Below are 56359 nucleotides of genomic sequence, written 5' to 3' on the forward strand. Positions count from 1 at the left end.
GCGGCGAAGAAGGAAGCACTGGAAGCGGCGGGGGTGAAGGTCGGCAAGACCCCGTCCGAGACCGCCGAACTCGCCCGTCAGCTTGTTGCCAAAGGCTGAGTCCAGCCACGGTGGGGCCGGGTGCTCGTGTAGCGTCCGGCCCCAACAGTGGTCCGATTGGGCCGGCATTCGGGGGAACCATCCCGGGCCGGACTTCGTCGGAGGTCGAGGAGGGCTGGCTGTGCCGCCGGCTCGACCTTTCCGCACCAATCGCGTCAAGTGAGCTGAGGAGAGCAACGCGATGACGTTCCCAGGCGGCCAACCGGGTGGAGCCTACCCCGGTCAAGGCCCGCAGCAGCCGCTTCAAGGGCCGGGCGGCTACGGCCCCCCGGTGGGGAGCGGCCTCAAGCTCGGCTTGCCGGAGATCGCGCACCTCGTCGTCGCCGGTCTCGGTGTGCTGATCCTGTTCCTGTCCTTCGCCAGCGTCTCCGACGGTTCCGGTATCTCCCTCTACGAGGCTGGATTCGGCTGGGTCCCGGCGTTGCTGCTGATCGGTGGCCTGCTCAGCGCCAAGGTCATCCTGCCGGGCGAGGACAAGAAGCCCGGCATGATTCCGCCGGTCATCATCGTCGCCGGCGTGTGGACCTACCTGTTCACCGTGTTCACCTCCAACGGTGACCTCGGTGCCGGCGGCATCATGGTGATGATCTTCGGGATCATCCAGATGCTCGCCGCCGTCGCCGGCCTGCTGTTCGACCTCGGTGTCATCAAGCCGCCGGCGCCCAACCCGTACGGCCAGCAGCCGGGCGGCATGTACCCGCCGTCGGGTGCCTTCCAGCAGCAGGCGCCCCAGCAGCCGCAGCAGCCCCAGTACGGTCAGCCGCCGGCGCAGCCGGGCCAGCAGACCACGTTCGCGCCGCAGCAGGGCCAGTTCGGCCAGCAGCAGCAGCCGGGCACCCCGCCCGGGGGCTACCCACAGCAGTAGGAATTCACCCGATGGGGGTGGCACCGGACACCGGTGCCACCCCCATTGACGTGCGGTGACTCCTCACGTCACCTGATGCGGTGACCCGGCGGCGTGGCACGGCGGACCGGTCGGGGACGGATGTGACAGTGGCCGTATGGCCCCTCCCCAGCCAGCCCCGACGTCCCAGCTGACCAGGGCCAAGGCGTTCGTCCTGGCCGCCGCCGTCCCGCCGGTCGCCGGGTACGCGGTCGTCGCCGCGGTGCTGGCGTTGGTCACCGGCATCGCGCCGCACGCGACGTTCTCCGTCTCGGGCGTGCTCGCCGCGGCGCTGCCGGCCTGGCTGGCCGCCCACCAGGTCCCGGTCACCATCGCCGGGGCCGAGTTCGGCGCGCTGCCGCTGCTGGCGACGCTGCTGGTGATGCTGCTCGCCGGCCGCTGCGCCGCGCGCGCGCTCACCCGGCTCGACTCGTGCTCGCCGGTCGACGCCGGGGTGCTGGTCGGCTCGATCGCCGCCGCGCACGGCGTGTGCGGGCTGGTCGCCGCGCTGGCCCAGACCGGTCCGGTGGTCACCGTCGACCCGCTCGCGGCGCTGTACTACCCGGCGCTGATCGCCGCCGTGGCCGCGACCGTCGGGGTACTGCGGCGCGGCGGACTCGCCGGTGACCTGGCCGAACGCGTCGACGACGTCGCCAGGCACGGGCTGGTCGCCGGGGCCTTCTCTGTGGGGTCGCTGCTGGCCGCCGGTGCGGCCGTGCTGACCTTCGGTTTCGCCACCTCGGCCTCGACCATGCGGGAGCTGTTCGCCGGGTTCGCGCCGGGGGTCGGCGCCGGGCTCGGGATGTTGTTGCTGTGCCTGGGCTACCTGCCCAACGCGGTGGTCGCCGGGACGGCGTTCGTCGCCGGCCCTGGGTTCGCGATCGGCGACCTGGACGTGTCGCCGATGGTGTTCACCGACGGCGGCCGGGTGCCGGGGCTGCCGCTGCTGGCGGCGCTGCCGGAGCAGCAGGCCGGCTGGTGGCCGGTGCTGTGCCTGGTGCCGGTGGGCGTCGGGATCCTGGTCGGCCGGCGGCTACGGGGGGTCGCCGAGCGGCCGCTGACCCGGCTGCGCGCGGTGGCGGTGGCCGTGGGGGTGCTGGCGGTGGTGACCGTGGTGGCGGCGGGCAGCGCCGGCGGCCGGCTCGGCGGCGGTGCCTTCGACCCGCTGACCCTGCACGCGCCGGCCGTCTCGCTGATCCTGGTCGTCGCGGTCGGTGCGCCGGCGGCGGCCGTGGCGTGGTTCGGCGTGCCGGCCCCCGGCGAGCCGGAGGAGACCACCGAGGCCTGGGACTACTGGTCCGACACCTGGTACGACGACGGCCACGACGACGGCCCCGCCGCCGAACCCGACGACCAGACCGACGCCGAGCCGGACGACCGGGCCGGGACCGGGCCCGACGACAGGACCGACGACAAGGCCGACGACAGGGCCGGCGACAGGGCCGACGACAGGACCGGCGACAGGGCCGGCGACAGGGCCGGCGAGACCGAGAGCGCGGGCCCGGAGCCGGAGGAGGACACCGAAGAGACCGAGCGGACCGAGCCCACCGAGCCGGCCGAGGCCGGCGGCCGGTGAGGCTGTCGCGCTCGTTAAGCTGCGGGTATGCGCGTTTCGGGAGCTTCCACTGAGTGAGTCGGTCTCGGTGCGGCCCGGCGTTCCCGCGCGGGTCGTCGTACTGGTCTCCGGATCGGGAACCCTGTTGCAGGCCCTGCTCGACGCGAGCGCCGCGCCGGACTTCCCGGTCCGCGTGGTCGCCGTCGGCGCCGACCGCGCGGGGATCGAGGGACTGGCCAGGGCCGAGCGGGCCGGGGTGCCCAGCTTCGTGGTCCGGCTCAGGGACCACGGCGACCGGACGGCCTGGGACGCCGCGCTGGCCGAGGCGGTGGCCGAGCACCGGCCGGACCTGGTGGTCTCCGCCGGGTTCATGAAGATCCTCGGGCCGGCGGTGCTGGCGCGGTTCGCCGGGCGGGTGGTCAACACCCATCCCGCGCTGCTGCCGGCGTTCCCGGGGGCGCACGCGGTCGCCGACGCGCTCGCGCACGGCGTCGCGGTCACCGGGTGCACGGTGCACCTGGTCGACGCGGGGGTGGACACCGGGCCGATCGTGGCCCAGCAGGCGGTGGCGGTGGCGCCGGCGGACGACGTCGACGCGCTGCACGAACGGATCAAGGTCGTGGAACGTCGGCTGCTGGTCGACGTGGTCGCGCGACTGGCCCGGGAGGGCTACACGATGCACGGACGAAAGGTGAGCGTCGGAGTGACTGACCAGCGGCGCCCGGTTCGCCGGGCCCTCATCGGGGTGTCGGACAAGGCCGGGCTGCTCGAGCTCGCGACGGGACTGCACGCCAACGGCGTGGAGATCGTGTCGACCGGCGGGACCGCCCGCACGATCGCCGACGCCGGGGTACCGGTGACGCCGGTCGAGCAGGTCACCGGGTTCCCCGAGTCGCTGGACGGGCGGGTCAAGACGCTGCACCCGAGGGTGCACGCCGGCCTGCTGGCCGACCTGCGCAAGCCGGCGCACGTCGAGCAGCTGGCGGGGCTGGGGATCGAGCCGTTCGACCTGCTGGTGGTGAACCTGTACCCGTTCGAGCGGACCGTGGCCTCCGGCGCGGCGCCCGAGGAGTGTGTCGAGCAGATCGACATCGGTGGGCCGGCGATGGTGCGCGCGGCGGCCAAGAACCACGCCTCGGTGGCCGTGGTGGTGGACCCGACGCGGTACGACTGGCTGCTGGAGCAGGTCCGCGACGGCGGTTTCACGCTGGCCGACCGGCGCCGGCTGGCCGTGGAGGCCTACCGGCACACGGCTTCCTACGACATCGCGGTCGCCACCTGGATGGGTGAGACGCTGGCGCCCGAGGAGGACGGCGGGTTCCCGTCGTGGGTCGGGGCGAGCTGGCAGCGGCGGAACACGTTGCGCTACGGCGAGAACCCGCACCAGCGGGCCGCGCTCTACGTGGCCGGTGATGTCGCCGGTGGTGACCAGGGGCTGGCGACGGCGGAACAGTTGCACGGCAAGGAGATGTCGTACAACAACTACACCGACGCGGACGCCGCGGTGCGCGCGGCCTACGACCACGAGCAGCCGTGTGTGGCGATCATCAAGCACGCCAACCCGTGCGGCATCGCCGTGTCCGGTGTGGACGGTTCGATCGCGGACGCGCACCGCCGGGCGCACGCGTGCGACCCGTTGAGTGCCTTCGGCGGGGTGATCGCGGCCAACCGCGAGGTCACCGTGGACATGGCCGAGCAGGTCGCCGAGGTGTTCACCGAGGTCATCGTCGCCCCGTCCTACGCCGACGGTGCGGTGGAGGTGTTGTCCCGCAAGAAGAACGTGCGCATCCTGGTGGCCGCCCCGCCCCGGCGCGGCGGTGCGGAGCGGCGCGCGGTGTCGGGTGGGCTGCTGGTGCAGTCGATGGACCTGATCGACGCCGCCGGCGACGACCCGGCCTCCTGGACGCTGGCGACCGGCAAGCCGGTCGACGAGGACGTGTTGGCCGACCTGGCGTTCGCCTGGCGGACCTGCCGGGCGGTCAAGTCCAACGCGATCGTGCTCGCGGCCGGCGGGGCGACGGTCGGCGTGGGCATGGGCCAGGTGAACCGGGTGGACGCGGCGCGGCTGGCGGTCGAGCGGGCGGGTGACCGGGCGGCGGGTTCGGTGGCCGCGTCGGACGCGTTCTTCCCGTTCCCGGACGGCCCCCAGTTGCTGTTCGACGCCGGGGTGCTGGCGATCGTGCAGCCGGGTGGTTCGGTGCGTGACGCGGAGGTCGTGGCCGCCGCCGAGGCGGCCGGAGCGTCGCTCTACCTGACCGGAACCCGCCACTTCGCGCACTGACGTTCTTGCGCACTTCCTGACAAAACAGGTGTGCGGAACTATCACCAGCGGCCAAGAATTCGGGGGTTCACCCCGGGTTCTTGCCACCGAGAATGGCCCGAACTAACCTACTCCCCGGTAATAAACGCCGACGTTTAATACGAGGATGCGGGCTTTTGCCGGCCGCCTCGAACAACGCCTGCGTTGTCCCCGGCGGAGGTGTGGATGGGCGTCGAGGTGGCCGTCGAGGGGCTGGGAAAGTCCTTCGGGCGCCAGCGAATCTGGCAGGACGTCACGCTGACGCTGCCGGTCGGAGAGATCAGCGTGCTGCTCGGGCCGTCCGGCACCGGGAAGTCCGTGTTCCTGAAATGTCTGGTTGGGTTGCTGAAACCCAACTCGGGGTCGATCACCATCAACGGCACCGATCTCGTCCGCTGTTCGGAGCACAAACTCTACGACATTCGGAAGCTGTTCGGCGTCCTTTTCCAGGACGGTGCGCTGTTCGGCTCCATGAACCTGTACGACAACGTCGCGTTCCCGCTGCGTGAGCACACCCGCAAGTCCGAGACCGAGATCCGGCGCATCGTCACCGAGAAGATGGACATGGTCGGCCTGGCCGGCGAGGGGACCAAGCTCCCCGGCGAGATCTCCGGCGGCATGCGCAAACGCGCCGGCCTGGCCCGCGCGCTGGTCCTCGACCCGGGCATCATCCTGGTCGACGAGCCCGACTCGGGCCTGGACCCGGTGCGCACCGCCTACATCTCCCAGCTGCTGGTCGACCTGAACGCGCAGATCGACGCGACGATCCTGATCGTCACGCACAACATCAACGTCGCCAGGACCGTCCCGGACAACATCGGCATGCTGTTCCGCCGCGAGCTGGTCATGTTCGGGCCCCGCGAGGTGCTGCTGACCAGCGAGGAACCGGCCGTCAAGCAGTTCATCAACGGCAGCCGGATCGGCCCCATCGGGATGAGCGAGGAGAAGGACGAGGCCACCATGGCCGCCGAGCTCGCCGCCGGCTTCGACCTGGGCGCCGACGAGATCACCGGCGTCCCGCCCCAGCTCGAACCCACCCCCGGCCTGCCGGAACGCCAGGCGGTGCGCCGCCGCAAGGACCGGGTGATGCGGATCCTGCACACCCTGCCGCCGGCGGCCAGGACCACCATCCTGTCCAGCCTCGACCCGACGGACCGGTTCGGGCGATGAGCCAGCCACCGAACCAGCCACCGACCAGGGTCCTTCCGCCACCGGCCAGGAAGCCCTTCCCCGGGATGGCGGCGCTGCGCGAGACCGGCCGGCTCTACGCGCTGGCGCTGGAGGTCGTGCGCTGCACGTTCAAGCGCCCGTTCCAGTTCCGGGAGTTCATCGGCCAGTTCTGGTTCATCGCGAGCGTCTCGCTGCTGCCGGCCGCGCTGGTCGCGATCCCGTTCGGCGCGGTCATCGCGCTGCACCTCGGCTCGCTGACCACCCAGATCGGCGCCCAGTCGTTCACCGGCGCGGCCAGCGTCCTGGCGATCATCCAGCAGGCCAGCCCGGTGGTGACCGCGCTGCTGATCGCCGGTGCCGGCGGCTCGGCGATGTGCGCGGACCTCGGCTCGCGGACCATCCGCGAGGAGATCGACGCGATGGAGGTGCTGGGGGTCAACCCGGTGCAGCGCCTGGTCGTCCCCCGGGTGCTGGCCGCGATGGGCGTCGCCGCCTTCCTCAACGGCCTGGTGTCGGTGGTCGGCGTGCTCGGCGGCTACTTCTTCAACGTGATCATGCAGGGCGGCACGCCCGGCGCGTACCTGGCGAGCTTCTCCGCGCTCGCCCAGCTGCCGGACCTGTGGATCAGCGAGATCAAGGCGGTCATCTTCGGCTTCGTCGCCGGCGTGGTCGCCGCCTACCGGGGCCTGAACCCCGGCCGCGGCCCCAAGGGCGTCGGGGACGCGGTCAACCAGTCGGTGGTGATCACCTTCCTGCTGCTGTTCCTGCTCAACCTGATCCTCACCACCCTGTACCTGCAGGTCGTGCCGCCGAAGGGGGCATGACGTGGCGATCATCGAAAGACCGGACAAGACCCGCCCGCGCGTGCAGCAGCGGGTGATCGAGTCGGTCGACCGGCGGTTCACCTTCCTGGACGTCCTGGGCGACCAGATCTTCTTCTTCGTCAAGGCCCTGCTGTGGATCCCGCGCGCGATCCGCCGCTACGGCCGGGAGATCACCCGGCTGCTGGCCGAGGTCAGCTTCGGCTCCGGGGCGTTGGCGGTCATCGGCGGCACCATCGGCGTGATGGTCGGGATGACCGCGTTCACCGGCTCGGTCGTGGGCATCCAGGGGTACTCGGCGCTCAACCAGGTCGGCACGTCGGCGCTGGCGGGCTTCATCTCCGCGTACTTCAACACCCGCGAGATCGCGCCGCTGGTCGCCGGGATCGCGCTGTCGGCCACGGTCGGCTGCGGGTTCACCGCGCAGCTGGGCGCGATGCGGATCTCCGAGGAGATCGACGCGCTCGAGGTGATGGGCGTGCCCAGCGTGCCCTACCTGGTGACCACCCGGATCATCGCCGGCTTCCTGGCGATCATCCCGCTGTACGCGATCGGCCTGCTCACCTCCTACATCGCCTCCCGGCAGGTCACCGTCTGGTTCTTCGGACAGTCGGCCGGGACCTACGACCACTACTTCCACCTGTTCCTGCCGCCGATCGACGTCCTGTACTCCTTCGGCAAGGTGCTGGTGTTCAGCGTGGTCGTGGTGCTCACCCACTGCTACTACGGCTATCGCGCCACCGGCGGCCCGGCCGGGGTCGGGGTGGCGGTCGGCCGGTCGGTGCGCACCTCGCTGGTCGCGATCAACGTCATTGACCTGTTCCTCAGCCTGGCGATCTGGGGAGCCACGACGACGGTGCAGGTGGCCGGATGATCGGATCCAAACTGCTGCGGCGCTCGGCCGGCGTGGCCTTCATCATCGTGATGGTCCTGCTGGCGACCTTCGCCGTGCAGATCTACCAGGAGAAGTACACCGAAGTGGTGCTGGTGACGCTGCGCACCGACCGGGTCGGCAACCAGCTCAACGACTCCTCGGAGGTCAAGGCGCGGGGCGTGGTGGTCGGCAACGTGCGGTCGATCGAGCGCTCCACCGAGGGCGCCGCGTCGATCACGCTGGCGCTGGAGCCGGACAAGGTCCACCGGATCCCCCGGGACGTCACCGCGCTGCTGATCCCCAAGACCCTGTTCGGTGAGCGTTACGTGCAGCTGTCGCTGCCCGAGGGCACCGGGTTCGAGCCGATCGCGCAGGGCGACGTCATCCGCCAGGACCGCTCGGCGAACGCGATCGAGCTGGAGCGGGTGTTCGACGACCTGTTGCCGGTGCTCAAGGCCGTGCAGCCGCAGAAGCTGTCGGTGACCCTCTCGGCCATCTCCACCGCCCTGGACGGCCGGGGTGAGCGGCTGGGCGAGGCGATGGTCACCACGGCCGCCTACCTGGAGGAGTTCAACCCCAACCTGCCGACGCTGACCGACGACCTGCGGGACCTGGCGACGGTCAGCGAGCTGTACGGGGACATCGCGCCGGACCTGCTGGACGCGCTGACCGAGTCGACGACCACGCTGAACACCGTCGCCGACAAGCGCGTCGAGCTGACCGACCTGTACGCGCAGGTCACCTCCTCGGCCCAGGACGTCACCATCTTCCTGCGCAACAACAAGGAGAACCTCATCCAACTGGCCGCCGCCAGCCGCGCGCCGCTGGAGGTCGCGGCCCGCTACTCGCCGAGCTTCCCGTGCACCCTCAAGGCGATGACCGACCTCAAGCCGTCGATGGACCGGGTGCTGGGCAAGGGCACGAACAAGCCGGGTCTGCACATCAACGCCTCCATCACCCATGACCGGGGCGCCTACTTACCCGGTCGGGACGCGCCGGTCTACGACCAGTCCACCGGTCCGCGCTGTTATCCGAGCGGGGTGTCGCCGACCGCCGGCGTGGTCGCGGCTCCCACCGGCGGCAGCGGCCACCCGCTGCTGTCCGGCTCCGGCGGTGACCTGGGGTTGGCGAACTCGCCGCAGGAGCGGGAGCTGATCGCGACGCTGCTCGGGGACCAGACGCCGGCCTGGGGCAGTGTGCTGGTCGGCCCGCTCTACCGGGGCACGGAGGTGACGCTGCGGTGAGGAAGCTGGCCGCGCCGCTGATCAAGGCGCTGATCTTCGTGGTGGTCACCGGCCTGGCGACGGCCGTGCTCGCGGTGTCCATCAGCAACACCGGTCTGGGCAACACGATGTCCTACGCCGCCCGGTTCACCGACGTCACCTCGCTCAACCCCGGTGACGACGTGCGGATCTCCGGGGTGCGCGTCGGCCAGGTCGACGAGCTGTCCATCGTGGACGGTCACCTGGCCAGGGTGACGTTCTCGGTCGACCGTTCGATGCGGCTGCCGACCGACGTGCGGGCGACCATCAAGTACCGCAACATGGTCGGCCAGCGTTACATCGCGCTGGAGCGCGGCGGGTCGGCGAACTCCGAGCGGCTGGCCGAGGGCGCGGAGATCCCGCTGGAGCGCACCACCCCGGCGCTGGACCTGACCGACCTGTTCAACGGGTTCAAGCCACTGTTCCAGGCGCTCTCGCCCGAGGAGGTCAACTCGCTGTCCGGCGAGATCGTCCAGGTGCTGCAGGGCGAGGGCGGCACGGTCGAGAGCCTGCTCGCGCACACCGGTTCGCTGACCAAGACGCTGGCCAACCGGGACGAGGTCATCGGCCGGGTCATCGAGAACCTGAACTCGGTGCTGCGCACCATCAACGGCCAGGGCGACGCACTGTCCACACTGGTCTCCACGTTGCAGCGGCTGGTCAGCGGGCTGGCCGGGGACCGGGCGGCGATCGGCGAGGCCATCGAGGGCATCGGCGACCTGACGGTGGCCACCGCCGGGCTGCTGGACCAGTCGCGGGAACCGCTCAAGGACAGCATCTCCGGGCTGGGCCGGCTCTCGTCGAACCTGGCCGCCGGGCAGGACGAGCTGGCCAGCCTGCTGACCCTGATGCCGGTGAAGTTCCGGGCGATCGGCACCACCGCGACCTACGGCTCGTGGTTCAACTTCTACCTGTGCGAGGCGGTCCTCACGTCGGATCCGCCGGAGACGGTCGTCATCGACTCCCCGAGGTGCAAGCGATGAAGTCCTTCCGGGAACGCAACCCGGTGACCATCGGTGTGATCGGGTCGCTGGCGCTGGTCGCGGCCACCCTCGGCGTGTTCTTCTACCAGGACCTGCCGGTGATCGGCGGTGGCACCAAGTACACCGCCGAGTTCAGCGAGGCCGCCGGCCTGCGCCCGGACGACGAGGTGCGGGTGGCCGGCATCAAGGTCGGCGAGGTCACCGACGTGGAGCTGGTGGTCGACAAGGTCGAGGTCACCTTCCGGGTCCAGGACGCCTGGGTCGGCGACGCGACGACCGCCGAGATCAAGCTGAAGACGTTGCTGGGCCGCAAGTTCCTGGCCCTGCACCCCAGCGGGCGGACCGCGCTGGACCCGGACGTGGCGATCCCGCTGGACCGCACGGTCACCCCCTACGACGTGACCGAGGCGTTCGAGGGCCTGGCCAACACCGCCGGCGCCATCGACACCGACCAGCTCGCCGAGAGCTTCCGCACGATCTCCGACACCTTCGCCGACTCGCCCCAGCACGTGCGCAGCGCGCTGGACGGGCTGACCGCGCTGTCCAGGACGATCTCCTCGCGTGACGCGCAGCTGGCCGAGCTGCTGGACAACACCCGCCAGGTCACCGAGACGCTGGCCGGCTCCAACGACGAGTTCGACCGGCTCATCGAGGACGGCAACCTGCTGCTGACCGAGCTCGCGAACCGCCGCGACGCCATCCACGACCTGCTGGTCGGCACCACCGACCTGGCCCAGCAGCTGTCCGGGCTGGTCGCCGACAACCAGCGTCAGCTCAAGCCGGCGCTGGCCAAGCTGGACGTGGTCACCGGCGTGCTGACCCGCTACGCCGACGAGCTCGACGCCAGCCTCAAGGCGGCCGGACCGTACTTCCGGCTGGTGAACAACCCGGTCGGCAGCGGCCGGTGGATCGACAGCTACGTGTGTGGGCTGGTGGAGCAGAACCGCAGCCCCTGTATTCCGAGGCGTCCTTCAGGAGGTGGCCGATGAGACGGGTGGTCGCGATCGTCGCGGTGCTCGGCGTGGTCACCGCCGGCGCCCTGTGGTGGATCTTCTCCCGTGGCGACGCCCTGCGGGTGACCGCGTACTTCGACCGCGCGGTCGGCGTGTACTCGGGCTCGGACGTGCAGGTGCTGGGCGTGCGGGTGGGCGCGGTGGAGTCGGTGACCCCGCGCGGCCAGCAGGTCGAGGTGGTGTTCAGCGTCGATCGGGACGTGGCGATCGCGCACGACACGGCGGCGGTCGTGGTGGCGCCGAGTGTGGTCTCCGACCGCTACGTGCAGCTCACCGACCTGGCCAGGTCCGGGCCGCTGCTGGCCGACGGCGCGGTCATCCCGAGGACGCGGACGGCGACCCCGGTCGAGCTGGACGAGCTGTACGCGAGCCTGGACACGCTGGTCTCGGCGCTGGGCCCGGACGGCGCGAACTCCGACGGGGCGCTCTCGGAGCTGTTGGACACCGGTGCGGAGAACCTGCGCGGCAACGGCGCGGCGTTCAACGAGAGCGTGCGCAACTTCGCCCAGGCGGCGCGCACGTTGTCGGGGTCGGCCGACGACCTGTTCGCCACGGTCGACGAGCTGCAGAAGTTCACCACGATGCTGGCCGGCAACGACCGGCAGATTCTGAGCGTCAACACCCAGCTCGACCAGGTGTGGCGCACGCTGTCGGCCGACCGGGAGGAGCTGTCGACCGCGCTGAACACGTTGGGGACCGCGCTGGCCGACATCCAGGCGTTCATCCGGGACAACCGGGCGGCCATCAAGTCCAATGTGGACAAGCTGGCGCGGACGACCCAGCAGCTGGTGGACAACCGGGCCTCGATCGCCGAGGCACTGGACACGATCCCGCTGGCGGTGACCAACTTCTACGGCGCCTACGACCCGGCCTCGGAGAGCCTGCAGGGCCGCACCGTGATGCTGGACTACTTCCCGGTACCCCTGGTGGGAGGTGGCCGATGATCCGCCGAGCCGCCGTCGCCCTGGCCGCCGCGATCACCCTCTCGGGCTGCTCGGCGGTGGGCACCGACGGCATCTACGACCTGCCGCTGCCCGGCGGCGCCGACCTGGGCGACCACCCCTACCGGGTGACCGTGCAGTTCGCCGACGTGCTCGACCTGGTGCCGCAGGCCGCGGTGAAGGTCAACGACGTGGTCGTCGGCCGGGTCGAGTCGATCGCCCTGGGCGGCGAGGACGGCTGGACCGCCGAGGTCGTGCTGGCCGTCAACGGCGACGTGGCGCTGCCGGCGGACGCGGTGGCGAGCCTGCGCCAGTCGAGCCTGCTGGGCGAGAAGTTCGTCGAGCTGGCCGAGCCCTACCGTGAACAGTCCGAACTGGACACCGGGGGCAGGCTGGCCGACGGGGCGATGATCACCGCCGACCGCACCAACCGGCACACCGAGGTCGAGGAGGTCTTCGGCGCGCTGTCGATGCTGCTCAACGGTGGCGGCATCGGGCAGCTGCAGACGATCAACCGTGAGCTGTCGGACGTGATGACCGGCAACGAGACCGAGATCAAGGCCTTCCTGGCCAATGTGGACGAACTGGTGACCGAGCTGGACGGTCACCGGGGCGACATCACCGCCGCGCTGGACGGGCTCAACCACCTGACCACCACGCTCGCCGCCCGCGACGAGCAGATCAAGGGCGCGTTGACCGATCTGACACCGGGGCTGCGGGCGCTCACCGAGCAGCGCGCCGCGCTGGTCACCATGCTCCAGTCGCTGGACTCGCTGTCCGACGTGGCGGTGGACACCATCGACCGGGCCCGTGAGGACATGGTCGCCGACCTGACCGCGATCGCCCCGGTGCTCGACCGGCTCGCCGACGCCGGCCAGGACCTGCCCCGGGCGCTGGAGATCCTGCCGACCTTCCCGTACACCGACGAGGTGCTGGAGGGCCTGAAGGGCGACTACCTCAACATCTTCGTCACGCTGCCCCCGTCCGACGACTACGAGACGCCGCTGCCGCCGCTGCTGCCGCTGCCGCCGGCCGGGACCACGTCGACGGGAGGCCGCTGATGCTCACCAGGGTGGTTCGGCTGCAGGTCGTGGCGTTCGTGGTGATCGCGCTGGCCGCGGTCGCGTTCGTCGGCGCGAACTACGCCGGCCTGGACCGGCTGTTCTCCGGCGGCGGGTACACGGTGCGCCTCCAGCTGGACGAGGGCGGCGGCGTGTTCACCAACAGCGAGGTGACCTACCGGGGGGTGGCCGTCGGCCGGGTCGGTGAGCTGCGGCTGACCGACGACGGCATGGAGGCCGACCTGCACATCAACGACGACGCGGAACCGATCCCGGTGGACTCCCGGGCGGTGGTGGCCAACCGGTCGGCGATCGGCGAGCAGTACGTCGACCTGCGGCCACGCACCGACGACGGCCCGTTCCTCGACGGCGACTCGGTGATCCCGAAGTCGGCGACCGCCGTGCCGCCGCCGGTGACCGACCTGCTGTCGAACATGTCGGAGTTCTCCGCGTCGGTGCCGACGGACTCGCTGCGCACGGTCGTCGACGAGCTGTACACGGCGATGCGCGACACCGGCCCGCACCTGCAGGTGCTGCTGGACTCGTCGATCGACTTCGCCGAGACGGCCGCCGACCACCTGCCGCAGACGGTGACGCTGATCGACGACGGTGCCACGGTGCTGCGTACCCAGCTGGACTCCTCGACCCAGTGGCGGTCGTTCTCCCGCAACGCCAAGCTGTTCGCCACGGAGCTGGCCAACGCCGACGGTGACCTGCGTGAGCTGATCGGCGCGGCGCCGCAGGCCGCGACCCAGCTCTCCGAGCTGTTGTCGGACAACAACCCCGGCCTGTCGGTGCTGGCGGCGAACCTGCTGACCACCGCGGAGATCTTCGACGCGCGGGTGGCCGGCATGGAGCAGCTGTTCGTGATGACGCCCAAGGCGGTGGCGGCGACCTCGACGGCGATCAACCCGGAGACCGACAGCATGTCGCTGATCCTGCGCTTCTTCGAGCCGGACCCGTGTGTCGCCGGCTACGAGGCCACGGTGTACCGCCAGGGCGAGGACGTGCGGCCCCGGCCGATGAACACGAACGCCCGCTGCACGCTGGGCCCCGGCGACGACTCGGTGGTGCGCGGCTCGCAGCACGCCCCGAAGGGTGGCGTGCCGGACCCGGCGGTGCCCGGCGGCGGCGCGCGGCTGCCCGGCCCGTTGGGGGCGCCGGACCTGACCGTGTCGGCCAACCTGGAGGAACTGCTGTGGCTGACGACGAAGTGACCCCGGCGCGGCGCCGCTGGCCGCTGGTCGCGGCCGTCGCGGTGCTGGTGGCGGCACTGGGTTTCGCCGGCTGGGCGGGCTACGGCTGGTGGCGGGCGAGCCAGGACGGCTCGGTGTCCTACGCCAAGACCCGTGACGAGGTCCTGGAGACCGGCCGGTCCCACGTGCGGCTGCTCACCACCCTGGACGCGTCCGATGTGGACGGTGGGATCAGGGACTGGCTGACGGTGACCACCGGCGGGCTGCGCGACGAGCTGTCGGCCACCGACGAGGAGACCAGGAAGACGCTGCGCGACGGGGGCACGGTCGCCACCGGCCGGATCCTCGACGCGGCGGTGAGCGAACTGGACACCCGGACCGGCACGGCGACGATGCTGGTGTCGGTGGAGATCGAGACCAGCAAGGACGGCCAGCCGGTGAACGCCAAGCGCAACCGTTTCGTGGCCGGTCTGGAGCGCACGGAGGACGGGTGGCTGCTCTCCGCCCTCGACCAGGTGCCGCTGGGTACCAGCTGAAGGAGTGGTCCCCATGTCAACCAGCACCACCGAGCCGGACGCCGACACCGACACCGAGCCGGACGCCGACACGGACGCCGACACGGACACCGACGTGGCCGACCCGGCGCCACCCCGACGCTCCCGCCTGGTCGTCGCCCTCCTCGTGGTGGCCGCCGTCCTGGTGGGGGCGGGTGTCTGGTTCCTCACCGAGTCCAGCCAACTGCGCGACACGACGACGTCCAATTCGGCGCTCGTCGACACCGCGCGGACGGCGGAGGTCAGCGCCGCCGTCACCACCGCCCTGAACCGAATTCTGTCCTATTCCTACGACCGGACCGAGGACACCGAAGCGGCGGCCGACGCGGTTCTGCGCGGAGAAGCCAGACAAGCGTACGACAAGCTGTTCGAGGAGGTCGTGGCAAAAGCCCCGGAACAGAAACTCGTCCTCACCAGCCGGGTGGTCACCTCGGCCGTCCAGGAACTGTCCGAGAACGAGGCAACGGTGTTGGTCTTCGTCGACCAGTCGGCCACCCGGGCCGACGCCGGCACCTCGAACGCGTCCGCCGCACAACTGTCGATCAAGGTCAGACGGGATGGCGACACCTGGGTGATCACCGGGTTGGAGCCGCGATGAGCATGCTGTCCGATCGTGACAAACCAGGTGGTACAAATTGTCACCGAGGTAATAAACATCGCGCATTGTCGCTGGTCCAGAGGATTTTTTCGCTTCGCTTGTTGTGGAATCTGTTACCGGTAGGTAACGTGCTTATCGAGGGTGCACGCGGTCGACATTCCGAAAAAGATTCCGGAATTGTCCAGCCCTCATCGCGGTCCTGTACGAACCTTCGTAGGGGAAAGGAAAGATCGCACATGCGAAAGCGTTTTCTTGGAGTGGCGACAGTGGTCGCCGCAGTCACGTCGGTCGTCCTCGGGGTCTCGCCAGCCTCGGCCTCGGCCGGCTGGACCGTGACGCCAGGAGGTGCCGCGACCGGCACCGCCGGCGAGACGGTGCTGACGGTGCGGCCGGTCTCCGGCGGCGACGACATGATCATGACGTGTGCCTCGTCGGTCGCGCAGATCAACGCGTTCTCCTCGACCGACAACCACGTCGCCGACATCACCGACATCGCGTTCAACCAGTGCCTGCTCGGCGGGCTGATCTCCTTCGAGGTGGACGCGCACACTCCGTGGCCGCTGCACGCGATGAGCTACAGCGCCCCGGTGGTCAGCGGTGAGATCCAGGGCATCAGCGCCACGATCATCGGTGCCGGATGTCTGGCGGAGGTCGCCGGAACGGTGAACGGCTCGTACCACAACACCAACGACACGCTGACGGTGGCCAACGACTTCACGTTGACGGTCACGAACGTCGACCCGGTCGACAACTGCCTCGGTCTGATCAACACCGGTGACGCGGCCGCGTTCACCGGCGTCTACGCGGTCGATCCCGGCCAGGACATCGTCCCTGCCTGATCGTCCACACACGACGCGGTGCCCGCTCGATCGCTGTCCTGGTCGAGCGGGCCACCGCGGATTCACCACCTGACGGCTCGGGAGAAGAGGGAGGGACGCACATGCGGAGACGTTTTCTGGGGATGGTGACCGTTGTCGCCGCGCTCGTCTCGATGGTGATGGGCACCGCGCCGGCCGCCGCCACCGCCGGGTGGACCGTCACGCCAGGGGGGTCCGCCACCGCCAGTTCCGGTGAGGCCATCCTGACCTTCCGGTCCGGCGCCGGGGGCGACGACCTCGCCATGCCCTGTGCCTCGACGACCATCGAACTGAACTTCTTCTCGTCGTCGGACAGTCATATCGCCGACATCACCGGTATCGGGTTCAACCAGTGTGTGGCGTCCGGACTGCTTACTTTCGAGTTCGATGCCCACACGCCCTGGGCGATGCATGCCCTGAGCTACAGCCCTCCAATGGTCTACGGAGAAGTTCGTGATGTCGCGTTCACCATCATCGGCCCGGGCTGTCTCGCGACGGTTCAGGGCACGCTGAATTTCACCTACAACAATGTCACCGGCGAGCTGATCTTCCTTCCCGATTTCACGCTGTCGGTCACGAATGTCGACCCGATCGACAACTGTCTCGGTCTGATCAACACCGGGGACTCGATGTCCATCGAGGCAGCCTTTTCCGTGTCACCCGTTCAGCACATTGTTCCGGCCTGACCCCGAGAGATTCTGAGAGCGGTGGAGTTGACGATGAGTGGTCGGCGGTGGTGGGCGATACCGGGGATGGCCGGGGTCGCCGTGCTGGCGGCCGGGCTGGTCGGCCCGCTGCCCATGGCCGCCGCGCAGGACGAGACCGTGCGGGTCGACGCCCGCCTGACCTACCTGTGCCCGTTCGTCTCCGGGGAGCAGCCGGTGGAGGTGCGCCTGGCCGCCGACCTCCCGGCCGGCGCGACGGCCGGAGAGCCCGTGCGCCCGGCGGGCCTGGCCATCTCCCTCACCGTCCCCCAGGCCGGCGTCGCCGAACTCACCGCCCTGGGGGCCGCCTCGGTCACCGCACTCGCGCGGGTTGGCGTGGCGATCACCCACGGTGGGTCCACGGCCGAGACGAACTGGTCGGGAACGAAGACCTCCCGGGTCGTCCTGCCGACCGAGGGTGACCTCACCCTCCCGCTGGAGCCCTCGCGCGTGACGCCGGCCGTTCTCGGCCAGCCGGGGGCGATGACCTTCGCCGCCGCCGACACCTCCCTGGAACTGACCGGCTACCAGTCCGACGGCGCGGTCACCGACCCGCCGAGCCTGGCGCTGTCCTGCGCGCTGGCCCCCGACCAGGACGCGACCCTCGCGACCGTCCAGGTGTCGGCCGCCGACACGCCGGTCCCCGTGGAGCCACCGCCCGGCGCGGTTCGCGTCGACAAACCCAAGGGCAGCGCCGCCGCCCCGGAGGTCTCACCCACGGCGGTCGAGATCCCCGAGGACTGCGAACAGATCGAGTCGCCGAACATTCCGTGGCCGCCGCCGCCGGAGACACCGACGAACCCACCGAAGTACTGCGCCTACATCACCGCGTTCACGAACCTGGCCAAGCTGGACGCCTCGGTGCTGCAGCCGCCCAGCCTGGTCAACATCGGCCCCACGGCGCCCGGGTCCAACAAGGACAGCCCGCGCCCGGCGCCCAACCCGCCACGCCCCGGCCTGAAGTGCGTTCCGGAGGACCTCCAGTCCAACATCCTGTGTCAGAAGGCGAACATCCTCCCCAACCTGGGCGGACGGCCCGTACTGACACCGGCGGAGAACCAGTGGGTGCTGCCGTTCGGCTTCGTGCCGACGAAGGCCACGATGCAGCTCACCCAGCTGGGCGTGTCCCAGGCCGACATCCGCCTGCATCTCGCCCAGAACCCGGTGCACGCCAAGGCGGTGGTCACCGCCCGGTACACCGTTCGGGTCTACGACGCGGCCATCAACGGCGTTCCCTTCGACCTGGGGCCCCACTGCCGTACCGCCGAGCCGCTGGAGATCGTCGTCGACGCGATCGCCGGCTTCGGGGCCGGCAAGTACCTGCTCGACCAGGGTGGCGTGCTGAACGGCGAGGTGGTGATTCCGCCGTTCACCGGCTGTGGCGTGACCGAGGACGTCTCCCCGTTGCTCACCGGCCTCATCTCCGGTCCGGGCAACCTGGTGAGACTCACCCAGGGAAAGGTGTGCACCATCACCGGAACCAATGTCGGATGCAATCCCATTGATATTCCGGAACCGGTGCGCTGACACGAGTACGTCGGGGAATGCCGTACCCACACTAAGTCAGGAGAGGTGTCGATGACCGCTGTACCTCGAACTCGAAACCGGCTGGGTAGAGGGCTTCTCGTCTCCGCGATGAGCCTCGTACTCGGTGCGGGAGTGGCCCTGACAGCGCCCGCCACGGCAAGCGCCGAGACCCTTCCCGGGGAATGGGCCCCGTTCGGCGACTGTCCGGTGGACGCACCGGCGATGCTCGCCGCCGACGGCAGCACGGTGGTCGCCACCTGCATGTCGGGCGCGATTCCGAACGGCACGATCACCCTCGGCACGGGAACCATGCCGGTCGGCGCCGTGAACTTCTCCTTCGGCGTGCTCAACCAGAGCGGCGTGTACTCGGCCGTGGCGCCGGCCAACGGCGGCCTGACCGGTGACTCGGTCACGGTGCCCGGCGGCATGCTCGGGCTGATGTGTCCCAGTGACATCCCGGTCATCTCCGACATCTGCGACGCGGTCGTCGACAGCAACCTGAACACCGTGACCGCGACGATGGAGGCGGCCGGCCCGCCGAGGGACTTCGACTTCTCGGCGGCGGCCACCGTCGGCCGGCCGATCATGACGATGCCGGTGAAGATCCGGTTGAAGAACCCGTTCCTGCGGTCCAGCTGCTACATCGGCTCCAACAGCAACCCGATCCTGCTGAAGGTGGCCAACACGGTGCAGCCCCGCCCGGCGTTCAGCAGGTTCAACGCGGACGGCACGCCGAACGCGACGGGTGAGATGAACATGCTCACCCTCAGCGGCGGCATCCTCAACGACAGCACGTTCGCGGTCCCCGCCGCGAAGGGCTGTGACTTCGTCGGCCTGATCGACATGGTGCTCAACGCGCGTCAGGGCCTGCCGGCCTCGTCCGGGACCAACAGCCTCACCCTGAACAACGCCACGTTCAAGCTCGCCGGGTTCCAGAATCCGCGGGCGCACGTGCCCAACCAGGGCCGGGTGCTCTCCGAGCGCTGGCACGCGGCGGCCGGCTGACCCCGTCCTCTGATTCGGGCACCGACCCGCACCGAGGCGTCTTCGGTGCGGGTCGGTCGCTCGATGGAAGGAGTGAGATGCGCGAGCTGTTCCTGCGGGTCATGACCGTCGTCGTGCTCGCCTCGGTCGTGCTCGGTACCGGATCCGCTGCCGCGGCCGGCGCGGGCTGGACGGTGTCTCCCGGCGGCTCCACCAGTGGCGACGCGTCGCAGGTCATCCTGACCATACGGCCGGCCGACGGCAGTGCCGATCCGGTCTTCGACTGTGTTCCGTCCCAGGTGGACATCGCCATGTTCAGCTCCCCGGACAGCCATGTCGGTGACGTCACCGACGTCGTCCTGAGCGACTGTCTGTTGGCCGGGTTGTACAACCTCGAGATCACCGTGGGCACACCCCTGTCGTTCCACGCGTTGGACTACGCCAGCCCGGTCGTGTCCGGCGAGCTGCGCGACTTCTTCGCCTCTGTGGTGTTCCCCGGCTGCTGGGCCGTGGTGGAGGGGTTCGTGCCGGTCACCTACGACAACAGCACTCACGAGTTGCGCCTGATCCCCGAGTTCACGCTGGAGTTCACCCACGTGGACCCGGTGGACAACTGTCTGGGGATCTTCAACGAGGGCGACAAGATGGCTCTCGAAGCCGTCTACGACCTCGCGCCCGGCCAGGCGATCGTGCCTGCCTGAGGGGCGAGGACACCGGGCACCGACCCGCACCGAGGCGTCTTCGGTGCGGGTCGGTCACGCCGGACGGGGGCTCGCGACCGCACCCGAGCCCGCCGCCCGGCGCTTGACCGGCGGCGCCCGTCGGCGCTACCGGCGTTCCCGGTTCCTGGGGGCCGGCACCACCGGCGCTGCCCTGGGCTTGGGCGCCGCGCGCAGGACCAGTTCCAGCTCGAACCGTTGGGTGGGGTCGTGCAGCAGGTCGCCGAAGGAGACCTCCAGCTGGCGCATCCGGTAGCGGACGGTCTGCGGGTGCACGCCCAGCTGGGTGGCCATGTCGGGGACGCTGCCCCGGGTGTCCAGCCACGCCCGCAGCGTCTCCAGGGTGCGTTCGCGCTGTTTGACCGTCAGGCTGGCCAGCGGGGTCATCAGCTTGTCCCGCAACGTGTCCAGCAGCAGCTCGTCGGAGTGCACGAGCACGGTCGACAGGTGCTGTTCGCAGCGGATGACCAGGCCGTCGGTGATCGAGCCCTGTTGGGCCAGCGACAGCGCCTTGCGGGCCCAGCGCAGCGCGAAGACCGCGGTGTCCAGCCGCACGCACGGGCCGACCGACAGCCGGCACCCTGGCAGCGCGGCGCGGATGGCGGCCAGCCGCGTGTCGGTGACCGTGCCGGGGACCAGGAGCTTGGGCTCGATGCCGTCCAGGTCGGCCAGGACGTCGTTGTCCAGGGTGGGTTTGCGCTGGTTGTGGCCGGTGCCGGGCAGCGAGTGCACGGCGATCGGGGTGGCCTGCTTTGGCACCGGCCAGCCGATCAGCTGGGCCAGCTCGGCGATCGCGGCCGGCGGCGCGGCGGGGGTTTGCAGGATCATCCCGAGCAGGCGGCGCCGCCAGGTCTCCAGGGCGCCGGCGGAGGTGGCCTTGGCCTCCAGGTAGCCGTCGAGCGCGACCGAGGCGAGCGTGTCCATGTAGGCGAACACCGCGTCGGCCAGCTGCGACATGACCGACGACGACAGCCCGTTGCGCTTGCCGACGCGCATCATCCGCCGCCACGACACCCGGGCGCCGACGCGGTAGGCGGCCTGCAGGTCGTCGAGCGAGCGGCCCTCACGCATCTCGTTCTGGCCCAGCTTGTGGTGCACGTCGTGGCACTTCTGGGCTGAGGTGTCGGGGTTGGCGATCTGTTCGATGAACAGGCTGGTCGCGTGCTGCACCCCGGCGCGGATGGACTTGCCGTACGGGCCGTCGAGTGGGCGTGCGTAGGCGGGGATCTTGGCCCGGATCTCGTCCACGATCTCGGTGGCGAGGCTCGCCAGCTCCGGCCGGAGGATGTCGGCGAGCCTCCTGGGTAAGGCACCGCCGTCGAGTCGGTACTCAACCGTCATGCACAACTCCTCGTCACCACCACGCGCCGTCGAGGGTGGCAATCTGCGTATCGGTTCCGTGACCCGAAATGTGACACCTGGGCGCAAGAAACTGACGGAATCGTTGTCTCGTTGCTAGTTGTCGAACGAAGTTGTCCCCCGGTGACAACGGTCCGAGGCCATGATAGTATCGAACAGGCGTTCGAGATTGGTGCTGCCTTCCCCGCGGCGCGTGCGGAGCGGTAGGGGAGGGCGTTGTGCGAATGCCGGCGTTGGGTGCATCGCTGGCCACTTCCGGTGCGGTGGGAGTGGCCAGCGACCTGACCTCCACGCCGTCGGGGCTGCCCGTTCGCCCCGACCTGGCTGGACTGTTCCCCTTCGGGGTGTTGCGTCGCGGTGGCACCGTGTCGGTGCGCGGGTCGACGTCGCTGCTGCTGTCCCTGCTCGCCGAACCAACCGCTCAGGACTCGTGGGCGGCTGTCGTCGGCCTGCCCGACCTGGGAGTGGTGGCCGCCGCCGAACTGGGAGTGGCGGTGGACCGGGTGGCGCTGGTGCGAGACCCCGGGGCGTCGGTGGCCTCGGTCGTCGCGGCGCTGCTCGACGGGATGGACCTCGTCGTCGTGGCGCGGGGGCGGCTGCCGGACGCGCAGGCCCGGCGGTTGTCGGCGCGGGCCCGCCATCGGGGGGCCGTGCTGTTGACACCTGACGAATGGCCCGGGGTGGATGTCGAGTTGCGTTGCGTGGGAAGCGAATGGGCCGGGGTGGGGGCGGGAGAGGGGTATCTGGCGGGGCGGGAGGTGGACGTTCGGTCCCGGGGGCGGGGGGTTGCCGCCCGGGGCGGGCGGGTGGTGGTTCGGGTTCCTGGCGGGAGGGGGCCGGTGGCTCGCGCGCGGGCTCCCGGACGGTTTGTCGTGGGTTCTCGCCACCAGCGATTTCCACGCGGGGTGATGGCGAGGAGGCTCGCATTGACACCGCTCGAAATCGAACGTAAGTTCGAAACATGGATGGCGCCGCGCAGCGCATGCTTGTCGTGTGGTGTCCCGACTGGCCGGTGACCGCCGCGAGTTCCCACCACTCCCCGGGGGATCCGCTCGCGGTGGTCACCGCCACCCTTGTCGTCGCCGCCAACGCTGTTGCCCGGGCGGAAGGTGTTCGGCGCGGGATGCGGCGGCGGGAGGCCCAGGGCCGCTGTCCCACGCTCGTCGCCCTTCCCGACGATCCTGACCGGGACGCCCGGCTGTTCGAACCGGTCGCCGCCGCCGTCGAGGAGCTGGCGGTGGGGGTCGAGATCATTCGGCCGGGGATCGTGGCCGTGCCGGCGCGGGGGCCGGCGGGGTACTTCGGGACCGAGGAGAGCGCCGCCGAGAGGATCATCGACCGGGTCGCGGAACGCACCGGCGCCGAGTGCCAGGTCGGCATCGCCGACACCCTGTTCGCGGCGGTGCTGGCGGCGAAGAAGGGGCTGCTGGTCGGGGAGACCACGGAGTTCCTGGCGCCGTTGAGCGTTCGGGAGCTGCACCGGCCCGCCGAGGGGCAGGACCGGGCCGAGCTCGTCGATCTGTTGCGACGGCTGGGGCTGCGCACGTTGGGGGCGTTCGCCGCGCTCCCCGAACGGGACGTCGCCGGGCGGTTCGGGGCGGACGCCGTCCTGGCCCATCGGCTGGCTTCCGGGCGGCAGGAGCGGCCGTTGGCCCGCCGCCGGCCACCGCCCGATCTGACGATCTCCGACACGTTCGACCCGCCGGTCGACCGGGTCGACACGGCCGCGTTCGTGGCCAGGACGCTCGCCGAACGCCTGCACAACGCGCTCGCCGCCCACGGGCTGGCCTGTACCCGGCTCGGGATCCACGCCGCGACCGCCGCCGGGCAGGAGCGGGAACGCGTGTGGCGGTGCGCCGAACCGCTGACCCCCGCCGGGCTCGCGGACCGGGTCCGCTGGCAGCTCGACGGGTGGCTGCGCGACGCCCGCCTGTCCGCCGGCGTCGCCACCCTCGCCCTCACCCCGGTCGAGGTCATCGACGGGACCACCCTCCAGCTCGACCTGTGGCGCGGCGAGGGCCGGGCCGAGGCCGACGAGCGGGCCGCCCGCGCCATGGTCCACGTCCAGGGGCTGCTGGGGCCCGACGCCGTCGTCACCCCGGTGCTGGGCGGCGGTCGGGGGCCGGGCGAACGGGTCCGGTACGTGCCGTGGGGGGACGAGCGCACGCCGGCCGCCGATCCGGACGCGCCGTGGCCGGGGGCCCTGCCGGCGCCGTCGCCGGCCACGATTCCGCGGACACCCCTGCCGGCCCGGTTGACCGACGACGACGGGCGGCCGGTCGCGGTCACCGGGCGCGACGAGCTGACCGGGCGGCCGGCGATGCTCGCCCTCCCCGGGCGCGCCGCCCGGCCCGTTCTCGGGTGGGCCGGGCCGTGGACGGCCGACGAACGGTGGTGGGTCCACTCCCGCCGCCGCAGCCGGCTCCAGGTCGTCCTCGAAGAGTCCGAAAAGGACACCCAGACCGCGCTTCTCCTCGTTCTGGCCGACGAGAAGTGGACCGTAGAAGGGATCTACGACTGATGCCCCGCGACCAGTGGCCCTGCCGCGAATGCCGCCCCCGTGACGGCGGCTGTCGCCAGTGCCTCGCACCGCTCATCCCCGCGCCGCGCCGGTCACCGGAGAACGCCCGGACCCGCTGATGGGCTGGAACAACCCACCGGTCAGCTGGACCGAGCTGGAACGCGTCCTGTCCGGGCGCCCGCCCGGCACCACCCGGGGCGACGGCGGCGACGCCCCGGCCTGGACCGCCCGCCGCGAGCGCTACACCGCCCCGGCCGGCGGCGGCACCCCCGAGTCGACCGACCTCGCCGGCGCCGACACCCGCACCCCCTACGCCGAACTGCACTGCCACTCCAACTTCAGCTTCCTCGACGGCGCCAGCCACCCCGAGGAACTCGTCGAGGCCGCCTCGCTGCTCGACCTCGACGCGCTCGCCATCACCGACCACGACGGCATGTACGGGGTCGTCCGCTTCGCCGAGGCCGCCCGCGAACTCGGCGTGCGCACCGTCTTCGGCGCCGAACTGTCCCTCGGCCTGACCCGCCCGCAGAACGGGGTCGCCGACCCGGAGGGCGAACACCTGCTGCTGCTGGCCAGAGGCACCGACGGCTACGCCGACCTGTGCCGCGCCATCACCACCGGCCAGCTCGCCGACACCGGCGAGAAGGGCCGCCCGGTCCACGACCTCGCCGCCGTCGCCGAGCAGACCCGCGACGAGTGCGTCGTGCTCACCGGCTGCCGCAAGGGCGCGGTCCGGGCGGCGTTGCTGCGCGACGGGCCGGCCGCGGCCGGCGAACAACTGCGCCGCCTGGTCGAGCTGTTCGGCCGCGACAGTGTCCACGTCGAGCTGATCGACCACGGCCGCCCGCTGGACACCACGCACAACGACCTGCTGGCCGCCATGGCCGCCGAACTGGCGCTGCCGGTCGTGGCGACCAACGCCGTGCACTACGCCCAACCCAACCGGGGCGACCTGGCCGCCGCCATCGCCGCCGTCCGGGCCCGGCGTTCGCTCGACGAGCTCGACGGGTGGCTGCCGCCCGCGCCGACCGCGCACCTGCGCTCCGGCGCCGAGATGGCCCGCCGTTTCGCCCGCTACCCCGGCGCCGTGCACCGGGCCGCGATGCTCGGGCTGGAGCTGGCGTTCGACCTGCGGTGGGTGGCGCCCGAGCTGCCGCGTTTCGACCTGCCCGGCCACACCGAGATCAGCTACCTGCGGGAGAAAACCCTGGCCGGCGCCCGCACCCGCTACGGCACCCGCGCCGACAACCCGAAGGCCTACGCCCAGCTCGACCACGAACTGACCGTCATCGGCGAACTGAACTTCCCCGGCTACTTCCTGATCGTCTCCGACATCGTCGACTTCTGCCGCCGCAACGGGATCTACTGCCAGGGCAGGGGATCGGCGGCCAACTCGGCGGTCTGCTACGCGCTGGGCATCACCCGGGTGGACGCCGTGAAGTGGGAGCTGCTGTTCGAGCGGTTCCTCGCCCCGGCGCGGGACGGCCCGCCGGACATCGACCTGGACATCGAGTCCGACCGCCGCGAGGAGGTCATCCAGTACGTCTACCGGCGCTACGACCGCCGGCACGCCGCGCAGGTCGCCAACGTCGTGTCCTACCGGGCCCGCTCGGCCGTGCGGGACATGGCCCGCGCGCTGGGTTACTCGCCAGGCCAGCAGGACGCGTGGAGCAAGCAGATCGACCGCTGGGGCCCCGTGAAGTCCACAGTGGACGAACACGATCACGAGATTCCGGTGCAGGTGCTCGAACTCGCCGGCCAGCTGGAGGAGTTCCCGCGCCACCTCGGCATCCACTCCGGCGGCATGGTGATCTGCGACCGCCCGGTCAGCGAGGTCTGCCCGGTCGAGCGGGCCAGGATGGCCGACCGCACCGTGTTGCAGTGGGACAAGGACGACTGCGCCGCCGCCGGGCTGGTGAAGTTCGACCTGCTGGGCCTTGGCATGCTCTCCGCCCTGCGGTACATGGTCGAGCTGGTCGCCGAACACCAGGGCGTCGAGGTGAACATCGACGACCTCGACCTGGCCGACGAGAAGGTCTACGCGATGCTCCAGCGCGCCGACTCGGTCGGGGTGTTCCAGGTGGAGAGCCGCGCGCAGATGGCGACCCTGCCCCGGCTGCGCCCGGAGACGTTCTACGACCTGGTCGTCGAGGTCGCACTGATCCGCCCCGGCCCCATCCAGGGCGGCTCGGTGCACCCCTACATCCGCCGCGCCAGGGGCCGCGAGCAGGTCACCTACGACCATCCGCTGCTGGAGAAGGCACTGCGCAAGACCAAGGGCGTGCCGCTGTTCCAGGAACAGCTCATGCAGATGGCCGTCGACGTCGCCGACTTCACCCCCGCCGAGGCCGACGAACTGCGCCGCGCCATGGGCGCCAAACGCTCGACCCGCCGGATGGAACGCCTGCGCGAACGCTTCTACGCCGGCGCCGCCGGCCACGGCATCGACGGCGAACTGGCCAGCCGCATCTACGACAAGCTCATGGCCTTCGCCAACTTCGGCTTCCCGGAGAGCCACGCGCTCAGCTTCGCCTACCTGGTCTTCGCCAGCGCCTGGTTCAAGCTCTACCACCCGGCCGCGTTCTGCGCGGCCCTGCTGCGCGCCCAGCCCATGGGCTTCTACTCCCCGCAGTCCCTGGTGGCCGACGCCCGCCGCCACGGCGTCACCGTCCTGGGCCCCGACCTCAACGCCAGCCTCCCGTACGCCACCCTCGAACCGCTCCCGGACGGCGAGTTCGCCGTGCGGCTGGGCCTGGCGGCGGTCCGGTCGATCGGCGACGGGGTGGCCGAGCGGGTGGTCGCCGAGCGGGCGGCCGGGCCGTACCGGGACATGGCGGACCTGGCCAGGCGGGTGGGGCTCACCCGCGCGCAGCTGGAGGCGCTGTCGACGGCCGGGGCGTTCGGCTGCTTCGGGCTGGCGCGGCGGGCGGCGCTGTGGGCGTCGGGCGCGGTGGCCGGCGAGCGGCCCGACCGGCTGCCCGGCACGACCGTCGGCGCGAACGCCCCCGCCCTGCCGGGGATGAGCACGCTGGAGCTGGCGGTCGCCGACGTGTGGGCGACGGGTCTGTCCCCGGACACCTTCCCCACCGAGTTCGTCCGGGCCCGGCTGGACGAACTCGGCGCGCTGCCGGCCGCCCAACTGTCCACAGTGGAGGGCGGAACGCGGGTACTGGTCGGCGGCGCGGTGACCCACCGGCAGCGCCCGGCGACCGCCGGCGGGGTGACGTTCCTGAACCTGGAGGACGAGACCGGCATGATCAACGTGGTGTGTTCGCGCGGGCTGTGGTCGCGCTACAGCCGGATCGCGCGCAACTCCTCGGCGCTGCTGGTGCGGGGCATGCTCGAACGCGCGGACGGCGTGACCAGCCTGCTCGCCGACCACCTCGAACAACTCGACCTGAGCATTCCCGCGAAGTCCCGCGACTTCCGCTGATCGGCGGGATAACGGGTTGGTCGAGAGTCCCGTCGTCGCCCGGTAACGGTTCTAAGATGCGGTAATGCCCGGGTTCGAGATCGGCAAGGATGGCCTTGCCGTCATCGTGGTCGGGATCGACGGCGGCGACCGCGCCCAACACGCCGCCGCCTGGGCCACCGGCCTGGCCCGCCGCGAACGCGCCCGCCTGGTCCTGGTCTACGTCGAACCGCTGACCAGCCCCGCCTACTGGTCGCCCTTCGGCATGGCCACCGCCGCCGAGGCGTCCGCCGAACTCGTCCAGGAGTTGCGGCACAACGCCGAGCAGTACCTCGACACCGCCGGCATCCGCTGGGAACTCGTCCACTACCGGGGCGACCCCGCGCAGGGCCTGGAGACCGTCGCCGAGGACCGGCGGGCCGACTGCATCGTCGTCGGCCGGGGCGCCGACGTGCCGAAGGTGCTGGTGAGCGAGGCCAGGCGACCGGTCGTGGTCGTTCCCTAGAGTGCGGGTATGGAACGTGACACCGACCAGAACGAGGACTACCGAGACGCCGTCCTGCCCCACCAGCACTGGACCGACCGGCGGTTCGTCCACTGCGCGTTCACCGACGCCGACCTGCGCGGGCTGACCACCAACGGCTGCGTCTTCGAGGACTGCGACTTCAGCAAGGCCGACCTCGGCGAGTCCCGGCACACCGCCACCGCGTTCCGCAACTGCCTGTTCCGCGCCACGACCCTCACCGAGACCGAGTTCAGCGCGTGCAGCCTGGTCGGCTCGACGTTCGTCGACTGCCGGTTCCGGCCGTGGAAGATCACCGACACCGACCTGACGCTGGCCAGCCTCAGCGAGGCCAACCTGCGCAAGACCACGCTCGCCGGGCTGCGGCTGCGGGAGGCGAACCTGATCGGCGCCGACCTGCGCGACGCCGACCTCACCGGCACCGACCTGCGCGGCGCCAGGCTCGCCGACACCCGGCTCGCCGGCGCCGACCTGCGCGGCGCGCGGCTGGACGCCAGCGGCCTGACCCAGGCCAAGCTCGCCGGCGCCGTCGTCGACCTGGACACGGCGGTCGCGTTCGCCGCCGCGCACGGCCTGCGGATCGGCTGAGCGGCCCCCGTCCGGGAGCCGCCCAGCCGCCACACTCAGGCCGGTGGCCGTTCCCGGCCGTTGACCTCCACGATCCGCCCGGTCGCCAGCAGGTCGTCGATGGCGTCCGGCAGCAGGTAGGCGGTGCCGCCACCCGGCTGGTCGAACCACGGGATGGCGGTGCCGGTCAGCACCCGCACCGGCTCGCGCACCCGGTAGGCGTGGTACGGCCGGTCCACCCATTCGGGCACCAGCGACCGCTCGTGGAACGGGGTGCCGACCGCGTAGGCCAGGTTCCCGTCGTTCTCACCGAACCGGTCCAGCTCGGTGCCCGGCTCCAGCTCGACGAGCCGCTTGCCGCGGAACAGGGTCAGCGGCGGCTCACCGGGCAGTGGGCTGATCGGCCACTCCTGGTTCCCGCCACCCGATGATCCACCCGACGAACCGCCTGACGATCCGCCGCTCGGCGAGCCGCCGACGGCCGGGCGGGACGCCGGTGCGGCGATCGTGGTCGGCGGCTCGGCCACCGGCTCACGCCGGGCCGGCTCGGACCGGAACGTCGTGCCGACGGCCGCCGTGTCCACGCGGGTCGGCTCCAGGCCGGCGTTGTTCAGCCCGTGGTCGAGCCCGCTGTCCAGGCCGCTGTCCAGTCCGCTGTCCAGCCCGGTGCCCAGGCCGGAGTCCAGCCCGGACTCCGACCGGCTCCGGCGCGACACCGGCTCGGCCGGCTCGGCGCGCCGGCCGTCGAACCCGTGCTCGGACCGCGAGTCCACCAGCGGCTCGGCGTGCCGGGGGTCCACCGCCGGCTCGACCCTGGTCGGCTCGAACGCGGCCTCCGCGCGCCGCCCCCGGTCGAAACCGTTCTCCTGGTGGCGGGACTCGAAGGACCGCTCGGCGTGGTCGAACCCGTTCTCGCGCGGCGACTCGAACGACGTGTCGGCCGGCTCGAACCCGTTGTCGGTGTGCCGGGGCTCCTCGGAACGCGGCGGCGTGAACGACGACTCGAACGACGGCTCGAACGAGGGCTCGAATTTGGGTTCGAAACTCGACTCGGCCGGCTCGAACGTCGGCTCGAAACTCGACTCCGACCGTTCGAAGCCTCGGTCGAACCCGTTCTCCGCACTCCGGTCCGCGTGCCGGGACTCCGAGTTCCGGTCCGGGCTCCGGTCCGCGTGGCGGTCCGAATGGCGGGGCTCGAACGACTGCTCCGCGTGGTCGAACCCGTTCTCCCGCCGCGGCTCGAACGACTGGGCCGGCTCGAACGACTGGGCCGGCTCGAACGACTGCGCCGGTTCGAACGACTGGGCCGGTTCGAAGGGCTGGCGGGGCTGGTCGACGTGCGGCGTCTCGAACTCGTCGGTCTGCCGGGGGTCGAAGTCGACCAGGTCCGACCGGCGGGGCTCCTGGCGGGGCGGCTCGAACTCGTCCAGGCCGCCCAGCCCGTCCCGGGCCTCGCGGCGCTCGAAGGCCGGGTCCGGCTCGAACGGGATCTCCGCGTGCCGTGACTCGGCGGCCGGCTCCGGCTCGGAGCGACGCGGCTCGAAGACCGAGTCCGGCCGGGAGAAGTCCTGGCGTCGGGGCGGTTGCGCCGGCGGGTGCGACCGGGTCGTCGCGTCCGCGCCGTCGAAGTCGAACGGCGGGCGGGGCGAGTCCGGGCGGAACGCCGGGGCCGAACCGTTGGCCAGGGCGAAGTCACCCGGGTCCTCGGCCGGCGGCGCGACCGGTGCCGGGGCGACCGGCGCCCCGGCGCCCGCCTGCCAGCGGTCGGCGTCGAGCAGCAGCTTGCCCAGCAGGAACGCCGACGCGTCGGCGACGTCCTCGAACATGGCCGGGGCGACGAACTCGCGGTCGAACCAGCCGACCCGCCAGCCGTCCTCGGTCTGGTCCATCGTCCACGCCCGGCCGGCGGGCGGGCCGATCCGGAACGCGGTCGGCGGGATGCCCAGGTCGTCCAGGCGGGTCCGCAGCGCGTCGACCGTCCGCCCGGGCGGGCCCTGCGAGGGCAGCGCGGCCGGCGGCGGACCACCGGCGGGCTGCGACACCGGCTGCGACACCGGCGGTGCCACGGGTGGCGACACGGGCTGCGGCGGTGCCGAGGGCGGGGGCACCGGCAACGCCCGGGTGGGCGCTGGTGCACCGGGCGCCTGCCCGGCCGGTGCACCGGACTGGTTCGGCGTGCCAGGAGGCGGGCCGGGTGGTGTGCCCGGTGGCCTCGGCGGGCCGCCGGGTCCGGCGCCCTGGCCGAGGAACGCCGCCGCGGCCGAGCGGGTCTGGTCGTCCACCAGCGGCGGACGGAAACCCGCCCGCACGACGTGTTCCACCAGATCTGTTTCCGGTGGGACGTCGTGCTCACGCAGGTAGTAGTTGACCGCCGCCGGCCAGATCCAGGTGCCATCGGTGTGGAAGGCGACCGGCACGGCCGGACGCGCGTCCGGGTCGAACCGGTCGAGGTCGAAACCCCGGCCCGGGCCGACGACCGGCGCGTTGTCCAGGTACTTCAACAGGTCCGCGACGTCGTCGGCGTCCACCGGCGGGCGGTTGACCGCCGGCCGGCCGCCGTCGACCGGCGGGCCGTCGAAGATCCGCGCCACGCGGAAGCGTGGCGGCGGGGGCGGCGCGGAGGACAGCCGGCGGCGCAGCCAGTCCGGCACGTTGTCCTCGGTTCTCGGGAACAGCCGCATGTCGTCCGGGTAGGCCTGCGGGGGAGGCGGGGAGTCCCACCTCGGCTCCTCGCGGTCGTACTCCAGGTTGTAGCTGGACGGGTGGTCGAGGCGGTACCTGGCGTTGAACCAGGTGCCCCGCCCCTCCCGGTACATCCCGCCACGCAGTCGTGCGAACAGCCCCTGCAGATCGGTCGGCATCGTCCACGTCTCCGACGTCGCGTCGGAGAAGACGACCTGGGCGGTCGCCTCCGAGTAACGGCCTACCGCCCGGTAGTCGACGGTCAACTGCTCCCAGTCGTCGGGCGCCACCCGCAGCATCGCCAGCCCGATCTGCTTGACCAGGGCGTCCTGCTCGGTCGGGGTTAGCTGGGTCGGTTGTGCCACGCTCACATCTTCCCTCGTAGATTCCGCGGCGGCTGGGCAAGCTCCCTTACCCGGCCCCCAAAAACCACGGCAAACCCGTGGGCGAGGATGTACTCACGTGATCTCCTCACCACATCATCCCCCTGCACGGGTACGGGTGGCGGGCGCTGCCCTCGCCGCTTGTGGCGGGGTCGCGCTCGCCGTCCAGGGCCGCGTCAACGGCCAGCTCGGTCACCTCATGAACGACGGTGTTGTCGCCGCTCTGTTCTCCTTCGGCGTCGGCGCCGTCCTGCTGGTCGTGGCCGTCGCCGTGACGCCGTCCGCGCGGGCCGGCCTGCGCCGGCTCCGATCCAGCGTACGTGGTGGCCGGCTTCGCGGCTGGCAGTGCCTTGGCGGCGCCTGCGGTGCCTGGCTGGTCACAACACAGGGCCTTACCGTGTCAATTCTTGGCGTCGCGGTGTTCACCGTGGCGGCCGTGGCCGGCCAGGTGGTCGCCAGCCTGTGGATCGACCGGCGGGGGATCGGCCCGGCGCCGGCCCAGCCGATCACCCCGCCCCGGGCGGCCGGGGCCGGGTTGGCCGTGGTCGCGGTGGTCGTCGCGGTCTCCGGGCACACCACCGCCACGACGTCGGGCGGGCTGTGGTGGGCGCTGCTGCCGGCCGTCGCCGGACTGGGTCTGGCCTGGCAGTTGGCGGTCAACGGCCTGGTGCGGGTCGAGTCGGCCAACGTGGTCGTGCCGACCATGGTCAACTTCACCGTCGGCGCGCTCGTCCTGCTCGTCGCCACCGCCGTTGACCTGGCCTTTCGCGGTCTGCCACAGCCCCCGCCGGGTGACTGGTGGCTCTACACCGGCGGCCCGCTTGGCATCGTCGCGGTGCTCACCGCGGTGACCGCCGTGCGGTTCACCGGCGTGCTGGTGCTGGGCCTTGGCTCGGTCGCCGGCCAACTCGTCGGCGCGGTGGTGCTGGACGCGGTCGTCCCGGCGGCCGGCGGACTGTCTCCGACCAGCGTGATCGGCGCCGGGCTGACGATGGTCGCGGTGGTGGTCGCGGCCCTCCACCGGTGAATCCCGGGGGTGAGAGGATGTCGCCCGTGACCGCGACGATCCTGGACGGCAAGGCCACCCGTACCGCCATCTTCGACGACCTCCGCCAGCGCGTCGCCGCGCTCGCCGCCAGGGGCGTCGTGCCTGGTCTGGGCACCGTGCTGGTCGGTGACGACCCCGGCTCCCGGTCCTACGTGCGCGGCAAGCACCGCGCCTGCGAGCAGGTCGGCATCACCTCGATCCGCCGTGACCTGCCGGCCGACATCACCCAGGCCCAGCTGCACGAGGTCGTCGACGAGCTCAACGCCGACCCGGCCTGTACCGGCTACCTGATCCAGCTGCCGCTGCCCGGCCACCTCGACGCCGGGGCCGCGCTGGAGCGGGTCGACCCGGCCAAGGACGCCGACGGCCTGCACCCCACCAACCTGGGCCGACTGGTGCTGGGCGAGGCCGGCCCGCTGCCCTGCACCCCCCACGGCATCGTGGAGCTGCTGCGGCGCTACGACGTGCCGATCGCCGGGGCGCACGCCACGGTCGTCGGCCGCGGCGTGACCGTCGGCCGGCCGCTGGGCCTGCTGCTGACCAGGCGCAGCGAGAACGCCACGGTGACCCTGTGCCACACGGGGACCAAGGACCTGGCGGCCGAGGTCCGCCGGGCCGACATCGTGGTGGCCGCCGCCGGGAACCCGGCACTGATCACCCCGGACATGGTCAAACCGGGCGCCGCCGTCCTCGATGTGGGAATCACCCGAACTGATGAAGGTCTGGTCGGAGATGTTCACCCGGACGTGCGACAGGTGGCGGGTTTCCTCGCGCCGATCCCGGGCGGGGTGGGGCCGATGACCGTCGCCATGCTGCTGACCAACACCGTGCTCGCCGCGGAGCGGAGCCTCGGATGACCACGCCGCACCGCCGGCGCCACCCCGTCCTGGCGCACCTGCCGTTCGGGCTGGTGATGGCGGTGGTGGCGCTCGGGCTGCTGCGGATCGTGCTCTACCACTGGCGTGAGGGCACTGTGCTGATGGGCGCCGCGCTGGTGCTGGCGGCCGGACTGCGGGTGCTGCTGTCCGACGAGCAGGCCGGGCTGATCGTGATCCGGAGCCGGGGCATCGACGTGCTCACCTACACCGCGTTCGGCGTCTGCATGATGGCCGTGGCCCTCACCATCGACAACTGACCAGCTGATCCGGGCTGTGTGACGCCGCGCTCCCGGCGGGGCCAGCGGGACCGGGTGCTTGCTAGCCTCCGGGCACCGCATTCACGTCCGTTCGGGAAGGATCGCTGTGGCAAGCAAGGCTGCCGTCAAGGTCACCGTCACCGGTGCCGCCGGCCAGATCGGTTACGCACTGCTGTTCCGCATCGCCTCCGGGCAGCTCCTCGGGCCGGACACGCCCGTGCGGCTGTCCCTGCTGGAGATCCCGCCGGCCCTCAAGGCCGCCGAGGGAACCGCGATGGAGCTCGACGACTGCGCCTTCCCGCTGCTCGCCGGCATCGACATCACCGACGACGCCAAGCACGCCTTCGACGGCGTCAACGTGGCCCTGCTGGTCGGCGCCCGCCCCCGTACCAAGGGTATGGAGCGCGGTGACCTGCTGGAGGCCAACGGCGGCATCTTCAAGCCCCAGGGCGAGGCGATCAACGCCGGTGCCGCCGACGACGTGCGGGTGCTGGTGGTCGGCAACCCGGCCAACACCAACGCGCTGATCGCCCGCTCGCACGCCCCGGACGTGCCTGCCGAGCGGTTCACCGCGATGACCCGCCTGGACCACAACCGCGCGCTCTCCCAGGTCGCGACCAAGCTGGGCGTGTCGGTGTCGGAGATCTCGCGGATGACGATCTGGGGCAACCACTCGGCCACCCAGTACCCGGACCTGTTCCGCGCCCAGGTCGGTGGCCGGTCGGCCGCCGAGGCCGTCGGTGACGACGCGTGGCTGCGGGACACGTTCATCCCGACGGTCGCCAAGCGCGGCGCCGCGATCATCGAGGCCCGGGGCGCGTCCTCGGCCGCGTCGGCGGCCAACGCGGCCATCGACCACGTGTACGACTGGGTGCACGGCAGCGACTGGACGTCCATGGCGGTCGTTTCCGACGGTTCCTACGGGGTCCCCGAGGGCCTGATCTCGTCGTTCCCGGTGCGCTGCGTCGACGGCCAGTGGCAGATCATCCAGGGTCTGGAGATCGACGAGTTCTCCCGCGAGCGGATCGACGCCTCGGTCGGCGAGCTGGCCGAGGAGCGCGACGCGGTGCGTGAACTGGGCCTGATCTAGCGGTCCGGAGTCGCCCGAAGCCGGTGTGTGGCGAAACAGACCACCGATCGCGTGAATCTTCGCCAACCACGCATCACGAGGCTTCTGGCTGGTCATCTCCCCTGTGACCGACCCGCGACGGCGGATCGAAGGAGGAGGGCCAGAGATGACTACCGACGCAGTCCACGCAGAGCTCGTGTCGCTGTATGCCGGTTCCACGCCTGTTCGGTCGCGCTGGTCCTACCGAGCTGACCAGCCGTTCACCGTGGTCGCGGCGTTCCAGACCGACCGCAACCGCTGGGTGGAGTGGGTGTTCGCCCGTGACCTGCTGGCCGAGGGCCTGATGACCTCGGCCGGAATGGGTGACGTCCGGTTGCACCCGGTGACCGACCGGGGTCTGGAGATGCTGGTCGTCGAGATCGAGTCGCCGGAGGGCTACGCCATGCTGGAACTCGACCTGGGCGGCGTCGCGGACTTCCTGGACGCGACCGAGGAGGTCGTCCCGCCGGGTGAGGAGTCGGAGTACTTCGACGTCGACGGGCTGATCGACGAGATCACCAAGGTCTGACCCACGTGTGACGGCGCGGCGTCTCCCTTCGGGGAGGCGCCGCGCCGCTGTCCGGCTCAGTTGCGTTCGACGACGCAGTCCGGGCCGGGGAAGACCAGCGTCTCGCGGCCGTCCGGGAAGCGGACGACGTAGGGCGGGGATCCCTCGGTGCCGCGCACCTCGACGATCTCGGCCAGCTGGTCCGGGTTACCGACGTTGCGACCGTGGACGTGGAGTCGGTCGCCTACTTGGGCTTGCATGTGGACCACCTCCGTGGCCCCAGGGTAACGCTGCCTAGGCTCGACGGATGACGAGCGAAGCGGCTCCGGTGGTGGTAAAGCGGGTCGCCGGCGAGTGCGGGGAGCTGGTTCTTCGCCGGGTGGGGGAGCATTTCGAGATCATCGCCAATGGCGTCTTCCTGATGGACACCCGCAACGGCGAGTCCGAGCGGCTGTTGGTGGAGGCGGCGGCGCGGCGGATGCCGGCGGGCGGCGCGCTGCTGGTGGGCGGTCTGGGGGTGGGGTTCTCGCTGCGTACCGCGCTGGACCACCCGAGGGTCGGCGAGGTGGTCGTGGTCGAGCGGGAGCGCTCGGTCATCGCCTGGAACCGGGGGCCGTTGGCCGCGCGGCACGGCGACGCGCTGGCCGACCCGCGTGCCCGCTGTGTCCCGGCCGATCTGGTGGGGTGGTTGTCCGGGACGAGCGAGCGGTTCGGCGCGATCTGCGTCGACATCGACAACGGTCCTGAGTGGACAGTCACTGACGGGAACGCCGTGCTGTACGGGGAGTCCGGGGTGGACCTGCTGGCGAACGCCCTGGTGCCTGGCGGAGTGCTGGCGGTGTGGAGCGCCGGGCGCAGTCCGGCGTTCGTCGAGCGGCTGGCGGCCAGGTTCGCGTCGGTGACGACGCTGGAGGTCCCGGTGCCGCGCGGCGAGCCGGACCTGATCTTCCTCGGCGAGCGTGGGTGATCGGATCGATATCCGGCGGCGGTAACCCGGCTCCGGCGTGGCGAGACACCTACCTCGTGGCCAGGAGGGAGGTGCGGTCGAGTGCTGCGACAACGATCGCGCCTGTGGGACCGGCTGCGCCACCGGCGGGCTGCCGGGTGGCTCGCGCTGGCGCTGCTCTACGTCGTGGCGGCGGTGCTCAACGTGCTGCTGGCGCTGGACATCGGCCGGTGGTGGCCGATGCCGCTGGTTGTCGCGCTGGCCGGTGCGGCCGGCGCGTGCGTGGTCGCGGCGCTGCGCCGGCCTTGATTGTCCATAGTGGACTCTAGGCTGAACGGGTGACATTCCTGGGTGAATTTTCCGGGGCGATTCTCGCCTTTCTCCCAGTGCAGGTGCATCTGCACGCGCATTCGAGTGGGTTCGGCGCCGAACGGGTGCGTTTACCCGGGTTCGGAGCCTCGCTAGGCTGGCCGCGTCCCCCACCGAGAGCACGAGGTCAGTTCCGATGTCCAAGACGTACGCCGCCCCGAGCTCGATCCCCGTGGGGGTCGACCCGAGCCGGGCCAGCATCGCCCGTGTCTACGACGCGGCGTTGGGGGGCAAGGACAACTACGAGATCGACCGCGAGGTGCTGGCCCAGGTCAGGACGGTCGCCCCGGAGGTCAACGACCTGGCGTGGTCCAACCGCAACTTCCTCACCAGGGCCGTGCGGTTCCTCACCGACCAGGGCGCGGTGCGCCAGTTCATCGACTGCGGCTCCGGCCTGCCGACCGCCGAGAACACCCACCAGATCGCCCAGCGCGTCGCCAAGGACGCCCGCGTCATCTACGTCGACAACGACCCGGTGGTCATCGCCCACGGCGAGGCGCTGCTGACCGAGAACGACTACACCCACTTCGTCTCGGCCGACATCTTCCGCCCCCAGGAGGTCCTCGGCAGCGACCTGGTCCGCCGGCACATCGACTTCAGCAAGCCCGTCGGCCTGTTACAGGTCGGCACGCTGCACCACTACACCGCCGACGACGGCCGCGACCTGATGCGCGAGTACGTGGAAGCGTTGCCAGCAGGCAGTTTCGTGGCGATCTCGCACTTCTTCGACCCGGAAACCCCCGAACACAGCGCGCTGGCCAGGAAGATGGAAGAGGTCTTCGTGCACAGCCCCATGGGCTCGGGCATGTTCCGCACCCGCGAGCAGCTGGCCGAGTTCATGCCCGGCCTGGACCTCGTGCCGCCCGGCCCCGGCAAGACCCCCGACTGGGAACTGAGCGACCTGTGGTGGCCCGACGGCCCGAAACTCCGTCCCCTCAACCAGGTCGAGCGGTGCAGCGCCGCGGCCGTCGGCCGCAAACCCTGACCGGGCGGGGCGGGTCAGCGAGCTGACGCCAGCCTGGTCCGGGCCAGGACGTACTGCATCAACGTGATCAGCACGTCCTTGGTGGACTGGCGGGCGCGGGCGTCGCAGAGCACCACCGGGACGTGCGGGTCCAGGTCGAGCGCCGCACGGACCTCCTCGACGGTGTAGCGGTGGGCGTCGTCGAAGCAGTTCACGCCGACGATGAACGGCACACCCCGGCCCTCGAAGAAGTCCACCGCCGGGAAACAGCTGTCCAGGCGCCGGGTGTCGGCCAGCACGACCGCGCCCAGCGCGCCCCGCGCCAACTCGTCCCACATGAACCAGAAGCGGTTCTGGCCGGGCGTGCCGAACAGGTACAGGATCAGCTTCGGGTTGATGGTGATCCGGCCGAAGTCCAGCGCGACCGTGGTGGTGTTCTTGCGCTCCACCCCGGACAGGTCATCCACCCCGGCCGACGCCTCGGTGATCAGCTCCTCGGTGCGCAGCGGCGGGATCTCGCTGACCGAGCCCACCAGGGTGGTCTTGCCGACCCCGAACCCGCCGGCGACGACGATCTTGACCGCCGTCGCGGTCACGTCGCGCTCAGAGTTTCCGGATGCCATCGAGAACCGCCTGGAGTATCTGGGGGCTGGGGGCCTCGGCCGACGGACCGGCCGAGCGGTAGATCATCAGGTTCTGCGTGATCAGGTCGCTGAGCAGCACCTTGACCACCTGGAGGGGCAGGTTGACGTGCGCGGCCACCTCGACCACCGACATCGGCGCCTGGCAGACCCGCAGGATCCGCAGCGACTCCGGCTCCAGGTCGCCCGCCGGCTCGCGGACCGCCACCACCAGGGTGATCAGGTCCAGGCCGTGGGTGTCGGCCCTGGTCCGCCCGCCGGTCACGGCGTAGGGCCGGACCAGCGGCCCGGCCGCGTCGTCGAACCACGCGTCCTGGTCCACGATCATGGCGCCGGCCGGCCGAGCGCGGCCCTCGGCTTGGCGGTGAGCACCGCACCGACCCGTTTGACCATCAGGTTCATCTCGTAGGCGATCATCCCGACGTCGACCGACTCGTCGGCCAGCAGCGCCAGGCACGCGCCCTGCCCGGCGGCGGTGACGAACAGGAACGCCCGGTCCATCTCGACCAGGGTCTGGCGCACCTCCCCGCCGCCGAAGTGCCGGCCGGTGCCCCTGGCGAGGCTCTGGAACGCCGACGCGACCGCGGCGAGGTGCTCGGCGTCGGCCTCGTCGAGGCTGGCCGACCGGCCGATGAGCAGCCCGTCGGAGGAGAGCACCACCGCCTTCTGGGCGCCGGCGACCCGCTTGACCAGCTCGTTGAGCAACCAGTCCAGTTCATTCAGCGCGGTGCTGGCCATTGCGCACTCCGTTCCCGTTCGTCTCGTCGTGGCCGGGACCCGGTTCCTCGCGTCCCCGCCGCGTGCCGAGCACGAACGCCGACAGGCGGCTGCGGGCCGCGTCCGGGGTGTCCTCGACGGTCTGCTCGATGCCCTCCGCGTTCTCCGCCTCGGGCCAGGTCGGCTCCGGTTCCGCGCGCAGCTGGGGCGCCAGGTTCTGCTGGCGCCGGCGCTGCGGCAGGGCCGGCCGGCCACCCGGGAGCGGTTCAGCCGCCGGTGGCTGCTCCGGTGACGGTTCCAGTCGCGGTGGCTCGGGTCTGGGTGGCAGCTGCCTGGGCGGCAGGTGCGAACCCGGCGCCGGGGAGTCCTCGACCGGGCGCTGCGGGCGGAACAGGTCCTCGCCCGGCTGCGGCTCGACCACCGGGAACGACGGCAGCGGCTGCAGGAACGCCGTCAGGTCCGGCGCGCCGTTGGACACCGTGACCGGCGCGGACATCGGCTCGGACACCGGCTCGGACATCGGCTCGGGCATCGGCTCGGGCGGCCGCGCCGCTTCCGAGGCCGCTTCTGTGACCGCTTCCGAGGCCGCGGCGGCGGCCGGCAGCTGGTGCGGCTCCTCGTCCGGCGGCACGTCGGTCAGCAGGTCGGTGCGGACCAGCACGATCGCCCGGGTGCCGCCGTAGGGCGACTCCCGCAGGGTGACCGCGATGCCGTGCCGCGCGGCCAGCCTGGCCACCACGAACAGGCCAAGGCGCGGCTCGTCGGACAGCGCCATGATCCCGAAGTCCGGCGGATTGCGGAGCATGTCGTTGAACGCCTCGGTGCGCGCCGGCTCGATGCCCACCCCCTGGTCCTCGACCTCCAGCACCACGCCCTTGCCGACGACGTTGCCGCGCACGTCCACCCGCGAGTCCGGCGGGGAGAACGAGGCCGCGTTGTCGACCAGCTCGGCCAGCAGGTGCACCAGGTCACCGACGACCGGCCCGTTCACCGCGACCGGCGGCAACTTGGCGATCTTGACCCGGGCGAAGTCCTCGGTCTCGGCGGCCGCGCCCCTGGCCAGCTCGGTCAGGCTGACCGGGTTGCGCCACCGCCGGCCGGGCTGGCCACCGCCGAGGATGATCAGGTTCTCGGCGTTGCGGCGGGCCCGGGTCGACAGGTGGTCGAGCTGGAAGAGCATCTCCAGCAGCTCGGGGTCCTCCTGGCGGCGCTCGGCCTCGTCGAGCACCTTGAGCTGGCGGTGCACGATGACCTGGCTGCGGCGGGCGATGTTCAGGAAGACGGTGTTGGTGCCCTCCCGGGTCTTCGCCTCCTGCACGGCCGCGTTGACGGCGGTGCGCTGCGCCTTGTTGAACGCCTCGGCGACCTGGCCGATCTCGTCGCGGCCGTGGTCGTGCAGACGCACCGCGTCCTCGGGGACGTCCGCGCCGGTACGGACCCGCTCCACCAGCTCGGGCAGGCCGGTCTCGGCCAGGTCGAGGGTCTCGGTCCGCAGCCGGGTCAGCCGCTCGATGAGCCGGCGCGACAGGCGCAGCGCGAACACGAACACCGCCACGGCCAGCGCCAGCACCACCGCGCCCGCGATGATCGACTGGGTCAGGGTGGTGTCCAGCCGGTCGACCGCGGCGGCCATGGTCGCCCGGGACTGGGTGGTGAGCATGGCCATCAGCCCGTCACCGACGTCCTTGGCGGCCGCGCGCCACAGGTCCTCGCTGATCGGGATCCGGTCGCCGCCGCCGAGCAGCGCGTTCTCCACCGAGACCAGCCGCTGCCAGCTGGGGCTCTCCTTGAGCTGGGCGTAGCCGGCCTGGACGTCCGGGATGGTCAGGGCCATCGCCTTGTCCAGCCCGAGGTGGTAGGCGCTGACCAGGCCCTGGTAGCTGCGGAAGTCGGCCTGGCTCAGGCCCCCGCCGGCCAGGTTGGCCGAGGCGAGCGCGTCGGCGCGCAGCATCTGGTCGGCGGCGGTGAGCAGCGGGCCGGTGGTGACACCGATCTGGTGCACCGACTCGGCGTCCGGGCCGAACTGGGCCACGCCCTGGGCGCCGGCGATGAAGTGGTCGACGACCGTGTTGTAGAAGAGGAAGGCGTCGTTCACGGTGATCTGGTTGTTGTCGACCGCGGCGCGCACCCGGGGCAGCTCGGTGGCCATCAGCTCGGTGACCTGGTCGGCGGCCGCGCGCACCGAGTCGGGGGCGACCGGGTTCAGCTCGGCCAGCGTCGAGCGGACCGGCTCGACCAGCTGGTTGGTCTGCTCGCGCTGGCGGATCAGCTCGGTCTCGAACGTGCCGAGGCTCGCCAGGTTGCGCAGCGTGAGCCGGCGCTCCTCCTCGACCGACATGATCAACGGCAGGGCGGCGCGCTGGGCCTGGCTGGCGAGGTCGAAATAGTTCCTGGTCTTGACCGCGTCGTAGATCAGATAACCGGCGCCGCCGGCCCCGGCGAGCAGGAAAACGAAGCACGGCACGAGTGCGATCGTGAGCACCCGCGCGCGAATGGACGGAGTCCGGCCACGCCGGATGGAGGTCTTCTTCACCTATTTCCTATCTGGCGTTCATCTCAGGGTTGCGCACCGAGTCGCCCTCCGGACCCGCCGAAACGCTAAACACAACGCGCTCGCGGAGTCAAACAAGAGTGGTCTTCGTTACCTGGAGGTAACGCGGTGTCACCGGAAAAGAACTGATCGGACAGGAATTGTTCAGTAACTGACCAAATACGGAATGTTCAGTTCTTCGCGGCCTTCGCCGCGGCCTTCATTTCCTTCTTGTACGCCCGAACCTGGTGCAGCGACGCCTGGTCGACGATGTCGGCCACCGACCGGTGGCCCTTCCTGGCGTAGTCGCCGGCGGCCTTGCGCCAGCCGGTGGCGGTCAGGCCGCGCTGCTTGCCCAGCAGCGCCAGGAAGATCTTGGCCTTCGCCTCGCCGAAGCCGGGCAGCGCGCGCAGCCGCCTGAGCACCTCGGCGCCGTTGGGCTTGCCGGCGGTCCAGACCGCCTCGGCGTCACCGTCGTAGGCGTCCACCAGGTCCGCGCACAGCGCCTGGACCCGCTTGGCCATCGCGCCGGGGAAGCGGTGGATGGCCGGCGGCGTCGAGCACAGCGCCGCGAACTTCTCCGGGTCGTACTCGGCGATGGTCGCCGCGTCCAGCGAACCGATCCGGTCGCGGATCTTCCTCGGCCCGGCGAACGCGGCCTCCACCGTGACCTGCTGGTCGAGCAGCATGCCGATCAGCAGTGCCAGCGGCTCGCGGTCGAGCAGCTCGTTGGCCTCGGTGTCGGTGGTGAGCCAGGTCGCCATGGGGGTCATCATGGCACGCCGCCGCACCACGCCGTCCCACCACGCCGTCCCACCACGCCGTCGCGGCTACGCCGGGAAGAGTAGGTGTCCGCGTGCGACTACCTCTGCCGGCGCATCGCCGGTGTCGCGCCGACGCTGACGACTTTTCCAGCTCCGGCCACCATCCTGACAGGTATGAAGCTCCTGACCTTCCTGCTGGTCGGTGTGCTGTCGGTCCGGGCGACCCGGAACGTCCTGCTGCACAACCGCCGCCGGCGTCGCCTCCAGTACCTGCCCCGCTGATCCCCCCGCCCGACATAGGTTGTCCGGTGTGCTGCGACCTGACTACCCGATCGAGACCGCCCGCCTGACCCTGCGTCCCTTCGCCGCCCACGACCTCGACGCCCTGTACGCCTACCAGCGGCTGCCCGAGGTCGCCCGCTACCTCTACAACGACCCGCGCGACCGCGCGGCGACCGCCGACGTGCTGGCCCGCCGCCGCGCGGTCACCACGCTGGAACGGGCCGGCGACATCCTCGTGCTGGCCGTCGTGGTGCGCGAGAGCGGCGCGCTGGCCGGCGAGGTCAACCTGGGCTGGATCTCCGAGCAGCACCGCCAGGGCGAGTTCGGGTTCGTGTTCGATCCCGCCCACCACGGCCGGGGCTACGCCCGCGAGGCGGCGGTGGAGATGCTGGCGCTGGGCTTCGACGGGCTGGGCCTGCACCGGATCGTCGGCCGCTGCGACGGCCGCAACACCGCCTCGGCCCGGCTGATGGCCGGCCTCGGCCTGCGCCGCGAGGCGCACTTCGTGCGCAACGAGCTGGTCAAGGGTGAGTGGACCGACGAGGTCGTGTTCGCCATGCTCGCCGAGGAATGGGCCGCCCGACCCCGGGTCTGACCAGGGTCGGTTCCAGGGCGGTGTCGGGGTCGTTCCGGATGGCCCGCGCGCGCGGCGCTGCTTGAGTTGCTGATCATGAGAACCTGGCAGAAACTCACCACCCTGGGCGTGGCCGCCCTGATGACGGTCACCGCGACCGCGGGCACCTCGTCGGCGGCCGCGTCGGCGGCCTCGCCGCAGCTTCCACCCGTCGACCGCGCGGCCGTGCGCGCCGCGATCGCCGGCCTGCCCGACGCGGAGGCCAGCGGCGCGATCGTCGTCCTGCACGGCGAGTTCGGCACCTGGCGGGAGACCTCCGGCGTGGCGAACGTCCACACCGGCGCGAAGGTCCCCTGGCAGGGCCGGTTCCGCGTCGGCAGCATCACCAAGACGTTCACCGCCACGGCCGCGCTGCGCCTGGTCGCCGACGGTCGCCTGGACCTCGACCGGACCGTGCAGAGCTACCTGCCCGGCCGGCTGCCGGCGCACTACCCGCCGATCACCGTGCGCCAGCTGATGAACTACACCTCGGGCCTGCCCGGCATCGACATCGACCACAAGGACCCCACCTGGTTCCTGGCCAACCGCTTCCGCACCTGGACCCCCGACGAGCTGCTCGACCTGGCGTTCACCGGCCGCGACCCGCTGTTCGCGCCGGGGACCCGCCAGCACTACGGCAACATCGACTACCTGGTGCTCGGCGCGGTCATCGAGCGGGTCACCGGCCGCCCGTACGGCGAGGCGGTGCGCTCGGCGGTGATCCGTCCGCTGCGGCTGTCGGCGACCACCGTCCCGGGCACCGACCCGCACCTGCACGGGCCGCACGCGCGCGGCTACGAGCAGGTCGGCGACCGGTTCGTCGACATCACCGACGCCAACCCGTCGTTCCAGTGGGCCGCCGCCGAGATCGTCTCCAACGCCCCCGACCTGGACCGGGTGCTGACCGCGCTGATGTCGGGCCGGCTGCTGCCGCCGGCGCAGACCGCGCTGCTGTTCGACGTGCCGGACGTGCCGACCTACGACGGCGACGAGGACCCGGCCAACGACCAGCCGGCGACCTACGGCCTCGGCCTCGGCCGTTATGTGGTCGGCCCGTACGAGTACTGGGGCAAGACCGGTGACCGGCCCGGCTACAACAACGGTGTGGCCGCCACCCGCGACCTGTCCCGGCGGGTCGTGTTCTCGGTCAACACGCTGCACATGGGCGGCGCGGAACAGCCGAAGATCACCCAGCGGATCATCGCGGCGGTCACGGGGCTGACCTGACCCCAATAGCAGTACGCGTGTACCGTTTGAGGGGGCTACGCAGGTAACAGGCGCGCGAGGAAGACGCGAGAGGAGCATCCCGGCACATGGCCAAGATCAAGGTCCAGGGGACGGTCGTCGAGCTTGACGGCGACGAGATGACCCGCATCATCTGGCAGTTCATCAAGGACAAGCTGATCCACCCGTACCTGGACGTCAACCTGGACTACTACGACCTGGGCATCGAGCACCGGGACGCCACCGACGACCAGGTCACCGTGGACGCGGCGAACGCCATCGCCAAGCACGGGGTCGGCGTCAAGTGCGCCACCATCACCCCGGACGAGGCGCGGGTCGAGGAGTTCGGCCTGAAGAAGATGTGGCGCAGCCCCAACGGCACCATCCGCAACATCCTCGGTGGCGTGATCTTCCGCGAGCCGATCGTGATCTCCAACATCCCGCGTCTGGTCCCCGGCTGGACCAAGCCGATCATCATCGGCCGCCACGCGCACGGGGACCAGTACAAGGCCACCGACTTCAAGGTGCCCGGCCCAGGAACCCTGACCATGAGCTACACGCCGGCCGACGGCGGTGAGCCGATGGAGTTCGAGGTCGCCAACTTCCCGGAGGGCGGCGGCGTCGCCGTCGGCATGTACAACTACCGCAAGTCGATCGAGGACTTCGCGCGCGCGTCGCTGCGCTACGGCCTCGACCGCCAGTACCCGGTGTACATGTCGACCAAGAACACGATCCTCAAGGCCTACGACGGCATGTTCAAGGACGTGTTCCAGGAGATCTTCGACGCCGAGTTCAAGGCCGACTTCGACGCCAAGGGCATCACCTACGAGCACCGGCTGATCGACGACATGGTCGCCGCCGCGCTCAAGTGGGAGGGCGGCTACGTCTGGGCCTGCAAGAACTACGACGGTGACGTGCAGTCGGACACCGTCGCGCAGGGCTTCGGCTCGCTGGGTCTGATGACCTCGGTGCTGATGACCCCGGACGGCAAGGTCGAGGCCGAGGCCGCGCACGGCACGGTGACCAGGCACTACCGCCAGCACCAGGCCGGCAAGCCGACCTCGACCAACCCGATCGCGTCGATCTTCGCCTGGACCCGTGGCCTGGACGCGCGCGGCAAGCAGGACGGCACGCCCGAGGTCTCCGGCTTCGCGCACACGCTGGAGAACGTGATCATCGAGACCGTCGAGAGCGGGAAGATGACCAAGGACCTGGCGTTGCTGGTCGGCAAGGACCAGCCGTTCCAGACCACCGAGGAGTTCCTGGCCACGCTCGACGAGAACCTGAGCAAGAAGATGGCCGGCTGAGCGTTTCGGCCTGTCGCACCAGGCGGCGTCCACCACTCGGTGGGCGCCGTTTCGTGCGTCTGCACGTGCACCGACTCGACCAGCCGAGTGGTTCCCAGCACGGCTCGTTCCCAACCTGAGCGGCCTGGGTTATATCTGGGGAACAGGCGCTGACGACCTCATGTGTTGGGAGCGGGTCCATGAAGTTCCTGAAGGTGAAGTGGAGCCTCAAGCGCACGCTGATCGCGTTGGCGATCGGCATCGGCCTGTGGATCGTCTACGTGCAGGGTTCCGAGCAACGTGCCGCCGACGCCGGCGAGTCCGGTGGCGCGCAGCCGGCGTCGAGTGCCGCGCAGTGCCGCGTGGAGTCCACTGTGGATGGACTGAACGTCCGGGCGGAACCCCGGGCAGGAGCCAACGTCGTCGACCAGCTCGCCCAGGGCGAGGAGGCCGACGCGGACAAGGTCGTGGAGAACGGCTTCCGCAAACTCACCGACGACCGCTGGGTCTCGGTCGAATTCCTCAAGACCGTCGAGGGCCGCGACTGCGGCTGAATTCTCGTCACCGTTCGTCCATTAGTGATCACCCTTTGAGGTGACGCGAGCGGGTGATCACCGTGGATACGGTGACGCATGCCCATTCCCACCGAACCCATCGGCAGCCTTCCCCGCCCGCCAGAACTGCTGAACGGCCTGGCGGAACTGGCCGCTGGCCGCATCAGCCAGGCTGATCTGGACGTGCTCACCGATCGCGCGACGGCCGACACGATCCAGCGTCTGGAGGCGGCCGGCTCACCGGTGGTCACCGACGGCGAACAACGCAAGCCGAGCTTCGTGACCTACCCGCTCGACGGCGTCCCGCTCGCCGCCGACGGCGTGGTCATCCCGTTCGCCGACGGCCACACCCGCCAGCTGCCCCGGCTCACCGGCGGCCCGTTCCGCTACGGCACGTTCGCCGTGTCGTACCTGACCAAGGCCCGCGAGCTGGCCACCGTGCCGGTGAAGCAGGCGGTCATCGCGCCCTCGGCGCTGAGCCTGCTCTACCCGGCCGACGGCATCGACGGCTACCCGCGCGAGGCGTTCCTCGCCGACCTGATCGACCAGGCCGAGCAGGACATCCGGCAGTGCCTGGACGCCGGGGCCGACTCGGTGCAACTGGACTTCACCGAGGGCCGGCTCTCCCTCAAGCTCGACCCCTCCGGCGGCGTGCTGCGCGAGTTCGTCCAGCTCAACAACACCGTCCTGGACCGCTTCTCCGCCGACGAGCGGGCCAGGATCGGCGTGCACACCTGCCCCGGCGGCGACCAGGACTCCGCGCACAGCCTCGACGTCGACTACACCGGGCTGCTGCCCGAGCTGTTCACCCTCAACGTCGGCCGCGTCTACCTCCAGCTCGCCAGCGAACCCGACCCGGAGAAGGTCCTGGCCGTCGTCGCCGAGCACTCCCGGCCCGACCAACAGATCTTCGTCGGCGTGATCGACCCGATCGACCCGGTCGTCGAGACCGCAGAGCAGGTGCGCGACCGCGTCCTGGTCGCGGCGCGCCACCTGCCGGTCGACCGCCTCGGCACCTGCGACGACTGCGGGTTCTCGCCCTTCGCCGACGACACGTCGACCTCGCGGGACCTCGCCTTCGCCAAGATCCAGGCCAGGGTGGCCGGCACCGAGCTGGCCGGCCAGGAACTCGGGGCCTGAGCGTGCGCGTCGGGCGGGGCTACCGGGCCAGGTAGCCCTGCTCGATGATGCGCTGCGCGGCTTGCGCGTAGACGTTCGGGTTGTCCGGCGCCAGCGTGCCCAGCCCGTCGACGTAGCGGTTGTACATGCAGAACGCGGCGGCGATCAGCACCGTGTCGTGGATCTCCAGGTCGGTCGCGCCGGTCTCGCGGGCGGCGTCGACCAGCGCCGTGGTGACCTTGCGGCCGTCCTGCTGGACCGCGCCGGCGATCGCCAGCAACGCGCGCAGCTTGTCCGACACCGGCGCGGTGTCCGGGTTCGCGCGCACCTGGTCGACCAGCGACCTGCCCTCGTCGAGCTGCGCGGCGGCGAACGCCGAGTGCGACGTGGCACAGAACGTGCACTCGTTGAGACCGGAGACGTAGGCCGCGATCAGCTCGCGCTCACCGGCGCTGAGCGTGTGCGGCCCGCGCAGCAGGACCTCGGCCAGCTCGGACAGGGGCTTGCCGGTCTCCGGGCGGTAGGCCATCGGCCCGTTGATCCCGGGGAACCGGTTCTCGTCCACGCCCAGCTCGATGTGCGCCATCGGGTTACTCCGCTCGTCGGTTTTCGCTGTGCTCCCAGCATTCGCGGCCGGCGGCCGGCGGTTCAACTCATCCGGTGCCCAGTGCCGAGTTCCACCGTCAGGCCCTCCTCGGCGGCGATGACCTCCCCGGCGAAGGTCTCGCGGGCCTGCTCGACCGCCGCCGCGCGGTCGCTGCCCGGCCAGAAGTGGGTCAGCATCAGTCGCCGCGCCCCGGCCGCACTCGCCCACCGGCCGGCCTGGCGCGCGGAGAGCAGGTGCTCGTCGGTCCGCCCGCCGGCCAGCGTCGCCTCGACGACGAACAGGTCCGCGCGCAGGCCGAGTTCGACCAGGTTCTCGTGCGGGCCGGTGTCGCCGGAGTAGGCCACCACCAGGTCGCCGGCCACCAGCCGCACACCGCAGGCCGGCACGTGGTGGGGCAGCGGCAGCCCGGTGACCTGGAACGGCCCGACCCGGTGGGTGCCGGGCAGCGCCCGCACGTCGAACAGCTCGGCCAGCCTCGGCCGGTGCTCCAGCCCGTCGACCAGCGCGGCGACCGGCGGCGGGCACAGCAGCGGGATCCGGTCGGACGCGCGCCCGCCGTGGTGGCGCACCCGCAGCAGCCCGTTGAGGTCGACGCAGTGGTCGCTGTGCGCGTGGGTGATCACGACCCCGTCGACGTCACCGTCCGGGCAGTGCGCCAGCAGCCGGGGCAGGGTGGCGAACCCCAGGTCGAGCACGAGCCGGACCCCGTCGTACTCGACCAGCAGGCCGCTGCACGCACGGCCGGGCTCCGGCCAGGCCGCGCAGCTGCCGAGCACCGTGAGCTGTCCGTGCGGCATGGGCCGACTCTAATCACGTTGCCCGCCGGTCGGCGGGGTTGAGAGGGTCCGGGCGTGGACGACGCGCTGCTCACCGAGACCAACCCGCTGCCCGCCGCGTTCGACGAGCGGCTCGCCGCCCAACTGGGCTTCCTGATCGAGGTCGACCGGCTCAAGACCGTGCTGCGGCAGTCGCCGCTGGCCGCCGCGCGGCGCCGGGAGAACGACGCCGAGCACTCCTGGCACCTCGCGCTGATGGTGATCCTGCTCGCCGAGTACGCCGACGAGCCGATCGACGTCGGGCGGACCATGCGGCTGGTGGTGGTGCACGACCTGGTCGAGATCTACGCCGGCGACACCCCGCTCTACGACCAGGAGGGCGCGCTGACCCAGGCCGCCCGTGAGCAGGAGGCGGCCGGGCGCCTGTTCGGGCTGCTGCCCGACGACCAGGCCGGGCTGCTGCGCGAGCTGTGGGACGAGTTCGAGGCCCGGCGCACGCCCGAGGCGCGGTTCGCCAAGGCGATGGACCGGCTCCAGCCGATGCTGCTGAACTGGATGGCCCGGGGCGGGACGTGGCGGACGCCGGGCGTCACCGCGCTGGACGTCCGGACCCGCACGTCCAGCGTCGGGGAGGCCTCGGCGACCCTCGGCGAGGTGGCGAAGTCGATCATCGACGAGGGCGAGCGGCAGGGCTGGATCCGCCCGGCGCCCTGACCAGCGGCGCCGGTTTCGGCCACCGGCGAAAGTCGGGTGAACCTCGGCCCCACGCGTGACGTCTCTCTCCAGAGGGGCTACAGTCCCTCGCGCAGTACCGATCGGGCTAACGCACCCCGCACAAGGTGCGACGGTCCGTAGGTATCAGCCCCCAAGCACCCCCTATCGGGGGTACTACGACGGTGATGAGCGCAGGAGGCGCACCAGTGCGCAACCGAGTTGGTTCGGTCGCTGCCCGCACGGCGGCGACGACGAGCAAGCTGGTTCTTGTCCTGGTCCTGGTCCCCACCGCGCTGGTCGTCGCGGCGCAGGGCGCCGCCGCGGCCCCGGTCGCCGAGGACGACGTCGCCGCGACCAGTGTCTCCTTCGGGCTGCTCGGCCCGGTCGGCATCGGCGCGGTCGTCCTCGGGTTCGGCGGCCTGGTCATCGGCCTGCTGCGGCACCGCCGCCGCGTGGTCACCGCCGCCGCCACCGGCGCCGTCACCACAGCAACCGTCACCCTTCCGGTTGACGCCACCGGCACGCTGCCCGTGCTGGACACCGCCGCCGCACCCCAGCGGGCCGCCGGCGAGCGCGTGGGCTGACGCCGGGCGGCGGTCGCGGCTCTGGGAGAATTCCGGACGTGTCGACCCAAGCAGAACAGCGTCCCCGGGTCCTGTCCGGGATCCAGCCGACCGCAGACTCGTTCCACCTGGGGAACTACCTGGGCGCGCTGCGCCAGTGGGTCACCATGCAGGACGACCACGACGCCTTCTACTGCGTCGTCGACCTGCACGCGATCACCGTCGAGCACGACCCCAAGCTGCTGCGCAAGCGCACCCGGGTGTCGGCCGCGCAGCTGCTCGCGCTGGGCATCGACCCCGACCGGTCCACGCTGTTCGTGCAGAGCCACGTCCCCGAGCACGCCCAGCTCGGCTGGGTCATGCAGTGCCTGACCGGGTTCGGCGAGGCCAGCCGGATGACCCAGTTCAAGGACAAGTCGGCCAAGCAGCAGGCCGAGCGGATCAGCCTGGGCCTGTTCGGCTACCCGGCGTTGCAGGCCGCCGACATCCTGGCCTACCAGGCGGCGTTCGTGCCGGTCGGCGAGGACCAGCGCCAGCACCTGGAGCTGACCCGCGACCTGGCGCAGCGGTTCAACTCCCGCTACGGGCGCACCTTCCGCCTGCCGGAGCCCTACATCCTCAAGGACGCCGCCAAGATCTACGACCTGCAGGACCCGGGGTCGAAGATGAGCAAGTCCTCCTCCTCGCCTGGCGGGATCATCGAGCTGCTCGACGACCCCAGGGTGTCGATGAAGAAGATCCGCTCGGCGGTCACCGACACCGGCCGGGAGATCGTCTACGACCCGGAGAACAAGCCGGGCGTGTCCAACCTGCTGGTGATCTACTCGGCACTGGCCGACCGCCCGCTGGCCGCGCTGGCCGACGAGTTCGCCGGCAAGGGCTACGGCGACCTGAAGAAGGCCGTCGGCGAGGTGCTGGTCGAGTTCGTGACGCCCATCCAGGAGCGGGTGCGCGGCTACCTCGACGACACCGCCGAGCTGGACAAGATCCTCGCCAGGGGCGCCGAGCGGGCCCGCGCGGTCACCTCGGTGACGCTGGCCAGGACCTACGACAAGCTGGGGTTCGTCGCGCCGGTCGGCGGCTGAGCCGCGCCGGTGGATCCGCCGTTTGCTCTGCGGGGCACGGGACCCCGGGATAGCGTTTGCCCGTGGGAGACCCCGAGGCAGACAACGACTCGTTCCTGACCCGCCAGCGGGCGCGCCGGTCGTGGCTGGACCACCTGGTCCGGGCCGGCGGCGCGTACGGCGAACGCAACGGCAACCACTACGCGGCGGCCATCACGTACTTCAGCGTGCTGTCGATCTTCCCGCTGCTGATGATCGCGTTCGCCGTCGCCGGGTTCGTGCTCGCCGGCAACGCCCAGCAGCTCACCGAACTCAAGGAGAGCATCACCGAGGCCGTGCCCAGCGGCCTGAGCCCGACGATCAACGAGGTCATCGACGCCTCGATCAAGCAGCGCAACACCGTCGGGATCATCGGCCTGCTGGCCGCCGTGTACTCCGGCCTGGGCTGGATGAGCAACCTGCGGGACGCGCTGACCGCGCAGTGGGGCCAGGAGCACCGGCAGCGGCCGTTCCTGCGGACGGCGGCCTCGGACCTGTTGTCGTTGCTGGGCCTTGGCCTGGCGCTGGTCGTGTCGTTCGGGCTCACCGCCGCCGGCGGCGGTCTCGGCTCGTGGCTGCTGGGCCTGGTCGGTCTGGACGAGGACCCGTGGGCGTCGTTCCTGCTCGCCGTCGGGTCGGTCGTGCTCGGATTGTTCGCGAACTGGGTGGTCTTTCTGTGGGTGCTTTCCCGGCTGCCGAGGGAGAAGGTCGGCGTGCGCTCGGCGGTGAAGGGCGCGGTGGCCGCCGCCGTGGGTTTCGAGGTGCTGAAACAGGTCTTCACCGTCTATCTGGGAATCGTGCTGGAAACACCGGCGGGGTCGGTGTTCGGCCCGATCATCGGTCTGTTGTTGTTCGCGAACCTGGTGTCCCGGTTCCTGTTGTTCATCACCGCGTGGACGGCCACGGCCCGCGAGAACGCCCGCGTCGAGGTGCCGCAACCGCCGCCACCGGCGGTGATCCGCCCGTCGGTGCGGGTGCGCCGCCTGCCCGGCCTGCGCGACGCCCTGCCGTTGGTCGGCGCCGGTGCCCTGCTCGGCTACCTCTGGCGGCGCGGCAACGCCCGGTCGTAAGGTCGCGGGATGGCACCGCACGGTGAGTACTGGCGGATCGCGCTCGTCATCCTGCCGGGGCTGGCGATCCTGCTCACCTACCGCCGTCTGCCACGCTGGGTGATCGGCGCCTGGGCGCTGCTGACCGGCGCCGTCGCCCTGGCCTGGGTGTTCGGCCTGTCGTGGCCGGGGACGCTGGTGCTCTTCGCCGGGTTCACCGCCGTCGCCTCGGCGCTGTGGTTGCGGGCCGAGGAGCGGGCGGTCAGCCCGAGTCGCGGTTCGCGCGGGCCAGCCGGGCGCGGCGGCGACGCAGCCACATCGCCATCGTGACCAGGACCGCGACGGCGGCCAGCCCCGCGAGCGGGAGACCGACGTTGCCGAACGCGGAGCGCTCGGTGTCGGCCTGCGCCTGCTGGGACCCCGGCTCCTGTGCCGGGTTGCGGATGGCGTTGCCGGTGCCGTCGTTGCCGTCACCCTCGTCGCCGGCGTCGGCGTCGGGCTTGGGCTGGACCTCCGGCGCCTTGTCCACGAGCTGACCGACGGGCTTGGTCCCGGCCGAGGCGAGGCCGAAGCCGTAGTCGAGGAGCTTGCGGCCCTGCTCGGACATCGGGTCGGGGTTGCGCTCGCCGCGCAGCAGCACGACCGCGAGCGTGCGGCCGTCGCGCTCGGCGCCGCCGACGTAGGTGTGCCGGGCGTCGTCGGTGAAGCCGGTCTTGCCGCCGAGGAAGCCGTCGTAGGTGCCCAGCAGGCGGTTGTCGTTCCAGATCTCGAAGCCGGCCTTGCCGCTGTGGCCGGGGAAGGTCATCGACTTGGTCCGGGCGGCCTCGGCGAACTCCTCGTAGTCCATGGCCGCGCGGAAGATGAGGCTCTGGTCGTAGGCCGAGGTCATCATGCCGGGGCCGTCGAGCCCGGAGGGGGTGGCGGCCCGGGTGTCCAGCGCGCCGAGTTCGTGGGCGACCGAGTTCATCTTCTCCAGCGCGACGTCCACGCCGCCCAGGGTGCGGGCCAGCGCGTACGCGGCGTCGTTGCCCGAGCGCATGATCAGCGCCTTGAGGAGTTGGTCGACGGTGTACTTGCCGCCGGGGCCGATGCCGACCCGGGTGCCCTCCTGGTTGGCGTCCTCCTGCGTGCCGGTGACCGTGGTCTCCGGGCTCAGTTCGCGGATCACCACGATGGCCAGCAGGCTCTTGATCAGCGAGGCCGGGCGCTCGCGCGCGTGCGGGTCCTTGGCGGCCAGCACGTCGCCGGTGTCCAGGTCGGAGATGACCCACGTGGCCGCGTTGATCCCGTCGGGCGGCGCGGGGCCATCATCCGGTCGGACGATGCCGCAATCCCCCATTCGAGCGCCACCGACCGGGTCATCCGGGATCGGCAGGGGCTCGGGGCTGGGACTGCCCGGCAGCGGCTCCTCCGACGTGTCGATGGGCGGCGGCGGCAGCTGGCGGGCGTGGCACGCGCCTTGCTGCGTGTCGGTCTCCGGCTGGGCCTCGCGCGCCTGACCCGGTCGGGCCGAGGCCACCGTTGGGGTGACCAGTGCGGCGATGACCAGGGCGAGCAGCGACACGACGAAGGCGGGAACGAACCTGACGGTTGCGTGGCGCACGGGGGTCAGCCTAAGGCCAGCGGCCGCTGCGCCTCGCGCCGGACCCTCCACCGATGGGCGGGGGCAACACGAAGGGGGCCTGACCGGCGCGCATGGTGTTTCCGCCCGCCGATAGGCCCCCTTCGGGTGAACTCTTTCGAGTTACTAGGCGTTGGCCTTGTCACCGGTCTTGTCGTCGATCTGCGCGTCGGCGGCGGCCCGCTTCACCGCGTCGACACCCTTGAGCACGCCGTCCTTGCTCTTGTAGCCCTCACCGGTCGCGACGATCTCGCCGTTGCCGGCCTTGAGCCGAAAACGGAACTCACCACGGGCGTCGGTGTAGATCTCGAACTTCGCCGCCATGCTCAACTCCATCGGATAGAAGTGACACTGCACACCGCGGCCAAGGGGGGACCGGGGACGCGGGGAGGCTGAAGTTTACGTCGGCGATTGCCCCGCTAGGGATAAATTGGACGAGAAACAGTTCCGCAGGGAGACGGCCATGAATGCGCAAGGTGCCGGACAGCAGCCAGGGGCCCGATCCCGCCAGCAGTCGCGACTGCTGGCGCTGCTCCGCGACGAGGGTCCGATGTCGAGGGTCGCCCTCGGCGAACGGCTGGAACTGCCGCGCGCGAAACTCGCCGGCGAGTTGTCGCGCCTGGTGGACACGGGTCTGGTCGAGATCGGCGGCCCGGCCGCGAGCCGGGGCGGCCGCCGCTCGACCCTCGTCCACCTGGCCGACGACCTCCGGTTCGTGGCGGCGGACGTCGGTGCCACCTCGGTCAACGTCGCCATCACCGACGGCAGATGCGAGGTGCTGGCCAGCCAGAGCGAGGACTGCGAGGTCCGCATGGGCCCGGCACCGGTCCTCGGTCTCGTCGTCGAACTGGCCGGCAGGGTGTTGGACAAGGCCCCCGGCCGCCTCGTCGGCGCCGGCATCGGCCTGCCCGGCCCGGTCAGCTTCCGCGACGGCATGCCCGTGGCGCCGCCGATCATGCCCGGCTGGGACCGCTACCCCGTGCGCGACGAACTGGCCGGCATCTGGGGCTGCCCCGTCACGGTCGACAACGACGTGAACGTGATGGCCCTGGGCGAGCGCCACGCCGGCGTCGCCCGTTCCCTCGACGACCTGATCTTCGTCAAGGTGGGCACCGGCATCGGCTGCGGCATCGTCCTGGGCGGCCGCGTCTACCGAGGCGTCGCCGGAACCGCCGGCGACATCGGCCACATCCGCCTCGACGACTACGGCCCGGCCTGCGCCTGCGGCGAGGTCGGCTGCCTGGAGGCCTACTTCGGCGGCGGCGCCCTCGCCCGCGACGCCCTGACCCTCGCCCGCTCCGGCCGATCGGCCATGCTCGCCGAAGCACTGGAGAACGGCGGCCGACTGACCGCCCAGGACGTGGGCGAAGCGGCCGTCGCCGGCGACTTCGCCGCCGCGAACCTCGTCCGCGAAGGCGGGCGACGGCTGGGACACGTGGTGGCGTCGCTGGTCAGCTTCCTGAACCCGGGGATGGTCGTGATCGGGGGCGGGGTGTCGCGACTGGGGCATCCGCTGCTGGCTGAGGTGCGCAGCTCGGTGTACCGGCGGTCGTTGCCGCTGGCCACCGGGAACCTGCCGATCGTCCTGTCCGAGCTGGGCGAGTTGGCGGGGGTGACCGGGGCGGCGTGGTCGGCTACCGATCGGGCTTTCGCCACCAACTGAGTGGTGTGGGGTGTCCTGCGGGGGTTGTGGGTTCGTGGGGTGTGGGTTGTGGGTTTCCCTGGTGGTGTGGGTGGTGGGGTTTGCCTGTCTTGCCCGGGTCTGGCGGTGGATTTTACGGGCGGCCACTCACGCTTCAAGAGGCCCTGAACTGGGCTTTGTCTGGGTTCGTGTTCACCTGTGGGCCTCTTGACCCGTGAGCCTCCGCCGCCCTGAGGCAGGGCCTTGAGGGGCAGGGCTGCGCCCTGCCCCTGGCGGTGTCCACCGCCAGACCCGGGTGGGCGAGGGCTCTGTTGTGGGGGGTTTGGCCTGTGTTGGTCCGTTGGGGGCTGTGGCCGTGGCCGGGAGGCGCTGGGTCCGCCGCGCCCCGCGACTCGCGCCCCGCGACCCGCGACTCGACCCGCCCGCAAGCACCCCACGGTCCCGCCCCGCCGACGAACCCGCGACCGACCGACACCGTGGCGACCACGGCGTGCCCTCAAAGCCCAGGACGTGCGGGTATGTCCGGTCTGCGCTACCGGCTCCCAACCAGCCCACTTCACCACCGAACCAGCACAACTTTTGCCGATAAGGTTCAAAAGATCGATCCAGATGTTGCGCCAATCGGGGTATTGCGTCCCCCGATGGCCCTAGGAGACGCTTCCCTGTGAGTTGAAGCACCGACTTTCGATCGGGCACTCAACGAAGTGGAGCGCCGGTGGGCCACAGCCGCCCTGCGGACCAGGCTGGTCTGCGTCGAGGGAACCTCGCGCTGCTCGTGCGTACCCTCCGGGAGCACGGCGCGCTCTCCCGAGCACAGCTCGCGGTGCGTTCCGGGCTGTCCAAGGCCACGGTCTCCAGCCTGGTCAGCGACCTCGAACTGCGGGGGCTCGTGCACTCGGCCGGCATCTCCGCCGGGGGGCAGGGGCGAC

General features: G+C 71.2%; 56 protein-coding genes and 2 pseudogenes (1 of these 58 cut by a window edge). 46 read left to right on the top strand and 12 right to left on the bottom strand.

From position 1 onward, the window contains the following. The 21 genes and pseudogenes from BLA60_RS43990 to BLA60_RS37965 all read left to right on the top strand — a co-directional run. Positions 1–99 (top strand): annotated as a pseudogene (locus BLA60_RS43990) (succinate--CoA ligase subunit alpha); the annotation flags it as partial. Positions 100–370: 271 nt separating this feature from the next. Beyond that, a complete protein-coding gene (locus tag BLA60_RS37875) occupies positions 371–964 on the top strand; it encodes a DUF5336 domain-containing protein (protein WP_245812439.1) in 594 nt (197 codons plus the stop codon). Between the two features lie 136 nt (positions 965–1100). Then, entirely contained in the window at positions 1101–2558 is a 1458-nt protein-coding gene (locus tag BLA60_RS44690; protein WP_075137913.1) for a cell division protein PerM, read from the top strand. Positions 2559–2625: 67 nt separating this feature from the next. Then, positions 2626–3231 (top strand): annotated as a pseudogene (gene purN / locus BLA60_RS45130) (phosphoribosylglycinamide formyltransferase); the annotation flags it as partial. Further along, a complete protein-coding gene (gene purH / locus BLA60_RS37885) occupies positions 3214–4818 on the top strand; it encodes a bifunctional phosphoribosylaminoimidazolecarboxamide formyltransferase/IMP cyclohydrolase (protein WP_211288991.1) in 1605 nt (534 codons plus the stop codon). The pseudogene purN and the gene purH, both read left to right, overlap by 18 nt. Before the next feature lie 204 nt (positions 4819–5022). Next, positions 5023–6006 (top strand): ABC transporter ATP-binding protein, encoded by a 984-nt coding sequence (locus BLA60_RS37890; RefSeq protein ID WP_084735977.1) that lies wholly within the window; start codon positions 5023–5025, stop codon positions 6004–6006. After that, complete coding sequence (locus tag BLA60_RS37895; protein WP_075137914.1) at positions 6003–6830, top strand: MlaE family ABC transporter permease; 828 nt, start codon at positions 6003–6005, stop codon at positions 6828–6830. Before BLA60_RS37890 ends, BLA60_RS37895 begins: the two co-directional genes overlap by 4 nt. Before the next feature lie 10 nt (positions 6831–6840). Continuing rightward, on the top strand, positions 6841–7701 hold the full coding sequence (locus BLA60_RS37900; protein ID WP_075137970.1) for an MlaE family ABC transporter permease: 861 nt from the start codon (positions 6841–6843) through the stop codon (positions 7699–7701). Then, entirely contained in the window at positions 7698–8945 is a 1248-nt protein-coding gene (locus BLA60_RS37905; protein ID WP_075137915.1) for an MCE family protein, read from the top strand. The genes BLA60_RS37900 and BLA60_RS37905 overlap by 4 nt, the downstream gene beginning before the upstream one ends. After that, positions 8942–9946: an MCE family protein gene (locus BLA60_RS37910; protein WP_075137916.1), complete on the top strand. Its 1005-nt coding sequence runs from the start codon at positions 8942–8944 to the stop codon at positions 9944–9946. Before BLA60_RS37905 ends, BLA60_RS37910 begins: the two co-directional genes overlap by 4 nt. After that, on the top strand, positions 9943–10935 hold the full coding sequence (locus BLA60_RS37915) for an MCE family protein (protein ID WP_075137917.1): 993 nt from the start codon (positions 9943–9945) through the stop codon (positions 10933–10935). The genes BLA60_RS37910 and BLA60_RS37915 overlap by 4 nt, the downstream gene beginning before the upstream one ends. Then, positions 10932–11903 carry an MCE family protein gene (locus BLA60_RS37920; protein WP_075137918.1) on the top strand — a complete coding sequence of 324 codons (972 nt, stop codon included), beginning with the start codon at positions 10932–10934 and terminating at the stop codon, positions 11901–11903. The genes BLA60_RS37915 and BLA60_RS37920 overlap by 4 nt, the downstream gene beginning before the upstream one ends. Beyond that, positions 11900–12961, top strand: coding sequence for an MCE family protein (locus BLA60_RS37925; RefSeq protein ID WP_075137919.1), 1062 nt, complete (start codon positions 11900–11902; stop codon positions 12959–12961). The genes BLA60_RS37920 and BLA60_RS37925 overlap by 4 nt, the downstream gene beginning before the upstream one ends. Next, positions 12961–14178 carry an MlaD family protein gene (locus BLA60_RS37930; RefSeq protein WP_075137920.1) on the top strand — a complete coding sequence of 406 codons (1218 nt, stop codon included), beginning with the start codon at positions 12961–12963 and terminating at the stop codon, positions 14176–14178. Before BLA60_RS37925 ends, BLA60_RS37930 begins: the two co-directional genes overlap by 1 nt. Further along, positions 14160–14693, top strand: coding sequence for a hypothetical protein (locus tag BLA60_RS37935; RefSeq protein WP_245812441.1), 534 nt, complete (start codon positions 14160–14162; stop codon positions 14691–14693). Before BLA60_RS37930 ends, BLA60_RS37935 begins: the two co-directional genes overlap by 19 nt. A 13-nt stretch (positions 14694–14706) precedes the next feature. Continuing rightward, positions 14707–15309: a hypothetical protein gene (locus BLA60_RS37940; protein ID WP_075137922.1), complete on the top strand. Its 603-nt coding sequence runs from the start codon at positions 14707–14709 to the stop codon at positions 15307–15309. 266 nt (positions 15310–15575) lie between these two features. Continuing rightward, positions 15576–16148 carry a hypothetical protein gene (locus BLA60_RS37945; RefSeq protein WP_154814879.1) on the top strand — a complete coding sequence of 191 codons (573 nt, stop codon included), beginning with the start codon at positions 15576–15578 and terminating at the stop codon, positions 16146–16148. A 101-nt stretch (positions 16149–16249) separates the two neighbouring features. Next, positions 16250–16852 (top strand): hypothetical protein, encoded by a 603-nt coding sequence (locus tag BLA60_RS37950; RefSeq protein WP_154814880.1) that lies wholly within the window; start codon positions 16250–16252, stop codon positions 16850–16852. 33 nt (positions 16853–16885) lie between these two features. Beyond that, entirely contained in the window at positions 16886–18397 is a 1512-nt protein-coding gene (locus BLA60_RS37955) for a DUF6801 domain-containing protein (protein ID WP_154814881.1), read from the top strand. A gap of 108 nt (positions 18398–18505) precedes the next feature. Then, entirely contained in the window at positions 18506–19402 is an 897-nt protein-coding gene (locus BLA60_RS37960) for a hypothetical protein (protein ID WP_075137926.1), read from the top strand. A 77-nt stretch (positions 19403–19479) separates the two neighbouring features. Beyond that, entirely contained in the window at positions 19480–20082 is a 603-nt protein-coding gene (locus BLA60_RS37965; RefSeq protein ID WP_075137927.1) for a hypothetical protein, read from the top strand. A 126-nt stretch (positions 20083–20208) separates the two neighbouring features. Here the strand turns inward: BLA60_RS37965 and BLA60_RS37970 are convergent, their stop codons facing one another. Further along, on the bottom strand, positions 20209–21441 hold the full coding sequence (locus BLA60_RS37970) for a PucR-like N-terminal domain-containing protein (protein ID WP_075137928.1): 1233 nt from the start codon (positions 21439–21441) through the stop codon (positions 20209–20211). Positions 21442–21728: 287 nt separating this feature from the next. On the opposite strand from BLA60_RS37970, the gene BLA60_RS37975 reads away from it, so the two are divergent. The 5 genes from BLA60_RS37975 to BLA60_RS37995 all read left to right on the top strand — a co-directional run bounded on the left by BLA60_RS37975 (position 21729) and on the right by BLA60_RS37995 (position 28503). Next, entirely contained in the window at positions 21729–22475 is a 747-nt protein-coding gene (locus BLA60_RS37975; protein WP_075137929.1) for a hypothetical protein, read from the top strand. Continuing rightward, the gene (locus tag BLA60_RS37980; RefSeq protein ID WP_245812442.1) at positions 22421–23980 is read left to right on the top strand and encodes a DNA polymerase Y family protein; all 1560 of its coding nucleotides are present in this window, start codon (positions 22421–22423) and stop codon (positions 23978–23980) included. Before BLA60_RS37975 ends, BLA60_RS37980 begins: the two co-directional genes overlap by 55 nt. Positions 23981–24098: 118 nt before the next feature. Continuing rightward, positions 24099–27413: an error-prone DNA polymerase gene (locus BLA60_RS37985; protein WP_075137931.1), complete on the top strand. Its 3315-nt coding sequence runs from the start codon at positions 24099–24101 to the stop codon at positions 27411–27413. Between the two features lie 64 nt (positions 27414–27477). After that, on the top strand, positions 27478–27897 hold the full coding sequence (locus tag BLA60_RS37990) for a universal stress protein (protein WP_075137932.1): 420 nt from the start codon (positions 27478–27480) through the stop codon (positions 27895–27897). 9 nt (positions 27898–27906) lie between these two features. Beyond that, complete coding sequence (locus BLA60_RS37995; protein ID WP_075137933.1) at positions 27907–28503, top strand: pentapeptide repeat-containing protein; 597 nt, start codon at positions 27907–27909, stop codon at positions 28501–28503. 35 nt (positions 28504–28538) lie between these two features. On the opposite strand, the gene BLA60_RS45965 is transcribed toward BLA60_RS37995, so the two are convergent. Further along, on the bottom strand, positions 28539–31529 hold the full coding sequence (locus BLA60_RS45965; RefSeq protein ID WP_075137934.1) for a TNT domain-containing protein: 2991 nt from the start codon (positions 31527–31529) through the stop codon (positions 28539–28541). A 136-nt stretch (positions 31530–31665) separates the two neighbouring features. Here BLA60_RS45965 and BLA60_RS38005 point away from each other — a divergent pair, with 136 nt between their 5' ends. The 5 genes from BLA60_RS38005 to BLA60_RS38025 all read left to right on the top strand — a co-directional run bounded on the left by BLA60_RS38005 (position 31666) and on the right by BLA60_RS38025 (position 35367). Beyond that, positions 31666–32574 carry a DMT family transporter gene (locus tag BLA60_RS38005; protein WP_245812444.1) on the top strand — a complete coding sequence of 303 codons (909 nt, stop codon included), beginning with the start codon at positions 31666–31668 and terminating at the stop codon, positions 32572–32574. Positions 32575–32600: 26 nt separating this feature from the next. Continuing rightward, positions 32601–33452, top strand: a complete 852-nt coding sequence (locus BLA60_RS38010) for a bifunctional methylenetetrahydrofolate dehydrogenase/methenyltetrahydrofolate cyclohydrolase (RefSeq protein WP_211288990.1) — start codon at positions 32601–32603, stop codon at positions 33450–33452. Beyond that, entirely contained in the window at positions 33449–33730 is a 282-nt protein-coding gene (locus BLA60_RS38015) for a DUF3017 domain-containing protein (RefSeq protein WP_075137937.1), read from the top strand. The genes BLA60_RS38010 and BLA60_RS38015 overlap by 4 nt, the downstream gene beginning before the upstream one ends. A gap of 106 nt (positions 33731–33836) precedes the next feature. Continuing rightward, positions 33837–34820: a malate dehydrogenase gene (locus tag BLA60_RS38020; RefSeq protein ID WP_075137938.1), complete on the top strand. Its 984-nt coding sequence runs from the start codon at positions 33837–33839 to the stop codon at positions 34818–34820. A gap of 145 nt (positions 34821–34965) precedes the next feature. Further along, on the top strand, positions 34966–35367 hold the full coding sequence (locus BLA60_RS38025) for an SsgA family sporulation/cell division regulator (protein WP_075137939.1): 402 nt from the start codon (positions 34966–34968) through the stop codon (positions 35365–35367). Positions 35368–35423: 56 nt separating this feature from the next. Here the strand turns inward: BLA60_RS38025 and BLA60_RS38030 are convergent, their stop codons facing one another. After that, entirely contained in the window at positions 35424–35606 is a 183-nt protein-coding gene (locus tag BLA60_RS38030; RefSeq protein ID WP_075137940.1) for a DUF1918 domain-containing protein, read from the bottom strand. 47 nt (positions 35607–35653) lie between these two features. Between BLA60_RS38030 and BLA60_RS38035 the strand changes: the two genes are divergently transcribed. The 3 genes from BLA60_RS38035 to BLA60_RS38045 all read left to right on the top strand — a co-directional run bounded on the left by BLA60_RS38035 (position 35654) and on the right by BLA60_RS38045 (position 37646). Continuing rightward, a complete protein-coding gene (locus BLA60_RS38035) occupies positions 35654–36313 on the top strand; it encodes a spermine/spermidine synthase domain-containing protein (RefSeq protein ID WP_075137941.1) in 660 nt (219 codons plus the stop codon). A gap of 81 nt (positions 36314–36394) precedes the next feature. Further along, positions 36395–36601 (top strand): hypothetical protein, encoded by a 207-nt coding sequence (locus tag BLA60_RS38040; protein ID WP_075137942.1) that lies wholly within the window; start codon positions 36395–36397, stop codon positions 36599–36601. Between the two features lie 196 nt (positions 36602–36797). Continuing rightward, positions 36798–37646 carry an SAM-dependent methyltransferase gene (locus BLA60_RS38045; RefSeq protein WP_075137943.1) on the top strand — a complete coding sequence of 283 codons (849 nt, stop codon included), beginning with the start codon at positions 36798–36800 and terminating at the stop codon, positions 37644–37646. A gap of 14 nt (positions 37647–37660) precedes the next feature. Here BLA60_RS38045 and BLA60_RS38050 read toward each other — a convergent pair whose 3' ends face one another. The 5 genes from BLA60_RS38050 to BLA60_RS38070 all read right to left on the bottom strand — a co-directional run bounded on the left by BLA60_RS38050 (position 37661) and on the right by BLA60_RS38070 (position 42286). Then, the gene (locus BLA60_RS38050; protein WP_075137944.1) at positions 37661–38248 is read right to left on the bottom strand and encodes a GTP-binding protein; all 588 of its coding nucleotides are present in this window, start codon (positions 38246–38248) and stop codon (positions 37661–37663) included. Further along, complete coding sequence (locus BLA60_RS38055) at positions 38229–38594, bottom strand: DUF742 domain-containing protein (RefSeq protein ID WP_075137945.1); 366 nt, start codon at positions 38592–38594, stop codon at positions 38229–38231. The genes BLA60_RS38050 and BLA60_RS38055 overlap by 20 nt, the downstream gene beginning before the upstream one ends. Further along, entirely contained in the window at positions 38591–39004 is a 414-nt protein-coding gene (locus tag BLA60_RS38060; RefSeq protein ID WP_075137946.1) for a roadblock/LC7 domain-containing protein, read from the bottom strand. Before BLA60_RS38060 ends, BLA60_RS38055 begins: the two co-directional genes overlap by 4 nt. After that, the gene (locus tag BLA60_RS38065) at positions 38982–41447 is read right to left on the bottom strand and encodes a sensor histidine kinase (protein WP_342744817.1); all 2466 of its coding nucleotides are present in this window, start codon (positions 41445–41447) and stop codon (positions 38982–38984) included. The genes BLA60_RS38060 and BLA60_RS38065 overlap by 23 nt, the downstream gene beginning before the upstream one ends. A gap of 257 nt (positions 41448–41704) precedes the next feature. After that, on the bottom strand, positions 41705–42286 hold the full coding sequence (locus BLA60_RS38070) for an HhH-GPD-type base excision DNA repair protein (protein WP_211288994.1): 582 nt from the start codon (positions 42284–42286) through the stop codon (positions 41705–41707). A 301-nt stretch (positions 42287–42587) separates the two neighbouring features. On the opposite strand from BLA60_RS38070, the gene BLA60_RS38075 reads away from it, so the two are divergent. From BLA60_RS38075 to BLA60_RS38095, 5 genes are all read left to right on the top strand, one after another. Continuing rightward, positions 42588–43154: a GNAT family N-acetyltransferase gene (locus BLA60_RS38075; protein WP_075137949.1), complete on the top strand. Its 567-nt coding sequence runs from the start codon at positions 42588–42590 to the stop codon at positions 43152–43154. Positions 43155–43229: 75 nt separating this feature from the next. Next, positions 43230–44399, top strand: a complete 1170-nt coding sequence (locus BLA60_RS38080; RefSeq protein WP_075137971.1) for a serine hydrolase domain-containing protein — start codon at positions 43230–43232, stop codon at positions 44397–44399. 86 nt (positions 44400–44485) lie between these two features. Continuing rightward, positions 44486–45703, top strand: a complete 1218-nt coding sequence (locus tag BLA60_RS38085; protein WP_075137950.1) for an NADP-dependent isocitrate dehydrogenase — start codon at positions 44486–44488, stop codon at positions 45701–45703. A 179-nt stretch (positions 45704–45882) separates the two neighbouring features. Next, entirely contained in the window at positions 45883–46236 is a 354-nt protein-coding gene (locus tag BLA60_RS38090; protein ID WP_075137951.1) for an SH3 domain-containing protein, read from the top strand. Between the two features lie 78 nt (positions 46237–46314). Next, positions 46315–47376: a cobalamin-independent methionine synthase II family protein gene (locus BLA60_RS38095; RefSeq protein ID WP_075137952.1), complete on the top strand. Its 1062-nt coding sequence runs from the start codon at positions 46315–46317 to the stop codon at positions 47374–47376. Between the two features lie 19 nt (positions 47377–47395). On the opposite strand, the gene BLA60_RS38100 is transcribed toward BLA60_RS38095, so the two are convergent. Further along, positions 47396–47941 carry a carboxymuconolactone decarboxylase family protein gene (locus BLA60_RS38100; protein ID WP_075137953.1) on the bottom strand — a complete coding sequence of 182 codons (546 nt, stop codon included), beginning with the start codon at positions 47939–47941 and terminating at the stop codon, positions 47396–47398. Between the two features lie 62 nt (positions 47942–48003). Continuing rightward, the gene (locus BLA60_RS38105) at positions 48004–48759 is read right to left on the bottom strand and encodes an MBL fold metallo-hydrolase (RefSeq protein WP_075137954.1); all 756 of its coding nucleotides are present in this window, start codon (positions 48757–48759) and stop codon (positions 48004–48006) included. A 54-nt stretch (positions 48760–48813) separates the two neighbouring features. Between BLA60_RS38105 and BLA60_RS38110 the strand changes: the two genes are divergently transcribed. The 5 genes from BLA60_RS38110 to BLA60_RS38130 all read left to right on the top strand — a co-directional run bounded on the left by BLA60_RS38110 (position 48814) and on the right by BLA60_RS38130 (position 52497). Then, the gene (locus tag BLA60_RS38110) at positions 48814–49452 is read left to right on the top strand and encodes an HD domain-containing protein (protein ID WP_075137955.1); all 639 of its coding nucleotides are present in this window, start codon (positions 48814–48816) and stop codon (positions 49450–49452) included. Between the two features lie 206 nt (positions 49453–49658). Continuing rightward, a complete protein-coding gene (locus BLA60_RS38115; RefSeq protein WP_084735989.1) occupies positions 49659–50036 on the top strand; it encodes a hypothetical protein in 378 nt (125 codons plus the stop codon). Positions 50037–50065: 29 nt separating this feature from the next. Beyond that, positions 50066–51100 carry a tryptophan--tRNA ligase gene (gene trpS / locus BLA60_RS38120; RefSeq protein WP_075137957.1) on the top strand — a complete coding sequence of 345 codons (1035 nt, stop codon included), beginning with the start codon at positions 50066–50068 and terminating at the stop codon, positions 51098–51100. 62 nt (positions 51101–51162) lie between these two features. Next, positions 51163–52188, top strand: coding sequence for an inner membrane protein YhjD (yhjD, locus tag BLA60_RS38125; protein WP_075137958.1), 1026 nt, complete (start codon positions 51163–51165; stop codon positions 52186–52188). 9 nt (positions 52189–52197) lie between these two features. Then, complete coding sequence (locus tag BLA60_RS38130) at positions 52198–52497, top strand: hypothetical protein (RefSeq protein ID WP_075137959.1); 300 nt, start codon at positions 52198–52200, stop codon at positions 52495–52497. Here BLA60_RS38130 and BLA60_RS38135 read toward each other — a convergent pair. Further along, positions 52430–53770: a D-alanyl-D-alanine carboxypeptidase family protein gene (locus BLA60_RS38135; RefSeq protein WP_075137960.1), complete on the bottom strand. Its 1341-nt coding sequence runs from the start codon at positions 53768–53770 to the stop codon at positions 52430–52432. The genes BLA60_RS38130 and BLA60_RS38135 overlap by 68 nt on opposite strands. 144 nt (positions 53771–53914) lie before the next feature. Then, complete coding sequence (locus tag BLA60_RS38140; protein ID WP_075137961.1) at positions 53915–54112, bottom strand: YegP family protein; 198 nt, start codon at positions 54110–54112, stop codon at positions 53915–53917. A 139-nt stretch (positions 54113–54251) separates the two neighbouring features. Here BLA60_RS38140 and BLA60_RS38145 point away from each other — a divergent pair, with 139 nt between their 5' ends. Beyond that, positions 54252–55451 (top strand): ROK family transcriptional regulator, encoded by a 1200-nt coding sequence (locus tag BLA60_RS38145; protein WP_075137962.1) that lies wholly within the window; start codon positions 54252–54254, stop codon positions 55449–55451. Between the two features lie 754 nt (positions 55452–56205). Then, positions 56206–56359, top strand: the beginning of a protein-coding gene (locus tag BLA60_RS38150; RefSeq protein ID WP_245812446.1) for an ROK family transcriptional regulator. Its footprint extends 1043 nt past the window's final position; only the first 154 of its 1197 coding nucleotides appear in the window; it begins with the start codon at positions 56206–56208; its stop codon lies beyond the right edge, outside the window.

It is taken from the genome of Actinophytocola xinjiangensis (genome assembly GCF_001921215.1).
In the GTDB taxonomy this organism is placed as follows: domain Bacteria; phylum Actinomycetota; class Actinomycetes; order Mycobacteriales; family Pseudonocardiaceae; genus Actinophytocola; species Actinophytocola xinjiangensis.

Bases quoted from the DNA above. Each gene is read 5' to 3' on its own strand.
- BLA60_RS38015 (WP_075137937.1), top strand. From the start codon at position 33,449: ATGACCACGCCGCACCGCCGGCGCCACCCCGTCCTGGCGCACCTGCCG.
- BLA60_RS37980 (WP_245812442.1), top strand. From the start codon at position 22,421: ATGGATGGCGCCGCGCAGCGCATGCTTGTCGTGTGGTGTCCCGACTGG.
- BLA60_RS38080 (WP_075137971.1), top strand. From the start codon at position 43,230: ATGAGAACCTGGCAGAAACTCACCACCCTGGGCGTGGCCGCCCTGATG.
- BLA60_RS37890 (WP_084735977.1), top strand. From the start codon at position 5,023: ATGGGCGTCGAGGTGGCCGTCGAGGGGCTGGGAAAGTCCTTCGGGCGC.
- BLA60_RS37960 (WP_075137926.1), top strand. From the start codon at position 18,506: ATGAGCCTCGTACTCGGTGCGGGAGTGGCCCTGACAGCGCCCGCCACG.
- BLA60_RS38050 (WP_075137944.1), bottom strand. From the start codon at position 38,248: ATGGCATCCGGAAACTCTGAGCGCGACGTGACCGCGACGGCGGTCAAG.
- BLA60_RS37990 (WP_075137932.1), top strand. From the start codon at position 27,478: ATGCCCGGGTTCGAGATCGGCAAGGATGGCCTTGCCGTCATCGTGGTC.
- BLA60_RS37930 (WP_075137920.1), top strand. From the start codon at position 12,961: ATGCTCACCAGGGTGGTTCGGCTGCAGGTCGTGGCGTTCGTGGTGATC.
- BLA60_RS38140 (WP_075137961.1), bottom strand. From the start codon at position 54,112: ATGGCGGCGAAGTTCGAGATCTACACCGACGCCCGTGGTGAGTTCCGT.
- BLA60_RS38070 (WP_211288994.1), bottom strand. From the start codon at position 42,286: ATGACCCCCATGGCGACCTGGCTCACCACCGACACCGAGGCCAACGAG.
- BLA60_RS37940 (WP_075137922.1), top strand. From the start codon at position 14,707: ATGTCAACCAGCACCACCGAGCCGGACGCCGACACCGACACCGAGCCG.
- purH (WP_211288991.1), top strand. From the start codon at position 3,214: ATGCACGGACGAAAGGTGAGCGTCGGAGTGACTGACCAGCGGCGCCCG.
- BLA60_RS38030 (WP_075137940.1), bottom strand. From the start codon at position 35,606: ATGCAAGCCCAAGTAGGCGACCGACTCCACGTCCACGGTCGCAACGTC.
- BLA60_RS38105 (WP_075137954.1), bottom strand. From the start codon at position 48,759: ATGCCGCACGGACAGCTCACGGTGCTCGGCAGCTGCGCGGCCTGGCCG.
- BLA60_RS38145 (WP_075137962.1), top strand. From the start codon at position 54,252: ATGAATGCGCAAGGTGCCGGACAGCAGCCAGGGGCCCGATCCCGCCAG.
- BLA60_RS38060 (WP_075137946.1), bottom strand. From the start codon at position 39,004: ATGGCCAGCACCGCGCTGAATGAACTGGACTGGTTGCTCAACGAGCTG.
- BLA60_RS38045 (WP_075137943.1), top strand. From the start codon at position 36,798: ATGTCCAAGACGTACGCCGCCCCGAGCTCGATCCCCGTGGGGGTCGAC.
- BLA60_RS38025 (WP_075137939.1), top strand. From the start codon at position 34,966: ATGACTACCGACGCAGTCCACGCAGAGCTCGTGTCGCTGTATGCCGGT.
- BLA60_RS37950 (WP_154814880.1), top strand. From the start codon at position 16,250: ATGCGGAGACGTTTTCTGGGGATGGTGACCGTTGTCGCCGCGCTCGTC.
- BLA60_RS37955 (WP_154814881.1), top strand. From the start codon at position 16,886: ATGAGTGGTCGGCGGTGGTGGGCGATACCGGGGATGGCCGGGGTCGCC.
- BLA60_RS38100 (WP_075137953.1), bottom strand. From the start codon at position 47,941: ATGGCGCACATCGAGCTGGGCGTGGACGAGAACCGGTTCCCCGGGATC.
- BLA60_RS37895 (WP_075137914.1), top strand. From the start codon at position 6,003: ATGAGCCAGCCACCGAACCAGCCACCGACCAGGGTCCTTCCGCCACCG.
- BLA60_RS37920 (WP_075137918.1), top strand. From the start codon at position 10,932: ATGAGACGGGTGGTCGCGATCGTCGCGGTGCTCGGCGTGGTCACCGCC.
- BLA60_RS38090 (WP_075137951.1), top strand. From the start codon at position 45,883: ATGAAGTTCCTGAAGGTGAAGTGGAGCCTCAAGCGCACGCTGATCGCG.
- BLA60_RS37995 (WP_075137933.1), top strand. From the start codon at position 27,907: ATGGAACGTGACACCGACCAGAACGAGGACTACCGAGACGCCGTCCTG.
- BLA60_RS38055 (WP_075137945.1), bottom strand. From the start codon at position 38,594: ATGATCGTGGACCAGGACGCGTGGTTCGACGACGCGGCCGGGCCGCTG.
- BLA60_RS37970 (WP_075137928.1), bottom strand. From the start codon at position 21,441: ATGACGGTTGAGTACCGACTCGACGGCGGTGCCTTACCCAGGAGGCTC.
- BLA60_RS38085 (WP_075137950.1), top strand. From the start codon at position 44,486: ATGGCCAAGATCAAGGTCCAGGGGACGGTCGTCGAGCTTGACGGCGAC.
- BLA60_RS38035 (WP_075137941.1), top strand. From the start codon at position 35,654: ATGACGAGCGAAGCGGCTCCGGTGGTGGTAAAGCGGGTCGCCGGCGAG.
- BLA60_RS37985 (WP_075137931.1), top strand. From the start codon at position 24,099: ATGGGCTGGAACAACCCACCGGTCAGCTGGACCGAGCTGGAACGCGTC.
- BLA60_RS37925 (WP_075137919.1), top strand. From the start codon at position 11,900: ATGATCCGCCGAGCCGCCGTCGCCCTGGCCGCCGCGATCACCCTCTCG.
- BLA60_RS38130 (WP_075137959.1), top strand. From the start codon at position 52,198: ATGGCACCGCACGGTGAGTACTGGCGGATCGCGCTCGTCATCCTGCCG.
- BLA60_RS38095 (WP_075137952.1), top strand. From the start codon at position 46,315: ATGCCCATTCCCACCGAACCCATCGGCAGCCTTCCCCGCCCGCCAGAA.
- BLA60_RS37905 (WP_075137915.1), top strand. From the start codon at position 7,698: ATGATCGGATCCAAACTGCTGCGGCGCTCGGCCGGCGTGGCCTTCATC.
- BLA60_RS37965 (WP_075137927.1), top strand. From the start codon at position 19,480: ATGCGCGAGCTGTTCCTGCGGGTCATGACCGTCGTCGTGCTCGCCTCG.
- BLA60_RS37915 (WP_075137917.1), top strand. From the start codon at position 9,943: ATGAAGTCCTTCCGGGAACGCAACCCGGTGACCATCGGTGTGATCGGG.
- BLA60_RS44690 (WP_075137913.1), top strand. From the start codon at position 1,101: ATGGCCCCTCCCCAGCCAGCCCCGACGTCCCAGCTGACCAGGGCCAAG.